This is a genomic window from Mycobacterium sp. MAC_080597_8934 (assembly GCF_000523975.1).
GTDB classification, from domain to species: Bacteria; Actinomycetota; Actinomycetes; order Mycobacteriales; family Mycobacteriaceae; genus Mycobacterium; species Mycobacterium avium.
Genome location: NZ_JAOS01000006.1, coordinates 113,814 through 171,484, shown reverse-complemented (window position 1 = coordinate 171,484; position 57,671 = coordinate 113,814). Strand labels below are relative to the sequence as shown.

The window sequence follows — 57,671 nt, the reverse complement described above, 5'->3', positions numbered from 1 at the left end:
TGAACTGCGACAAACGAACGAGCGCGAGGCGATCACTGCGTAGCTGCCCCAGCCCGACTCCGCACGACATGCGCCACCGGCACCATCGTTTGGCCAGCTCTCGAAGCCAGACTGGGTGCACCGCAGTGAAATCCAGTTTGGCCCCGTCATGGCCGGAAACACCGAGCCGCCGTAGCCGCCACACGTCACGCTGGTATTCGCTGTCCCAGCCGGTCCCGTCGCGCAAATCGAGCACGCACTCGATCGCGTAACCGAGGAACGCGCGCGGGGTGTTGACCGACGCCGCGGCCGGCAGCCCGGCCAGCCAGTCGGCCAGCGGACGATCCAGCAGCGACTCGGCCCCGGTTGCCGACAAGTGGTCCAGCAGCGGCTTGATCGATCGCGGTGTGGTGCGGGTTCGGTTCAGGTCGACGCGGCATTGCAGCGCGTAGCCGATCTCCAGCCGCAACTGCGGCCGCAGCGGCCGCAAGTCGAAGCGATCCTCGCCGTAGCTGGCGCAGTAGGCGATGAACTCCGCCGCCGACGGGCGACCACGCAGCCGCCACCGCCGGTGGTGGGAATGACACCACCCGGCGTCCAGTTCGGCCCACAACATGCACCCCGGGATGGCGCACACCGCTGCCGGCGTGCCGGCCACGTCCGGCTTCCACCGATCCACCACTGGGCGTCCGGCCTTGTCCCAGGCGTGGGAATGCGTGTAGCACAACCGATACCGATGCTGCCCGAAGCCGCAACCGGGCACCAGGCACGATTGCAGCGGCCGGTACCCCATCACCTCTGGATCAGCGGTCGCCGCCCACGCCCGTCGGTCATCCGGGCGACCCGCCTTTCTCCACCGGCCCAGATGGGCCGGGCAGAGCCCGGCGTAGCGACTCGAACGCACACACCCGGGCACCGCGCATGCCGGCGACCCGAGAATCGGATCCGCGACGGCGGGCACCAGCACCTCGACCCGGAACTCCGCACGCACCGCTGCGCCCAAACGCGCAACCCAGCCGGGCTCAATCGGCGGCGCCAGCACCTCGACGCTCACCACGACCCATCCCGGTCCGCCAGCCACCCCGCGGCCACCAACGCGCGGCGGGTGTCCTCGACCTTCAGATGCGCGTACGCGTCACTGGTCGTCGCGATCGACGCGTGCCCCAACAGATGGGCCACCACCTCGACCGGCACCTGGCGGCGCAACAACTCTGTCGCATACGAGTGGCGAAAAGTATGCGGCCCGAACATGATTCCGGTCCGCTCCCGCAATCGGCAGACCAAATCGTAGACGCTGGCATACGTCAACGGATACCCAATAGGACCGGACCACAAGTTGACGAATACGTAATCGCTGTCCAGCTCGCCGTACTCGCCATGCAGATAATCCGCATACAGCCGGATCACCGCGCCCGGCACCGGCACCTGGCGACCCCCGCCCTTGGCTCGGGCACGATTCGTATTCACCCTCGGCACCACCGTCACCAGCCGAGCAGCCGCATCGATGTCGCTGTGCCGCAACCCCAACGCCTCACCAACCCGCAGCCCGGATGCAGCCAGCAGAGAAAACAGGAACCGATCCCGCAGCCGATCACAGGCCGCCACGATCGCCGCGACCAGTTCCGTGTCCAGCGTGTCCGGGATGCGCCGCTGGGCCCGTAACCGGATCCGCCTGCTGCGCTCCGGTCGAGATCCCAGGTGCGCCAGCAGTGGTCGCCACGATCCACCATGTCCCTTATGCCGCTGCCAGGTCGTCAACAGATCACCCAGGTCCACTCCGTGGCGCTGATGGAATTCATAAAACGCCGAGATTGCCGATAGCTTGCGGTTCACCGTGGCCTCCGAGCACATGCTCTCCGCCGTCGGCAGCGCTGACACATTGCCCACTCGCCCCGCCGCGGGTAGTCGCAGCCACGCCACGAACCGGCCCACCTCCTCCAGTCGCACCCGCGACCACACCAGGCCGCCCCGATCGAGGAACTCGAACCAATCCCGCAGATCATGGGCATAGGCCTTGACCGTGTTCGGTGAGCGCTCGATCGCGTGCAGATGCGACAAGAACGCCTCGACCGGCTCCACCACCACCGCATCCTGATCCACCAGCGTCCACGATTCGCGGTCGCCGAACGGCATCACCACCGACTGCACCCGCAGCCCAGGACTCGTCACAGACACCGAAGATAACTGGTCCACAACGCATTTCCCGGCATCTCCGAACGCGTGTCGTCTACATGGTGAACAGCTTCCTCACGGCCTCAGATAACCAACGAGATTCTGAAGCGAGCGGCAAGTTTCTTCGGGGCGGAGCTCGACCGCCAACACAAGAAATAGTCGATTTCATCGACGACAATCGCGGGGAGTTCGGGGTCGAGCCCATCTGCACGGTCCTGCGCAGCGCAGGCTTGCAGGTGGCCCTGAGCACCTACTACGACGCCAAAGCCCGGGTCCCATCGGCGCGGGCCCTGCGCGACGCCGTCCTCGGGCCGGCGTTGTGCCAGCTCTGGAAAGACAACTACTGCGTCTATGGGGCCCGCAAACTCTGGAAAACGGCTCGTCGCGATGGTCATGACGTCGGTCGCGATCAGGTGGCCCGGCTGATGCGGGCCGCAGGCATTGAGGGGGTCCGGCGCGGCAAACGGGTGCGGACCACCAAAGCTGACCCAGCCGCGGCGCGGCACCCGGACTTGGTGCACCGCAACTTCGCCGCGGCTGCCCCGAACCAGCTCTGGGTGACCGACCTGACATTCGTGCCGACCTGGGCCGGGGTGGCCTACGTGTGCTTCATCATTGACGCACACTCGCGGATGATCGTGGGGTGGCGGGTGGCTTCGCACATGCGGACCTCGATGGTTCTCGACGCGTTGGAGATGGCGCGTTGGTCACGCGGAACTACATTGCAGGACTTGATATGTCACTCAGATGCCGGGTCGCAATTCACGTCCATTCGCTACGGCGAGCGGCTCGCTGAGATCGGCGCAGTCCCGTCAATTGGGACCGTTGGAGATAGTTTCGATAACGCTCTCGCGGAGACAGTCAACGGTTACTACAAGGCCGAGCTGATCTACGGGCCGGCTCGAAGCAGACCGTGGAAGACCGTCGAGGACGTAGAACTCGCCACCCTCAGTTGGGTCCACTGGCACAACACCAGCCGCCTGCACAGCTACCTCGGCGACATCCCACCCACGGAGTTCGAAGCCGCGTTCTACGATGCATACCGGACCGACCAACCCTTGATCGGAATCCAATAGCCCGAGCCTCCGGGAAACCCAGGGCGCTTCAGTCTTCGCTGCGGCCATCCAGGTAGGCGTCGGCAACGTAGGACAGCAGGCCGAGTTTGGGCGGCAGCATCTTGCCGGTGCGCGAGCGGGTGCCCTCAATGGACCAGCTCAGGTTGAACCGTTTCTCGACGATGTAGCCGACGTATTCTCGCAGGACGTACTTGTAGAGCTGGTCGTTGCCGATGTTGCGGCGGATGAAGATGACACCGGAGCGCCGCAGCAGCGGCCCCATCGCCCCGAACGACAGGTTGATGCCGGCGAAGACGTGCACCGGCGGTAACCGGTTCTCCTGCATGGCCACCGGCACCACCGCGCCGTCGATGTAGGACCGGTGCGAGAAGAGCAGCACCGCGGGGTGGGCTTCCAGGGCGGTGCGCATCGCCGCCACCTGGTATTCGTCGTAGTCGATCTCGCGGTCGAAGCCACGGCTGATCAACCGGCCGAGCACCGAGACCAAATCGACCGATGCCCGGCTCCACCCGGTGGCGAGCTCGTCGAGCATCTTCCCGGCTTCCTCGACGGTGGCGCCCGGGATCTTGGCCAGCCCGGCTCGAAACCTGTTGGACGCCAAGATCTCCGGCTTCACCAGCCGCGGCGACTTGTATTGCGGGCCCAGTATCCGGTATTCGACCCGCTCCATCGCCAAGATGGCGCGGCGGATGACGAATTGGGCGAAGTCGCGCTGGTCGTCGCCGACGGTGGTGTCGCGCCACTGGCGGCGCAGTTCGGAGACGGTGGCCGCCTCACCGGCCACCACCCGGGCCCGCTGCGGGGCGCGGCGCAGGATCTGTGCTTGCAGACGCTGGTTGGGGTGGTAGGGGTCGCGGCCGGGAACCAGCCCGGCCAGCTTGGCGATTCGCCCGCGATCCGGTGGCGGCAGCCAGAACACCCGCACCGGCACCACCGAGCGGTCGTCGCCGGCCTCGAGACGCTCGGCCAGCGCGGTCATCTCCGCCGGCGGCGCGTCCAGCGCAGGCAGTTTGACCAGCTCGAATTGCGCACCCGGGTGGCCGGCGCGCTGCTGCTCCAGCCAGGCGGTGACCAGGTCCACCTCGACCGCAGAGGCCATGGACGCCAACACCAGCGAGTCTTGTTCGGTGAGCAGCGCGCTGGCGTCTGCCGCCGGTTCGGTCACGGACGCCCTCGGGGCGGCGCTTCGGGTGGGTCGGCGCCGATCGGATCGGTAGCGCGGGAGGGGCTCACTTCCCCGTTGTGCGACGCGGCGGCTTCCGGGTTCGGTGCGGCCGGGTTCGGTTTGGCTGCAGTCTTTTTCGCGCGCGTCTTGGCCGCCGCGGTGGCCGCGGTCTTCTTCGCCGCCGATTTCTTGGCGGGGCGTTTCGCGGGGCTCTTGGCGGGGGTTTTGGCAGGGCTTGTCGCGGGGCTTTTGGCGGCCCGGCTGCGCGCCTTTTGCGCCGCTTTCTTCTCCGCGTACAGGTCGACCTCGGGCAGTTCGCCGACCGGCCAGTTGGCCAGGGTGTCCAGATAGAGCTGGCGCACCTCGGCGATGCGCTCCGGCAGCGTGTCAAGTGTCCAGTCCTGCACCGAGATCGGCGGAAAGACGGCCACGTCGACGGTGCCCGGGTTGATGACGGTCGAGTTCCGGGCGGCGACGAGTTCGGCGTTGCGGATCACGATCGGCACGATCGGGATCCCGGCGGCCATCGCAATCCTGAAGGGCCCCTTCTTGAATGGGCCGACCTCGGTGGTGTCGACCCGGGTGCCCTCGGGGGCGATCAGGATCGACAGGCCGTTGCGGGCCCGGTCTTCGACCGTGTGCAGCGTCTCCACCGCGGCGGCGGGGTCGTCGCGGTCGATGAACACGCCGTCCAGCAACTTGCCCAGCGTGCCCATCACCGGGTCCTTCTCGAGTTCCTTCTTGCCCACCGCGACCCAGTTGTCGCGCACCAGCGCCCCGGCGATCACCGGGTCGACCTGGTTGCGGTGGTTGAAGATGAAGACCGCGGGGCGTTGGGCGGTCAGGTTCTCCTTGCCGATGACGTTGAGGTGCACCCCGGCGATGGCCAGCGACAACTGGGAGAACGTGGAGGTGAAGAAGTTGACGCCGCGGCGCCGGTTGCGAGTCAGCACACCGACGCCCACCGCACCGGCCGCGACCGGGAACATCGATCCGAATCCGGCGAGGGTGCGCAACTGCCGCCGCAGACCCACCGGGCCGCGGCTGCTGAACCGCAGGATCGGCCAACCGCGGCGCTTGGCGACGGCGGCCATCTTGCCCTCGGGATTGGTCGGCCGCGGATTGCCGACCAGATACATCAGGGCGACGTCCTCGTCACCGTCGGCGTAGAAGTAGCTCTCTTTGAGATCGATGTCGTGCTCGGCCGCAAAGCGTTGCACCGCAGCGGCTTTGCCCGGTCCCCACAGAATCGGCTTTTGCAGGCCGCCGGTCAGGATGCCGTCTTCGGTGGTCTCGAATTTGTTGGTGAGGGTGTTGGGGATGCCGAGGAACCGCGCGACTGGGTTGACCTGGATGGTCAGCGCCGACGAGCTGAGCACCACGGTGTGGCCGCGGGCCATGTGGGCGCGCACCAGCTCGCGCATCTCGGGGTAGATCCGGGATTCGATCCGCTGGACGAACATCCGCTCGCCGATCTCTTCCAGGTCGTCGATCAGCCGTCCGGCCAGGGCCGCGGCGGCCTTGCCGATCAGGTCCTCGAACTCGATACGGCCCAGGGTGTGGCTGAGGCCGGCCTGCACCATGCCCAGCAGCTCCCCCACCCCCATGTCGCGGCGCAGCAGCCGCTCCTGGGTCAGGATCACCGCCGTGAACCCGGCGACCAGGGTGCCGTCCAGATCGAAGAACGCGCCGATCCTGGGCCCGGGGGGACTCGCCATGATCTCGGCGACCGAGCCCGGCAGCCGCATGTCGGTCTCCCGTGGCCCGGAATCCTCGGTGCCGCGCTGCGGTGCCGGCTGACGCGAATCGCTCATGAGCCGCTGGCCGATCGCGCCGACACGGCGGACTCCGTGAACGAGGCGGGCACCGCGCGCGGCGCGCCGTCACCGGCCAGGGCCAGGATCTCGTCGAAACCCTCCAGCAGGCACTGGGCGAACAACGCCTCGTCGCGCACCGAGGCCCGGTCGTAGCGCACCGTGATGGTGCACCACCCGCCCCGGGAGATCAGCACCACCATCATCGCCACACCGGGCAGCGGGCCGATCCCGTACTGGCGCAACACTTTTGCACCGGCGATGTAGGTGTCTCCGGGGAAGACGGGAACGTTGCTGGCCTGCACGTCGGAGCCGATCACCGAGCCGGTGATCCCTTCCAGCACCGCGGTGGGCAACACGCTGAGCACCGGTGCCAGCGAGCCGATGATGTTCATCGCGGGCTCGTCGCGGCGCTGGGTCATCTGGGCGCGGATCTTCTTCATCCGGGAGACCGGGTCGACGGTGCCGATCGGCGCGGCCAGGTTGACCCCGGTGAACCGGTTGCCGCCGGCGGTGTCGGCCTCGGCGCGCAGGTTGACCGGCACCGCCATCGGCAGCGTGCTGATCGGCACCCCGAACGCCTCGTGGTAGCGCCGCAAGGCGCCGCACAGCCCGGCGAGGTACGCGTCGTTGATCGATCCGCCGCCGGCCTTGGCGGCCTTGTGCAGGTCGGCGAGCGGGATGTCGATCGCTTCGCTGCGGGTGGCCAGGCTGCGCCGGCGCAGCAGCGGCGACGGCTCGGCGGCCCGGTTGAGCACCCGCATGCCCGACATGGCGTACCCGACGATCCCCGACACGGTGGACGCCGGCTCCAGCATCGCCCGACCGGCCACCGACACCGCCCCGGACAGCGCGCTCACGACACCGCCCACCACCGCGAACGGCAGGTGGTTAATGCCTTGCCGCATCAGGTCATTGGGCGACAGGTCTTGCGGGACGGGCAGCGGCGGCGGCGGCTTGGGCGGTGGATTGCGTTCCAGGTCATAGATTTCGGCGAACATCTGGACCCCACCGACACCGTCGGTGACGGCGTGGCTGACATGCAGCAGCGTCGCGGCTTTCCCGTCGGCCAGACCGTCGACCAGGGTGGCCGTCCACAGCGGCCGGGAGATGTCCATCGGCGACTGCAGGATGAGCTCGGCGAGGTCGAATACCTCACGCAGCGTGCCGGGTTCGGCGACCCGCACCCGGCGCACGTGGAAATCGAGGTTGAAGTCGGGATCGATGACCCAGCGCGGCGCGGCGGTGGGCAGGGTCGGCACCACCACCTTCTGCCGAAGCCGCAGCACCCGCCGGGAGGCGTTTTCGAATCGCGCCCGGAACTGCTGCCAGTCCGGGGTGGTGTCGAGGAGCTCAAGCGCCATGATGCCCGACCGGGTTCGGGGATTCGCCTCGCCCCGATGCATGAGGTAGTCGACCGGCCCGAGCTCGTCGGACAATTTGATCGTCTCGACGGACTCAGTCATGGTCATCAGCTCGACGCGCCAACCTTGTCACCGTCGATCAAGCCTCCTGCCTTGCGCCCGTCCGCCGCGGTGGTCTCCACAACGCTAGTCGGGTTGCCGCGCTGGTGAAAGAAGCGGCGAAGACTGTGGCTCAACCGGCGCTCGACTGCGGCTCAGCCGGCGTTCAACTGGCGGAAGTCGCCGACAGCGGCAGCGAATCCACCAGCGAGCTGACGCGCCGCCCGTAGACCACGCCCAGGAAATCGGCGACGGCGTCGGCGGCCAGCCGGGACCGGACGGTGGGGGTGATGTCGAAGGCGTGGTGCGCGTTGCTCAGTTCGGCGTGGCCCACCGTGCGGGCGCCGGCCGCGCGCAGCGCCGCGCAGAACGCCCGGGCCTGGCCGCTGGGCACCAGTTCGTCCTTCTGGCCGTGCAACACGAAGAACGGCGGCGCGTCGGCGTGCACGTAGGAGATCGGCGAGGCGGCGGCGAACCGCTGCGGGGCGTCGGCGTAGCGGGCCTTGAGCACGAACTGCTCGAGGAACGGGACCATCAGCGGGTGCATGTTCTCGAAGTCGGTGAAGTCGTAGACGCCGTAATAGGGCGCGACGGCCTGCACGGCGGTGTCGGCGTTTTCGAAGCCGGGCTGAAAGGCCGGGTCGTTGGGGGTGAGCGCGGCCAGCGAGGCCAGGTGCCCGCCGGCCGAACCGCCGGTGATCGCGATGAAGTCGGGGTCCCCGCCGTAGTCGGCGATGTTCTCCCGCACCCAGGCGATCGCCCGTTTGACGTCGATCAGGTGCGCCGGGAAGGTGCTGCGCGGACTCTTGCTGTAGTCGATCGAGACGCAGATCCAGCCGAGCTGCACCATCCGGCTCATCAACGTGTAGGCCTGCGGGCGCCGGCCGTTGAGCGCCCACGCGCCGCCGGGCACCTGGATCAGCACCGGTGCGCGGCAGCCGGGCGCCAGGTCGTCGCGCCGCCAGATGTCCAGCAGGTTGTCGCGCCCGCCCGGACCGTAGGAGATGTCGGAAGTCTGCGCCGCGTAGCGGCGGTGCGGCCCCGGCCGGCCCAGCAGGCCACCCGCCGGGCGCACACCGATGCCACGCTGGTCGGGTGGCATACCTGGTCCCGGAAATCGGGGCCGAGCGACTCCTGCAGCGCCGCGGTCAGGGTGTGATCGGCACGCTGCGCGGCCAGTGTTTTGCCCACCCGGCCGATGGAGGGATGCGAGACCCGCGACAACGCGTGTCCGGTGAGCACGTGCGGCGGAAACTCCGTGAAAAGCCAACCGGCGAAACAGCCCAGCGCGAACGGCCCGCCGCGCAGCACCAGATTGCCGAGTTGATAGACGTCCCGGGCCTCGGCCGCCAGGCGGGCCGCCTGGGCGCCGGCCCAGGAGCAGCGCGAAGTGAGATCGCCGGCCACGCTCATAGCCACGTCACCCCTCGACGTCATGCACACGCCTCGTTCGGTTAACGGCCCGTTGCCGACCGATGATGAACGTGTGTCGAGGTCCACACGATAACCGATACCCACGGCGCGGGAAGGCTTTTCAGGCGCGTGGCGCGGGCTAATCGGGTAGCTGCGCGCGGTTGGATAGACTGACCTGCGTATTGCCTCCGTAGCTCAGGTGGATAGAGCAAGGGCCTTCTAATCCCTAGGTCGCACGTTCGAGTCGTGCCGGGGGCACCGGGCGAAGTGTATGACCTCGGTTGATGCTTGACGTTTCGGCTTCGGGTGATGCCTGACAGTGTTTCGGCTGATGCTTGACAGTTACTTCGGCTGATCGGTGACACTCCCTAGATGAGGGAGTTAAGTGTGGCTGAGTGAACAGGGGCACCGAGACCGTGTATGACGTAGGCCTCCGCGACCGGGCGTCGCGCCAACCCCTCGGTGGCGAGCGATTGCCCGGTGGCGGGCCGGCCCCTGTCGCCTAGGTAGTCACGAGGACTACCTAGGCGATCGATGACAGGAGCATGCCGACGCTTGTCAGCGACGACGTGACAGCGGGTGGCTAGACCTCGATCGTCTGGCTGACGTAGTTCTCCCAGGTGGCGATCTGTGCCGAGTCCACGAGCAGGCCCTGGTAATCCGGGTCACTGCTGAGGCTCTGCTGGATCTGGCCGTAGGTGGCCCAGTCCTTGGCGGTGGTCAGGAAGCCGATGGAGTTGGTGCCCTGGCCTCCGACCATGTTGACCAGCACCGTGACGTTCTCCGCGCCGTGTTTGCGGGCAAGCCCGCTGGCGCGCTTGAGTTGCTTTTGGATGTCGTCCCACGCGACCCCGGGGTTGGGATGGACGAGGGTGGTGGCGAGGATGGTCATGAGCAGAACCTTCCGCGAGAGGGGACAGGGACTCTAAAAGTCTCCGGCGCGGCGGAACGAGTCGTCTAGAGTAGCCGACTACGCCATTTTCGCGCGCGCGGGTAAGTGGACCCGTGGCGTCGCGCCCGCAGGCGGCGTGCGGTATTTTCGCGGCACCCGGCACGCGGGGGTTTGAACCGGGCGCGGCGGGGAACAGAAATTTGACAGGCGCAAAGGCTTGTGGCTGCGGTCACAGGAACCGCTTCTTACGCACTGAACAGGAAAATCGATCGGGATGCCAGCCAGTAGAAGTCGAAGTTCAGCAAACCGATTCCGGCAAAAACAAGCGCTGATGACGCCGTGCTTGAATCCGAACCACAAATACATTCAGGAGTGCCCTGGATGTCATTCGATACACGAAACACAAAATCAAGACGACGAGTATTGTATTCACTGCAAAGACGACAATACGAAGCCGCTTTGCCGGTAGCCATCAATTGGCGGGGCGCCGCGAATCGGCCGCCGAACTCAGCAGGCCAAGCGCCCAGCCGGCGCACATCTAAAACCGTTGTGCCACAACGGAAGTCAGCAGGCAGCGTCGCATCGCCCCGTTCTTCGGCCCAGCGGCGAGACGCCGGACCTGGGTCAACGGGGCACCAGGGTGGATCGCGGCGGCGAATTCCCGGCGCGCCACGCTCCCGATATGTCAGCATGGGCGGGTGAACGCACGCCGATGGGCGGGTTTGCTGGGCGCCGGGGCGATGACGGCCGGGGCGACGCTGCTGGGCGCGCCGCTGCCCGCATCCGCCGCGCCGTGCCCCGACATCGAGGTGACGTTCGCCCGCGGCACCGCCGAACCGCCCGGGGTGGGCGGGGTTGGGCAGGCATTCGTCGAGGCGCTGCGCAGCCAGGCCGGCGCCCGGTCGCTGGGCGTGTATCCGGTCAACTACCCCGCCGACGACGATTTCGCCGCCTCGGCATCCGCCGGCGCCGGCGACGCCAGCGCTCACGTCCAGTCCATGGTGGCCGACTGCCCCAACACCAAGCTGGTGCTCGGCGGATATTCCCAGGGCGCCATGGTGATCGACCTGATCACCATCGCCCAGGCGCCGGTGGCGGGGTTGATTCCGCAGACGCTGAACGCCGACCAGGCCGAGCACGTATCAGCGCTGGCCCTGTTCGGCAATCCGTCCGACCGGTATCTGGGCGCGCCCGTCAGCGTGGTCAGCCCGTGGTACGGGGCCAAAGCTATTGACTTGTGCGCACCCGGCGATCCGGTGTGCACTCCTGGCGGACCGCTGGCGCTGCCGTCGCACGACGAGATGGTCTCCCCCGCGCACCTGTCCTACCGACAGTCCGGCATGCCGGCCCAGGCCGCGACTTTCGTGGCGGCCCACCTCTGAGCCGATCGGCCGCAGCCGAAACACGTTGCGCCACTTCAACTATGGACGCCGCGGCGCCGGAACGGCACACCAGGGCCGCGCTCGTCGGGTCCGGCGCGGTCACGACCGGGATCAAGCACCGCGGAAAACGCACGCCGAACCGCCGGTCATGGCGTTTCGGGCACGCTAAACGGACCGCACCTGCGCCGAAAAATCAAGTGTTGTGAAAAGTTTGCGGTTTCAGCATTCTGGGAACAGCGTGTCAAGACGAGCAGATGACGCTCACGGGGAGATCATTACTTAGAGCGTCTTCTCTTCGAGGGGTTGGCGAAACATGGCGTCGAGTGACTGGCAGCCGGTGGTCCGGGTTGGGAAACCGAGGTTCATAGCCGGAGTTGGCAATCGAATCAAAGTCGAAGTCAAGACCAGGGGCTGGCTGAGCCGCGACTGGCGTTGCTACTTCGGATCGCAAGTCTCACAACAACAACTCGACGCGCGGTACACGTCGTATCCGTGTTGGGACGAGATCCAGCGCATCGAGGGTTCCTGCGCCGAGCACGACGCCGAGCGCTACATCGAAATGATCGATGCCGCAATCCATTACGCCAACACCAGATTGCGCAACGATGCTCTGCCGCCGACGATGACGTACGGCTCACGCAGCGACTACCGGGCCTGTGCGGTGCGCGCACGCCAGGCCGAACTCGATGAGCTGGCCAAGAAATTGGCGAAACCCGAGGCCTGACCGCGCCGGCGCGCCGTGACGGGCCGGCCGCGCCGACCGCGCCCGCCCGTCGCCCCGCGAGCAGACGCAAAAGCACCCGACACGCCGGGCTTCAGGGCGCTTTTGTGACTGCTCGCGCTGGGACCGGGCGAGGTGACTGCTCGCGCTGGGGCCCGGCAAGGCCTCGCAGTACCCTTACCTCGCCCTGTCGCCGCGTCACTCCTGGCGACGAGCCGAGACCGCAGCCCACACCCGAACCGGAGGTGCCCGATGGCCCAGTCAAATCTCGTCCTGCTCGACATCGAGAACCACGTCGCGCTCATCACCGTCAACGATCCCGACCGGCGCAACGCGGTGACCGCCGAGATGTCGGGGCGGTTGCGCGAGGCCGTCGAGCGGGTCGAGGCCGACTCCGACGTGCACGCCGTGGTGATCACCGGCGCCGGCAAGGCGTTTTGCGCCGGCGCCGACCTCAGCGCCCTGGGCGCCGCCGGCGGAGGCTCGGCCGAGACGGGGCTGCAGCAGCTTTACGACGGCTTCATGGCGATCGGGAGTTGCCGGCTGCCCACCATCGCCGCGGTCAACGGCGCGGCCGTCGGCGCGGGCCTGAACCTGGCCCTGGCGGCCGACGTGCGCATCGCCGGGCCCGCCGCCCTGTTCGATCCGCGATTCCAGCAGCTGGGCCTGCACCCGGGCGGAGGCGCCACCTGGATGCTGCAGCGCGCGGTGGGCCCGCAGGTCGCCCGCGCGGCCCTGTTGTTCGGCATGCGCTTCGACGCCGAGGCCGCGGTGCGCCATGGCCTGGCGCTCAGCGTCGCGGACGACCCGGTGGCCGCGGCGCTCGAACTGGCCGCCGGCCCGGCGGCCGCCCCGCGCGAGGTGGTGCTGGCGACCAAGGCCACGATGCGCGCCACCATCAGTCTCGGCTCGCTCGACAACGAACAGCATCAGCACGCCATGCGCACCGAGCTGGGCCCGCAGGCACATTCCATTCAATCACCGGAGTTCGCACAGCGATTGGCCGCCGCGCAACGCAAGTAGGCTCACAAATCCAGCAGCGCGGTTTCCGGCGATTCGATCAAATCCCGCAGCTCGCAAACGAATCGAGCCGCCTGCGCGCCGTCGGCGATGCGGTGGTCGAACACGGCGCTGAGCGACATGGTCGGGCGCACCACGACCTCCGTGCCGACGGCCACCGGGCGTGGCTTGATCGCACCCATCCCCAGGATGGCCGCTTCGGGGTGGTTGATCACGGGCACACCGTCGTCCACGCCTAGCGCCCCGAAGTTCGACACGGTGAACGTCGATCCCCGCAGCTCCCCCGGCGTGAGCGAGCCGGCACGCGCGCCGGAGATCAATTCTGCTGCCCGACTTGCCAATTCACGAGTCGTCTTGGTGTGTGCGTCGGCGATGACCGGCACCAGCAGGCCCCGTTCGGTGGCCACCGCGACGCCCAGGTGCACCCGATGCTCGATGCGCACCTGCGGCCCCTGCGGGGTGTCGACCCAGGTCGAGTTCATGATCTCGTTGCGGCGCAACGCGATGACCAGCAGCCGCAGCGTCAGCACGAACGGCGTTATCCTCTGCTCCGCCGGACCCAGCCGCTCGGACAGCCGGACCAGTGCGGTGCAGTCGACCTGCACGCTAACCGTCGCGGCCGGAATCTCCTTGTGCGACAAGGTCATTTTGTCGGCCATCCGGGCCTGGACGCCCTGAACCGGCCGGACCTCGGCCCCGTTGCCGGTGCCGTGGGCCGCCGAGAGCACATCCTCGCGGGTGATGACGGCGCCGGAGCGGGGCCGCAGCGAGCCGAGGTCGACCATCAGCTCCTTGGCCAGCTTGCGCACCGGAGGGGCAGCCAGCGGGCGGGCGGTCCGCCGGCTGGTGTCGATCCCGGCATCGGCGCCGTAACCGACCAGTGTGGGCGCCGTCTCGGCCGCTGGCGGCTCGCCGCTCTCGGGGGCGGTGTCCAGCCGCACCAGCACCGCGCCCACCTTGAGCACATCGCCCTCGGCGCCGTTCATTTCGACGATCCGCCCCGCGTACGGGCTGGGCAGCTCCACCTCGGCCTTGGCCGTCTCCACCGTGCACAACACCTGGTTGAGCTCGACGTCGTCGCCCACCGCGACGTTCCAGTGCGTCACGGTCACCTCTTCGAGTCCCTCGCCGAGATCCGGGACCAGAAACGGTTTGACGCGCTCGTCGCTCACGGCAGCTCCAACGTGCGCTCGACGCAGTCCAGCAGCCGGTCCGGGCCCGGCAGCCACCACTTCTCCAGCCGGGCCGGCGGGTAGGGGGTGTCGAATCCGCACGCGCGCAACACCGGCGCCTCCAGTTCGTAGAACAACTCCTCCTGGATGCGGGCGGCCAGCTCGGCTCCGTAACCCAGGGTCCGCGGCCCCTCGTGCATCACCACGCACCGACCGGTCCGGTGGATGGACGTCGCGATGGTGTCGAAGTCCAGCGGCACCAACGACCGCAGGTCGATGACCTCCAGGCTCCAACCGCGTTGGCGCTGAGCCTCTTCGGCGGCCCCGACCGCCGTGCCGACCAGACTGCCGTAGGTCACGACGGTCACGTCGGTCCCCGCCCGGCGCACCATCGCCCGCCCGATCGGCGGTTCGGGCCGGCCGGCGTCCACCAGGCCGCGGCCTTGGTAGCGACGCTTGGGCTCCAGGTACATCACCGGGTCCGGGCAGGCGATGGCGTGGCGCAGCAGCCAGTACGCGTCGGCCGGGTTGGACGGCACCACCACCTTCAGGCCGGCGGTGTGCGCCCAGTACGACTCGGTGGATTCCGAATGATGTTCGGCGGCACCGATTCCGCCGAACGACGGTACCCGGACCGTCACCGGCATGTCGATCGCGCCGCGGGTCCGGGTGCGGTACTTCGCCAGATGGCTGACCACTTGGTCGAACGCCGGGTAGGAGAACCCGTCGAACTGGATCTCGGGCACCGGCACGAAGCCGCGCAGCGCCAGCCCCACCGCGATGCCGATGATCGCGGATTCCGCCAACGGCGTATCGAAGCAACGACTCTCGCCGAACGCCTCCGCCAGCCCTTCGGTCACCCGGAAGACCCCGCCCTGGACCGCGACGTCTTCACCGAACACCAGCACCCGCTCGTCGGCGGCCATCGCGTCGTGCAGGGCACGGTTGAGCGCCTGCACCATGGTCAACGCCTGCGCGCCGAGCGCGACGTCCTGCACTGCCGCGGTGAGGGTTTCGCCGTGGCCGGTCGGGCGATCAGCGAGCTGGGTCATCTCTCAATCACTTTTCTCGAGTTCGGTCCGCAGCGCACGGCGCTGCGCCTGCAGCTCCGGCGTGATTTCGGCGTACACCGCGGTGAACACCTCGTCGACGTCGAGATCGGGCGCATCGAACACCGCGTCGCGCAGCTCGGCGCGCATCCGCGTGGCGCGCCCGATCACCCGCTCCTCCAAGCGCTCCGACCACAGGCCCTGGCCCTGCAGGTAGCTGCGGTAGCGCGGGATCGGGTCCAGCGCGGCCCAGTGGTCGACCTCGTCCTGTGTCCGGTACCGGGTCGGGTCATCGGAGGTGGTGTGCGGCCCCAGCCGGTAGGTGATCGCCTCGATCAACGTCGGGCCGCCCCCGGCGCGGGCCCGGGCGGCGGCCTCGGCCGTCACCGCGTAGCAGGCCAGCACGTCATTGCCGTCCACCCGGATGCCGGGCATCCCGTAGCCAATTGCCTTGTGCGCCAACGACGGTGCGGCGGTCTGTTTGGCGACCGGCAGGGAAATCGCCCACTGGTTGTTCTGCACGAAGAACACGCAGGGTGTGCGGAACACGGCGGCGAAGTTCAGCGCCTCGTGCACGTCGCCCACACTGGTGGCTCCGTCGCCCAGGAACGCGATCGTCACCGAATCTTCGCCCAGCCGTTGGGCGGCCATCGCCGCGCCCACCGCGTGCAGGGTTTGGGTGCCGATCGGGATGGACAGCGGAGCGCAGCACTTGTCGGTGAATCCCAGTCCGCCGTGCCACGTTCCGCGCCACACCGCCCCGACGTTGCCGGGCGGGATGCCGCGCACCAAAAAGGCGCCGAGTTCCCGGTATTGGGGGAACAACCAGTCGGTTTTGCGCAGGCAGGCCGTCGCGCCCACCTGAGCGGCTTCCTGACCGCGGCAGGACGCGAACAGCGCCAACTGGCCTTGGCGTTTGAGGTTCACGAATTCGCCGTCGAGCTCCCGGGTGAGCACCATCATCTCGTAGAGCCAGCTCAGCGTCTCCGCGGGAAGCTCACGGCTGTAGCGATGTTCGGGGGTCGGGGTGCCGTCGGCGGCGACGAGTTGCACCGGTTGCAGGTCGACGGTCATCGGCGGCTGAGATGTCTGCGCCATACCGCCTCCCTTGCTCGGTGCATACCGCGAGCGGAAGTCGATCGCCAGCTACACGAAAGGCTTCGCTCGCCGCGACACTGGCGTACTCACCATTATGCGCCCGAATCAGAAGAGACCGCGTTGATTGCACCGACGGCCCGGACGTGTCGCCGCTCAGCCGGGCGGGCGGGCCGGCCGCGGCGGGACGGTCAGCCCGCGGCCGTCTCACCCGCCCGGCGCAGCATCATCTGCGCGTGCTTGAGCACCGGCGAGTCGACCATCTGTCCCTCGAATGCGAACACCCCGCGTTCGCTGCGGGCGGCCGCCAGCACCCGTCGCGCCCAGTCCAGCTTCTCCTCGGGCGGGCGGTACGCCTGGCGCACCACCGGAACCTGGCTCGGGTGGATGCACACCGTTCCGGCAAAGCCCAGCGCGACGGCGTCTTCGGCCTCGGCCCGCAACCCGTCGAGGTCGCGGATGTCCAAGTGGACGGCGTCGAGCGCGGCCCGGCCGAAGGCCGACGCGGTCAGCAGGGCGGTCGAGCGCACGTGGTGGGCGACGTCGCGGTAGCTGCCGTCGGCCCGGCGGCTCGAGCTGCCGCCGAGCGTGGCGACCAGGTCCTCAGCGCCCCACATCAGCGCCACCGTGTTCTGGGCCGCCGCGATCTCGGTGGCGAACACCGCCCCGCGCGGGGTTTCCAGCAGCGCGATCACCTCGCGCGGCGCCAGGGTCTGCACCTGGGCCGCCGATTCTGTCTTGGACAGCATCACCGTGGTGTACGCGGTACCGGCCAACGCCTCCAGATCGCGGGCGTACTCGTCGGTGTCGGCGGCGTTGACCCGCACCACGGTGCGCTCGGGGTCCAGCGGCGTCTCCAGCAAGGCCTTGCGGGCGGCGGGCTTGTCCGCCTCGGCCACGCCGTCCTCCAGGTCGAGGATCACCACGTCGGCGGCCGCGGCGGCCTTGGCGAAACGCTCGGGACGGTCGGCCGGGCAGAACAGCCATGCCGGACCGGCGGCGTGCGGGTTCACGGGGCCTCCTGGTCGCTTGGGCGCTTCTGCACCAGCGTGGTGCGCACGGCGCGGGCCACGACGTCGCCGTGCTGGTTGCGCCCGGTGTGCTCGAGGGTGACGATGCCCTCGCCGGGCCGGCTCTTGGACTCGCGCTTGCCGGTGCAGACGGTTTCGGCGTAGAGGGTGTCGCCGTGGAAGACGGGCTTGGGGAACGACACCTCGGAGAAGCCCAGGTTGGCCACGATGGTGCCGAGCGTCAGCTGCGACACCGACAGCCCCACCAGGGTGGACAGGGTGAACATGGAGTTCACCAGCCGCTCGCCGCGAAAGCCCGGCTGCTGCGCGGCCCAGGCCGCGTCGAGGTGCAGCGACTGGGTGTTCATGGTCAGCGTGGTGAACAAGACGTTGTCGGCCTCGGTGATCGTGCGACCGGGGCGGTGCAGGTAGGTGGTGCCGATCTCGAACTCTTCGAACCACAAGCCGCGCTGGACAACCGATTTGACTGGTTCGCTCATGACAGCCCCAGCGAGCGGGCGATGAGCATCAGCTGCACCTCGGTGGTGCCCTCGCCGATTTCGAGGATCTTGCTGTCGCGGTAGTGACGGGCCACCGGATATTCGTTCATGAAGCCGTAGCCGCCATGGATCTGGGTTGCGTCGCGGGCGTTGTCCATCGCCGCTTCCGACGCGATCATCTTCGCGATCGCCGCCTCCTTCTTGAAGGGCTTGCCCGCCAACATCTTTGCAGCCGCATCGTAGTACGCGGTGCGGGCCACGTGGGCACGCGCCTCCATTCGGGCGATCTTGAAGCTGATCGCCTGATAGCTACCGATCGGTTGACCGAACGACTGGCGCTCCTTGGCGTACTTGACGCTCTCGTCGACGCAGCCCTGCGCGGCGCCGGTCGCCAGTGCGGCGATCGCGATGCGGCCCTCGTCCAGGATGGACAGGAAGTTCGCATAGCCCGTCCCGCGGGCCCCGAGCAGGTTCTCTTCCGGCACCCGGGCGTCGGAAAAACTCAGCGGGTGGGTGTCCGACGCGTTCCAGCCCACCTTGCTGTAGACCGGTTCGACGGTGAATCCCGGTGTGCCGCTGGGCACGATGATGGTGGAGATCTCCTTCTTGTCCGCGCCGACCGTGCCGGTGACGGCGGTGACGGTGACCAGCGAGGTGATGTCGGTTCCCGAGTTGGTGATGAATTGCTTGCTGCCGTTGATCACCCATTCGCCGTCCTCGAGCCGGGCGGTGGTGCGGGTGGCGCCGGCGTCGGAACCGGCGCCCGGCTCGGTGAGCCCGAAGCCGGCCAGCGCCCGCCCGGCCGTCAAGTCCGGCAGCCACTTGCGTTTCTGTTCCTCGTTGCCGAACCGGTAGATCGGCATGGCGCCCAGGCTGACCCCGGCCTCCAGGGTGATGGCCACCGACTGGTCGACCTTGCCCAGTTCCTCCAACGCCAGCGACAGCGCGAAGTAGTCGCCGCCCATGCCGCCGTACTCCTCGGGGAAGGGCAGGCCGAACAGGCCCATCTCCCCCATCTTGGCGACGACCTCGTACGGAAAGCTGTGTTCCTCATCGTGTTTGGCTGACACGGGGGCGACGACGGTCCGCGCGAACTCGGCGACGGTGTCGCGCAGGTCCTGGTATTCCTTGGGCAGCGTTCCCGCGGTGATGGATGTGGTCATGTCTCGTCCTTACTCGAATCGGCCGGCGGGTCGGATTCCTCGGGCACCACCCGGGCCAGCACCTGGTCCACGCTCACCTGGTCGCCGACGCAGACCAGCACCTCCACCCGTCCGGAAACCGGCGCGGCCAGCGAGTGCTCCATCTTCATCGCCTCCACGACGACCACCACGTCGCCTTCGGAAACGTCGCTGCCCGAAGGGGTTTGGACGGCGATCACGCTGCCCGGCATCGGGCTGAGGATCTCGGCCCGCTGCGGGCCGGCGGCGCGGTGAATGGTGGTCTGTTCGGCCTCGCGCAGGTGCCAGGTTCCGCGCTCGTCGGCGATCCACAGGTGCCGGTCGGCCTCGGCCCAGCGGTAGTCGCGGCGCCGGCCGTCCAGCGTCACACTGATCCGGTCCGGCCCGAGATGCGCGCTGGCCGCAAGCCTTTCGCCGGCACCGACCTGTACTTCGGCGGCCTCGGGTGGCCCCCACACCGACACCGTCTCGGTGCGCAGCGCGGTGCGCATGTCGGTGCGGACCGGCGCCGGGCTACCGCCGGCCCGCCACCCCGTCGGCGCCGCCCACGGGTTGCCGGCGAAGCGGCGGGCCCGGGCGGCCAGCGCCGATTGCCGGTACAGCCCGGCCGCGGCGAGCACGTCGTCGGGTGCGGGCAGCGGCGTGAAGTCGGCCAGCCGCGCATCGAGCAGCGCGGTGTCCAGATCGCCGGCGCGTACCCGTTCGTCGGCCAGCAGGAAGCGCAGGAACTCGACGTTGGTCTGGACGCCCAGGATCGCGGTGTGGCTCAACGCCCGGTCGAGTCTGGCCAGCGCCTCGTCGCGGTCGGCCCCGTGGGCGATCACCTTGCTCAGCATCGGGTCGTAGTCGCTGCCCACCACGGTGCCGGGCAGCAGCGACGAGTCGACCCGCACGCCGTCACCGGAGGGCTCGAAGACGCCGAGCACCCGGCCGCCGGTGGGCAGGAAGCCCCGCGCCGGATCCTCGGCGTACACCCGGGCCTCGATCGCGTGCCCGCGCAGTTCGATGTCGTCCTGGGCGAACACCAGCTTCTCGCCGGCGGCCACCCGCAGCTGCCATTCCACCAGGTCCAGCCCGGTCACCGCCTCGGTGACCGGATGCTCGACCTGCAGCCGGGTGTTCATCTCCATGAAGAAGAACTCGTCGGGCCGATCGGCGGAGACGATGAACTCCACCGTGCCGGCGCCGACGTAGTCGACGCTGCGGGCGGTATTGCAGGCGGCCGCCCCGATCCGCGCCCGCGTCTCCGGGTCGAGCAGCGGCGACGGCGCCTCCTCGATGACCTTTTGATGGCGCCGCTGCAGGCTGCACTCGCGTTCGCCGAGATGCACGACGTTGCCGTGCGTGTCGGCCAGGATCTGCACCTCGATGTGCCTGGGGCGCAACACAAACCGTTCCAGAAACAGCGTGTCGTCGCCGAACGACGAGGCGGCCTCGCGCCGCGCGCCCACCAGCGCCTCGCGCAGCCTGCCCGGTTCTTCCACCAGGCGCATGCCCTTGCCGCCGCCGCCCGCCGACGGCTTGATCAGCACCGGGTAGCCGATCTCGTCGGCGGCGGCCACCAATTCGTCGTCGCCCAGCCCCGGTTCGGCCACCCCGGGCACCACCGGGACGTCGAATTCGGCGACGGCGTTCTTGGCGGTGATCTTGTCGCCCATCACCTGGATCGCCCGTGCCGGCGGGCCGAGGAACACCACCCCGGCCCGTTCGCATGCCGCAGCGAAATCGGCGTTCTCGGAGAGGAATCCGTACCCGGGATGGATCGCCTGCGCCCCGGTGCGCGTCGCCGTCTCGACGACCTTGTCGATGTTCAGGTAGCTGTCTCGGGCCGCGGCCGGCCCCAGCCGCACCGCTTCGTCGGCCTCGAGCACATGCCGCGCAGCGGCGTCGGGATCGCTGTAGACGGCGACCGACCGGATGCCCAGCCGGCGCAGGGTGCGGATCACCCGCACCGCGATCTCGCCGCGGTTGGCCACCAATACCGTTTCGAACACTGCACTCACATCCGGAAGACGCCGTAGCCGACGGGCTCCAACGGCGCCTGCGCGCACACCGAAAGAGCAAGCCCGACAAAGGTTCTGGTGTCGGCCGGGTCGATGATCCCATCGTCCCACAGCCGGGCGGTCGAATAGTAGGGGTTGCCCTGGTCCTCGTACTGCGCCCGGATAGGCGCCTTGAACGCCTCTTCCTCCTCGGCCGACCAGGGCTTGCCGGCCGCGGTGAGCTGCTCACCGCGCACGGTGGCCAGCACCGAGGCGGCCTGCTCGCCGCCCATCACCGAGATCCGGGCGTTGGGCCACATCCACAGGAAGCGCGGCGAGTAGGCCCGCCCGCACATCGAATAATTGCCCGCGCCATAGGATCCGCCGATCACCACGGTCAGCTTGGGCACCCGCGCGCAGGCGACGGCGGTGACCATCTTGGCGCCGTGCTTGGCGATGCCGCCGGCCTCGTAGTCGCGTCCCACCATGAACCCGGCGATGTTCTGCAGGAACAGCAGCGGCACCTTGCGTTTGTCGCAGAGCTCGATGAAATGTGCTCCCTTCAAAGCGGATTCGCTGAACAGCACACCGTTGTTGGCGACGATGCCCACCGGGTGGCCGTGGATGTGGGCGAACCCGGTCACCAGCGTCTTGCCGTAATTGGCCTTGAATTCGCTGAATTCGCCGCCGTCGACCAACCGCACGATCACCTCGTGCACGTCGTAGGGCACCCGCGGGTCGGGCGGCACCACGTCGTAGAGCTCGTTCTGCGCGGCCTTGGGCGGGAGCGGGGTGCGCACCTGCCACGGGCTGGGCTCGCGCGGGCCGAAGGTGGCCGCGATCGAGCGGACGATCCGCAGCGCGTGCTCGTCGTCGTCGGCGAGGTGATCGGTCACCCCCGAGATGCGCGAGTGCAGGTCGCCGCCGCCCAGTTCCTCGGCCGAGACCACCTCGCCGGTCGCCGCCTTGACCAGCGGCGGGCCGCCCAGAAAGATCGTGCCCTGCTCGCGCACGATGACGGCTTCGTCGCTCATCGCCGGCACGTAGGCGCCGCCAGCCGTGCAGGAGCCCAGCACCGCCGCCACTTGCGGAATTCCCTTGGCGCTCATGGTCGCCTGGTTGTAGAAGATGCGGCCGAAATGCTCGCGGTCGGGGAACACCTCGTCTTGGCGCGGCAAGAAGGCGCCGCCGGAGTCGACCAGGTAGATGCACGGCAGCCGGTTCTGCAGCGCCACCTCCTGGGCGCGCAGGTGTTTTTTGACCGTCATCGGGTAATAGGTGCCGCCCTTGACCGTCGCGTCGTTGGCGACGATCACGCACTCGCGCTCGGACACCCGGCCGATCCCGGTGATGATTCCGGCTCCCGGGGATTCGTCGTCGTACATGCCGTCGGCGGCCAGCGGCGAGAGTTCCAGGAACGGGCTACCCGGGTCGAGCAGGCGGTCCACCCGTTCCCGGGGCAGCAGCTTTCCGCGGCTGACGTGGCGTTCGCGGGCGCGCTCGTTGCCGCCCAGCGCGGCCGCGGCCAGCTTGGCATTCAACTCGCCGACCAGCCGGCGGTGCTCGTCGGCGAACGACACCCGGGCAGCCTTCGCGGGTGCGGCCATCACCTTGTCCATCGCCGCAGCAGCCTCCTTGCCGTCGGGCGGTCGGAGCGTTGAGTTAATTCTGATTAACTCGGTGGTCGAGAATACCATCGTCGCCGTTGCCGGTCCAGGGAGCGGGCACCGCGGCACGATACGAGTTAATTGCGAATAACTCGTGCTAGGTTGGGCGGGATCGACACAGACGGAGGTCCGTCATGACAACGTCTGCCTCCGAAAGCCGGGCCGGCGGCGCGCAGCCGCCAAATCGGCGGAGCCAGTTGAAGTCTGACCGCCGGCTCCAGCTACTGTCCGCCGCCGAGCGGCTGTTCGCCGAGCGCGGTTTCCTGGCGGTGCGGCTGGAAGACATCGGCGCCTCGGCCGGCGTCAGCGGTCCGGCCATCTACCGGCACTTCCCCAACAAGGAGTCGCTGCTGGTCGAATTGCTGGTCGGGATCAGCACTCGGCTGCTCGCCGGCGCCCGGCAGGTCCGCGCCCGCAGTGCCGATGCCGCCGCCGCGCTGGACGGCCTGATCGACTTCCACCTCGACTTCGCCCTGAACGAACCCGACCTGATCCGGATCCAGGACCGCGACCTCGCCTACCTGCCCAAGCCGGCCGAGAGGCAGGTGCGCAAGGCGCAACGGCAGTACGTCGAGGTCTGGGTGGGGGTGTTGCGCGAGCTGAACCCCGAGCTGGCCGAGGCCGATGCCCGGCTGACCGCGCACGCCGTGTTCGGCCTGCTCAATTCGACACCGCACAGCATGAAGTCCCAGGATTCCGGGCGCGGCAAGCCGGCCCGCGCCGCCCGATCGCGCGCCATCATGCGGGCCATGACGGTCGCTGCGCTGGCGGCGGGAAACCAGTGCCCGTGAGCCCGCCGTCGTAAGGTGAGTCAGGGCGTCAGCGCCGAGCCCGGGTACCCTGCAAGCCATGAGGTGGACATGAACGATTCACGTCCCACCGAGCGGTTCAGTCCGCCGCAGCCGCGGTACTCGCCGTCCGTCGATCCGGCGTATGCCGACCAGACTCCGTACGCGCCCACCTACGGCCCGACGATGTCACCCTGGGCGCCCGCCGCGAACGAAACCAACCCGACCAAGCAGCTGCCCGCCTACTGGCAGCAGGAGCTTCCCCCGGGCGGCGACCCGCACACCCCGGGCATGGCTCCGCCGCCGGGCGAGCCGAAATCGCCGCGCTGGCTGTGGATCGCCGCGGGCGCGGCGGTGCTGCTGGTGGTCGCCCTGGTGATCGCGCTGGTGCTCGCCAACGACGCGATCAAGACGCAGACCGCCGTGCCGCCGTTGCCGGCCATGCCGGAGCCGAGCCCGGAGACGCCGACGACGTCGACGCACAGGTCGCCCTCGCTCATCCCGGCGCCGATACCGCCCACCAGCGAGCCCGAGCCGCCCACCGCGACGACCGGCCCGGCCGCGATGCAGGACGTCGTCTACACCGTGTCCGGGGAGGGCCGGGCGATCAGCATCATGTACATCGACACCGGCGACCTCATCCAGACCGAATTCAATGTCGCGTTGCCGTGGACCAAGCAGGTCAGCCTGTCCAAGTCCGCCGTGCACCCGGCCAACGTCACGATCGTCAACATCGGTCACAGCGTCACCTGCACCGTGACCGTCAACGGGGTTCAGGTCAGCAGACGCGTCGGCGGGGGGTTGACCATCTGCGACGCCCGCGGCTGAGCGGACATCGCGGCCCGCCGACCGTGGGGCCTATGCACGATTGCCCGCGCGCGGACGGACGTATCCCCCACACTCGGCGCGGCGGCGTCAGGTCGCCATGGCGGCGTCATGCCGCTTCGACGGCGACGGGGGCGCGGCGCGGGACCCGCACCGCCAGCATGGCCAGCAGCCCGGCGGTCAGCACTAGCGAGATCCCGCCGAGGCCGGCGCGCACCGCCCCGAACGCGTCGACGAACACCGAGAACAGCCACGGCGCCACGAACGACACCGCCCGCCCGGTCATGGTGTAGAGGCCGAACGCGACGCCTTCCCTGCCGTGCTTGGCCATCTGCAGCAGCAGGGCGCGCGACGACGATTGCGACGGCCCGATGAACATGCACAGCAGCAGGCCACAGGCCCAGAACGCCACCGGCCCGGACAACGCCATCAGGGTCAGCCCCAGCACGACGATGGCCAGCAGGGACGCGACGATGACGGGCTTGGATCCGACCCGGTGGTCGACGAAACCGCCCAGCACCGCACCCACGGCGGCCACCACGCTGGCCGCCACCCCGAACACCAGCACGTCGGCCTGGGAGATGCCGTAGACGTTGACGCCGAGCACCGCGCCGAAGGCGAAGATCGCCGCCAGTCCGTCCCGGAACAGCGCGCTGGCGAACAGGAAGTACACCAGGTTGCGATCGCGCCGCCATTCCTCGCGGACCTCGGTCCACAGCTTGCGATATCCGCCCAGCATGCTCGTCGGCCGATACCCCTCGGCGGACTCGGTGAGGCGGTGCGCGACGAACAGCAACGGCAGCGCGAACAGCGCCAACCAGGCCGCGGCCACCAGCATCGCCTCTCGGACATAAAGCCCGTCGCGCAACGGAACTCGCAGCAGCCCGCGCGTGGCATCCGGGCCTGAACCCGATCCGGCGATGAAGCCGGTGTAGATCACCAGCAACAGCAGGACGCTGCCGACATAGCCCGCCGCCCAGCCGAACCCGGAGATCCGACCGGCGGTGCGCGGCGTCGAGAGCTGGCGCAGCATGGCGTTGTACGGGACGCTGGCCAGATCGCCGCAGGCCGCCGTCGCCCCCAGCAGCACCAGGCCCGCCCACAGATAGCCGGGCCGATCGCGGATGAAGAACATCGAGCCGGTCAACGTCACCGCTAACGCGGTCAACACGCTCAGCGCCACCCGCCGCCGATGCGGCGACTCCACCCACACGCCGACGGCGGGCGCCAGCAGCGCGACCGTCAACCCGGCGATGGCCGCCGCCCGGCCCAGCCAACTCGCCGGCGTGGTGCTGCCGCCGATGCCCACGCCAACACTGCTGGTCAAATAGACGGCGAAGACGAAGGTGGCCACGATCGCGTTCAGCCCGGTCGAGCCGCAATCCCAGAGCGCCCACGCCACCACCCGCGATCGCACGGGGGCGGCGGCACGCGACTCCGGCTGGCTCATGCCCGGCAACTCTATCGGCGCCGGCGATCGCCTGCCGATCGCCGTTCGCGCGCTGTCTACGATTGGCGCATGCCGATCCCCGCTCCCAGCCCCGAGGCGCGCGCGGTTGTCACCGGAGCGTCGCAGAACATCGGTGAAGCGCTCGCCACCGAACTCGCCGCCCGCGGGCACCATCTGATCGTCACCGCGCGACGGGAGGACCTGCTCAAGGACCTGGCCGCCCGGCTGACCGAGAAGTACCGGGTCACCGTCGAGGTGCGCCCGGCCGATCTGGCCGACGCGGGCGAGCGCGCCACCCTGTGCGACGAGCTGGCCGCGCGGCCCATCTCGGTGTTGTGCGCCAACGCCGGCACCGCAACCTTCGGTCCCGTCGCCACCCTCGACCCGGCCGGCGAGAAGGCCCAGGTGCAGCTGAATGTCCTTGGGGTGCATGACCTTACGCTGGCGGTGCTGCCCGGCATGGTGGAGCGCCGCGCCGGCGGCATCCTGATTTCCGGTTCGGCGGCCGGCAACTCGCCGATCCCCTACAACGCCACCTACGCGGCCACCAAGGCCTTCGTCAACACGTTCAGCGAGTCGCTGCGCGGGGAACTCCGCGGCTCCGGGGTGCATGTGACGCTGTTGGCGCCCGGCCCGGTGCGCACCGACCTGCCCGACGACGCCGAGGCCTCGATCGTCGAGCGGCTGGTGCCCGACTTCTTGTGGATCTCCACCGAGCACACCGCCCGGGTGTCGCTGGATGCGTTGGGCCGCAACAAGATGCGCGTCGTGCCCGGGCTGACGTCCAAGGCCATGTCGGTGGCCAGCGGGTATGCCCCGCGCGCCATCGTGGCGCCCATTGTGGGCAGCTTCTACAAAAAGCTGGGCGGCGGGTAGGCGTTACTTGCGGCGACGGCCTCCGCCGCCGAACTTGAGCCGAATGATCTCCCGGATCCCGGTGTTCACCGCGCTCTGTACGTCGCGGTCGTGCCAGAGCCTTTCCAGCAGGCCCGGGCCTTTGGGCTCCGCGGGTTCCGGCATCGGCGGAACCGGGCCATTCGGCGGGACGGGCGGGTAGTCGGACTGGGCTTGCGGCGACCGCGATCCGGTCGGTGCTTGCGGGCCCGGCGGGGGCTGGGCCGGTTGTTGCACCGTTTGGCCGTACTTCGCTTGCAGCTCACTGCGTTTGGCTGCCTTCGTGATCTCCTCTGTCCCGATCGACGCCATCAGCGAGCGGGGCACCCGCATCCGGGTCCAGGCCACCGGCGTGGGTGCGCCCTTCTCGGAGAGCACGGTCACGACGGCCTCGCCGATTCCCAGCGACGTCAACGCCGACTCCAGGTCGTAGACATCGGTTTTCGGGTAGGTGCGCACGGTCTTGGACAGCGCCTTCTGGTCGTCGGGCGTGAAAGCCCGCAGCGCGTGCTGAATTCGCGCACCCAACTGAGACAGCACGTCGTTGGGAATGTCGGTGGGTAACTGGGTGCAGAAGAACACCCCGACGCCTTGGAGCGGATCAGCTTCACCGTCTGTTCGACCTGTTCCAGGAAGGCCTTGGACGCGTCGGCGAACAGCAGGTGCGCCTCGTCGAAGAAGAAGACCAGCTTGGGTTTGTCGATGTCGCCGACCTCGGGCAGTTGGGTGTACAGGTCGGCGAGCAACCACATCAGGAAGGTGGAGAAGATGACCGGGCGCACCGACTGGCCGGTGAACTCCAGCAGCGAAATGACGCCTTGGCCTTGATCGTTGGTGCGCAGCAAGTCGTTGGGGTCGAGCTTGGGTTCGCCGAAGAAGGTGTCCCCGCCCTCGGCATCGAGGTTCACCAGCGCCCGCAGGATCACGCCCGCCGTCGTCGCCGACACGCCGCCCAGGGACTTCAGATCTTCCTTGCCCTCGTCGCTGGTGAGGTGGCTGATGGCACCGCGTAGATTGTCGGTGGTGACCAGCGGCCAGTTCCGCTCCTTGGCCCAGTGGAAGATCAGCCCAAGCGTCGATTCTTGAGTGGCGTTGAGCCCCAACACTTTCGACAGCAGCACCGGCCCGAAGCTCTCGACCGTCGCGCGGATCGGCACGCCGATTCCGTTGGTGCCCAACGACAGGAACTCCACCGGAAACGCCGTGGCCTGCCAGTCGTCACCGGTGTCCTTGGCGCGCGCGGCGGTTCGGTCGTCGCCCTGCCCCGGCCGCGACAGCCCGGACAGGTCGCCCTTGACGTCGGCCATCAGCACCGGCACGCCCGCGGCGCTGAGCTGCTCGGCGATCAGCTGCAGCGTCTTGGTCTTGCCGGTGCCCGTCGCACCGGCCACCAGGCCGTGCCGGTTCACCGTCGCCAGCGGGATGCGGATCTGCGCCGACGGGTCGGCCGCACCGTCGATGACGACCGTGCCCAATTCCAATGCCTGGCCCGCGACGGCGTAGCCGTCCGCGATCCGCGTCGCCGGTGTTGCCGCTGAATCGGTGCTCATCGTGCTGCGCCCCTCTTCCCCCGGGTGATTCGGCATGCACTTCGCCAACGCTCACCCTACGTCGCGGGCCGATCCGGGGGCGAGGGCCGGCACGGAGGTCGCCGCCCCGCATTAGGGTGAGCGCTGTGCGCGACGAATTGGTGTGGATCGACTGCGAAATGACCGGACTCGATCTCGGTTCGGACAAGCTGATCGAGATCGCGGCCCTGGTCACCGACGCCGAGCTGAACGTGCTCGGCGACGGCGTCGACGTGGTGATCCACGCCGACGACGCCGCGCTAGCGGCGATGGGCGAGGTGGTCACCGAAATGCATTCGCGCTCCGGGCTGATCGATGAGGTGAAGGCGTCCACGGTCGACCTGGCCACCGCCGAGGAGATGGTGCTGGACTACATCCGCACTCACGTCAAGGCCCCCAAGACGGCGCCGCTGGCCGGGAATTCGATTGCCACCGACCGCGCGTTCATCGTGCGCGACATGCCCGCCCTGGACTCCTACCTGCACTACCGCATGATCGATGTGAGCTCCATCAAGGAGCTCTGCCGGCGCTGGTACCCGCGGATCTACTTCGGCCAGCCGGTCAAGGGGCTGACCCACCGGGCCCTGGCCGACATCCACGAATCCATCCGGGAGCTGCAGTTCTACCGGCGCACCGCGTTCGTCGCCCCGCCGGGACCGTCTACCAGCGAAATCGAGGCGGTGGCCGCCGCCCTCGACGAGGGAAAAGACGCACCGGGACCTAGCGATTCGGCCAGCGCACCGCCCACCGGTTAGTATCGACGTCGCCGCGTTCACCCGCACCGGGATCGGATGGCGGCCATGGTGGCTGTAGTTCAGCTGGTAGAGCACCAGGTTGTGATCCTGGGTGTCGCGGGTTCGAGTCCCGTCAGCCACCCCACAGGTCGGCCATGCGTGGCCGTCCACTGCGCGTTCAGGTCGTGCGGAGCCCGCACGACGCTCGTGCACCGGTAACCGGAAAAGTAGTGAACAGACAACGTCCCGCCTGGCCCGCAGCCCCGTGGCGTCGCTCGCCGGGCAAGACGGCCGCCGTCGCCGGGGCGGCGTTATTCCTGGCGGGCTGCGGCGGGTCGACCCCCACGGCAACGACGGTCATCTCGACACCGCCGGCGCAGACCAAAACCGTCACCGTGACCGTCACCCCGCCGCCCCCGCCGGGACCGAAGACCTCGATCGAGACCAACGGGACGTTCATCGTCAACAAGGAGATCGCGGCCGGCACCTACCGCACCGACGGCAAAAGCGGGTGCTATTGGGCGCGGCTGCGCAGCTTCGACACCAACGACATCATCGACAACAACGTCGGCGACGGCGCCCAGGTCGTCCGGATCCTGCCGACCGACGTCGCCTTTATGACCAGAAGCTGCGGGATCTGGCGCAAGATCGACTGACCCGGCGTCAGGTGTTGGCGTTGCCCGCCTTCCACTGCGACCACGGGATGTTCCAGTCGCCCAGCCCCTCGGTGCCGGGCAGTGTCGGCCCCACGGTGTGCACGACCTCGACGATGTCGCCGCTCTTGCTGTGGTCGTAGAACCATTCGGCGTTGCTGGGGCTCACGTTGAGACAGCCATGGCTGGTGTTGGTGTGCCCCTGGGCACCGACCGACCACGGCGCCGAGTGCACGAAGACGCCGCTGTAGGACATCTGCGTGGCCCAGTCGACTTCGGTGCGATATCCGTTGGGCGAGTTGACCGGAACGCCGTAGGTGGAGGAGTCCATGATGATGTGCTTGAACCGCGCCCCGACGATGTAGATGCCGTTGGCCGTCGGGGTGCTGTCCTTGCCCATCGAGGTCGGCATGGTCTTGACCACTTCACCGTTGACCCGCACCGTCACCGTCTTGGTGGTGTCGTCGGCGGTCGAGATCACCTCGTCGCCAATGGTGAAGTGCGTCTTGACGTTGTCCTCGCCGAACATGCCGTCGCCCAGGTCCACCCCGTAGGTGTTGACGGCCACGTCGATGACGGTCCCGGACTTCCAGAAATGCTCTGGGCGCCAACGCACTTCGCGATTGTTGAGCCAGTAGAAGGCGCCCTCCACCGGAGGATTGGTGGTGATGGTGATGGCCTTTTGGGCCGCGGCCCGGTTGGCGATGTTCTCGTCGAAGCGGATCGCCACCGGTTCGCCGACGCCGACCACCTCGCCGTCGGCCGGGCTGACGTAGGGCATGGTCAGGTGCGCGGGGGAACTGGTCTCGAAGGTCATCTGCTTGCTGGCCGCGCCGCCCAGGCCGGTCGCCTTCGCGGTCAGCGTGTAACGCCGGTTGTAGCCGAGCTGCTCGGTGGTCGACCAGCGCAGGCCGTCGGGGCTCAGTTGCCCGCTGATCGACCTGCCGTTCTCGTTGACCATGGTGACCGAGGCCAGCACGCCGTCGGCGACGCTGACGGTCACCGGCGCATCCACCGTCACGCCGACGGCGCCGTCGCTCACCGAGGCGGTGAGCTTAGGCACCAGCAGGTCGGCGAACGGGGTGCCCTTGTCGAAGATGACCTTGGGCGGCGCTGCCGTGTGGCCGCCGCCGCAGGCGACTGCCCCCACAGCAACCAAAGCCATCGCGGCTGCCAGCCACGATCGGCGTCCACGCAAAGGCGTCATCCAGTGACCTTCCATCTCACGTCGCACAGTTGGTCACCGCTGACCACAGGTAGCTGCCGGCATTCTAATGGGTTTCGGGCGTCGTCCCATGCGCATCCGCGCCGGCGGCGGCCGTCCGGTGTCGGCACCGAAATCGACTCGCAATCCGGCGAGTCAGCAAACTAGGCGGGCTGGTGCAGTTGCGCCTCGGCCCGGTCGCGGGTCGCGACGGCCTCGACGCGGGCGAGCTTGATGATGGCCGCCGTCATCACCACCACGGCCACCAGCAGCGCGACCGTCCCGGCCCGGCCGGTGTCCTGCGTCTCGCCCAGCACGACCACGCCCAGCACCGACGCCACCACCGGCTGCGACACCTGCAGGGTAGGCATCGACGCGGTCAACGGCCCGGCCCGAAACGCCGCCTGACTCCACACCACGCCCCCCAGCGCGACCAGGATGCAGGCATACAGCTCCGGGGTCCGGGTCACCACCCCGACGCCCTGCCCCAGCCGCGCCATCACCTCCTTGGTGAGCACCGCGAACACGCCCCACAGCGACCCGGACACGAAGGCGAACAGCACCGCGGCCACGGCGCCGCCCCGGACCCGGCCGGCCACCACGCAGCCGGCCAGCAGCGGCCCCAGCACCAGGGCCACCACCGCCCAGGTGCGCAGCGGCGCCCCGGCGTGGCCGGTCTGCGGATTGCCCACGACGACGACCACGGTCACCGCCGCGGTGAGCAGGGCCGCCCAGACCCATTCGCCCGCGGTCACGGCGCGGTGCGACAGCCGGGCATTGATGGGCAGGGCGAAGAGCACCGAGAACATCAGCAGCGCCTGCACCAGCAACACCGAGCCGCCGCCCAGGGCGGCGGCCTGCAACCCGATGCTCGCCAGCAACAGCACGGCGCCCCACCACCACCGCTGGCTGCGCAGCAGTCCGGCGAACAATTCGACCGGGCCCAACTCGCGGTCGGTGATGCAATGCGCCGCCCGCTGCTGCAACACGTCCCCGGTCGCGACGCACAGCGCGGAGCTCAACGCGAGTAATGCGGCGATGATCTCGGTTCGGGGCACGAGGATTCTCCGTCCGAAAGTTATTTCCCTACAAGCGGATTGGCGTGTCAACCGCGACCCGACGTGGCCCGGCTGGGCCACCTGCGGATCGCAGGTCGCGGCGCGTCGCGGGCCCAGCGCCGCCGCCCCACCCGCACCTCGCCGGCCTCCCCGGTCGCCGACCGTTCGCGCAGCCAGACCATCGGTCGCGGCGCCCACCACGTCCAGCGGCCCAGCAGGTGGATGAACGCCGGGACCAGCACCATGCGCACCAGGGTGGCGTCGACGAGCACGCCGAGGGTCAGGCCCAGGCCCAGCATCCGCATGAACGACACGTGCGCGGGAATCAGCGCCGCGAAGGAAATCGACATCACCACGGCGGCGGTGGTGACCACCCGCCCGATGCCCGCGATGCCCAGCGCGGTGCTCTCGTCGGTTTCGGCGCGCGCCTCCCTGGCGGTCGGCGGTGTCTCGCGGATGGACTGCGAGGCCAGCCAGTACTCATGGATACGGGAAACGAGGAACACCTCGTAATCCATGGCCAGGCCGAAGGCGATGCAGAACAACAGCACCGGGATGTTGGCGTTCAGCGTCCCGTTGGGTGTGGTTCCCAGCGCACCCAGGTGGCCGTCCTGGAAGATCCACACCATCGCGCCGAACGCCGCCGTCAGCGACAACACGTTGCACACCAGCGCCTGCACCGGCAGCACCGCGCTGCCGGTCAGCAGGAAAAGCAGCATGAAGGTGACGACGGCGATCAGGCCGAACACCGTCGGCAGTCGTTTGGTGATCGCCTCGACGCTGTCGCGGTTGATCTGGGCCAGCCCGGTCATCAGCACGGCGCGTCCGCCCGGCCCGGCGACCTGATGCAGCCGGTCGAGCTGGGCGTTCGAGGCCGGTGAATACAGCGGGGCGGTGCTCGACACGGTGAAGAAGGCGCTGCCGTTGGCCAGGCCGGTGGCCGCGGCGGGCGGACCCACCCGGTGTCCGGCCGAGAAGGTGCCGGTCGGCGCGCTGACCGCGGAGACGTCGGGCACCCGGGACAGCTCGGCGGCGTATTTGCGAAGTTCGGTGGGTGTGACGCCGCGGGCGTCGGGGACGACGACGGAGAGCTCGGTGCCCAGACCCGGGAAGTCGTTGTCCAGCATGTCGGCGACCTGGCGCGCCGACGCCGAGCGGGGCAGCACCCGCTCGTCGGGAAATCCCCACTTCACGCCCAGGAACGGCACCCCCAACAACAGCAGCAGCGCGACGACGCTCAGCCCGACCGGCACGGCGCGGCGCAACACGTACTTCGTCGACCGGTACCAGAACTGCTCCACCAGCGGCTTGTGCGCCGGATCCCGGAACGACCGCTGCCCGTGCAGGATGCGATGCATCACCCGGCGAGCGTCCATCGTGTCCAGTCGGGGCCCGAGCAACACGATCGCCGCCGGGGTGATCACCACGGCGGCGATCGCGACGATGATCGCGGTGGCCACGATGGTGTAGGCCGACGACTTCAGGAAGTACATCGGGAACACCGCCATCACCGCCATCGACAGCCCGACGGTGGTGGCCGAGAACAGCACCGTCCGCCCGGCGGTGGCCATGGTCCGGTACAGCGCCCGGTCCCGGTCCTCGGTGCGGGCCAGCTCCTCGCGGTAGCGGGTGATGATCAGCAGGTTGTAGTCGATCGCCAGGGCCAGACCCATGGCGATGGACAGGTCCAGCGCGTAGGTCGACACGTCGGTGGCGAAGCTGATCAGCCGCAGCACCGACATGGTGCCGACGATGGCCAAGGCGCCCAGCACGACCGGCAGCGTCGCGGCCACCACGCCGCCGAGCACCCACACCAGCACGGCGAAGCTCAGCGGGATCGCGATGGACTCCATCAACAGCAGATCCCGCTGGTTCTGGGCGTTGATCTGGGCATACGCCACGGCCATGCCGCCGGCGCGCACGGTGACGCCGTCACGGTCGTGCACCAGCTCACGGGTGAGCGTGCTGGCGTACTTCTGCGCGTCGTTCTCGCCGCCCTTCAGGCCGGCGACGATCATCCCGGACTTGTTGTCCTTGCTGATCAGCTGGGCGGCGGCGGCCGGCGGCGACGTCCAGGCCGACGACACACTCATCACCCACGGCGAATTCTTCAGTTTGTCGGCGATGTCGGTGCCGACCCGGTGCGCCTGGGGGCTGCGGGCGCCGTCGGGGGCGCTCACCACGATCAGCATTTGCTGATCGGTCTGGTTGAACCGGTCCCGCAGGATCTCGGTGGCCCGGGCGGACTCCGACGTCGGATCCTGGAAGCCGCCGCCGGACAGGCTGTTGACCACCGGCAGGCCGAAGATCGCCGCGCCCACCATGACCAGGACCGCGATCCCGATGATGCGGCGCGGCGCGGCGATGGCCAGCCGGGTGATTACTCGCAGCATGGCCATCACCTACCCAAAACCGGGGTGTTTGACCCGCCGAATTGCTCACACCGGCCCGCGTTCGCCCGCACCGTGCCGGCGGGCCGCCCGTGGTTTGACCATCCGGCACTCGGGTATCGGACCTAAAAGCACACTCGGGAGGCGGATTCGAGCTGCACAGCGCCGGTTGGCCTGGGCTACAAGCGGATTGGATGTGCAATGAACACGCACGACGACGGCATCGCCATTCGGCATCCCACCGAGGATGACTGGCAGGCGGTCTTCGAGAACCAGGCCCGCACCTTCGGCGATCCGGTGGGCCCGCAAGACCTCGAGGCGTGGAAACGCCGGGTCCGCCTCGACGACATTCTCATCGCCGAGGACGTCTCCGATCCGAAGAACCCGTTCCTGGTGGGAACCTCCATCATCTACCCGGCGCAGCTGACCGTGCCCGGCGGCGCCAACCTGCGAGCCGCGTGGTTGACGATGATCGCCGTCGCATCAACGCATCAGGGCAAGGGGCTGTGGGCGCAGCTCAGCGCCAAGGGGCTCGGAATCCTGTTGGACCGCGGCTATCCGCTCGTCTGTGGCGTGCCCACCCAGACCGCGATGTACGACGGTTTCGGCGCCGGCGTGTCCAGCTACAGCCACACCTACGCCATCGACCGTCGCTTCGCGAAGCTGCGGGACGCACCCGGCGACGACCGGGCGCGCGAGGTCAACGCCGCAACGGCACGACGTCACCTGCCCGGGCTCTACGAACGATGGTGGGCCGTCACGCCGGGGGCGGTGACCCGGGACAAGGCCTGGTGGGCCGACCACCTGGAAGACCGAACGACCCAGCGCGGCAACGGATCTGCGTTGCACTACACCATCCACCCGGACGGCTTCCTGACCTATCGGGTGGTCGGCTCGCGCCAGCACGCGTTTCGGCCGCCGCTGGGCACGGTGGTGGTCGAGGACTTCTGCCCCATCACCGACGAGGCGCACACCGAGTTGCTGCAGACGCTACTGGTTTTGGAGATGTTCTATCGCGTCGAGATCGATGTGCCGCCCGACGATCCGCTGCCGCTCAAACTCGTCGACCAGCGCGCCGCCGAGACGAAAGGCATCAGCGACTTCCTCTGGGTGCGGATCAACGACGTCCCCGAGGTGTTGGGGGCCCGCGGCTACGCCGCCGACACCGACATCGTGCTCGACGTCACAGACCCGCTGGGGCTGGCCGGGGGGCGGTTCCAGCTGCAGACGCGCGACGGCGCCGGCAAGTGCACGCCGCACGACGGGCCCGCGGACCTCGAGATCGGGCTGGCCGACCTGGCCACCGTGTACATGGGCGCCCACCGGGGCGCCCAGTTGGCCCGGGCCAAGCGCATCACCGAGCTGCGCCAGGGCGCGCTGGGCCGGCTGGACGCCGCCTTCGGCGCCGAGCGGGCCCCGTTCTGCGGCACGGTGCTGTGAGACCGTTCTACGATCGCCCGGAAAGCTTTGGCGGCCAGCCTGTTTCGTTGGTTCGACGGGCGCCGGCCGGGCCGCGTCGGTGAGAGCAAGCCGCGACCGCCCGCCGAACGGCTATCCTGGGTGATGGTTCGGGATTTCGCTCCGCGGCAGAACGCCTGTTATTGTCGCCTACGCGGTCTCGGCCGACCACAAGCGCCGTTAGCTCAGTTGGTAGAGCAGCTGACTCTTAATCAGCGGGTCCGGGGTTCGAAACCCTGACGGCGCACCACCTGCGGAATTTTCGTCTGTTCGGCGGCTCCCGCCGCGACCCCACGGGTTTTCCCGAAGCGCCCCGCGCATACCATCGCAGCGACGGTGATTTCTCAAAAGGGGTCCTGTGAAAACTGAGCTGAAGTGGGTCGAACCCTACCCGGGCCACTTCCACGCCAACATCGATGACCGCAGCGAATACCGGGTTCACGCGGTCTCGACGGGCGGCTTTCGCGCCGAGCGCGTTGACGACGGCTTCGTGCACCACGATCTCGGCCGGGCCGCCAGTGCCGCCGAGGCTCAGGGTATCTGCCAGGACCTGCACACCCGGACCTTGCGGCGCGCGGCGTGGGAGGCCTACATGGCCGAGCACGACCCGCCGGGCTGGGAATAGCCGGCGGCGGCCGGCGCAGCGAATTCCGGAATCCATTTGCCGCCCTATCGCGACGCGAATAGGTAGTTTCTTGCTGGCACCGACCGGCGCCCAAAGGCCGGCCGGGCCCGTGAAATCCGCCGCGTCGAAGGAGCCGCAATGGGATTCATCCGGCCCAATCTGCCCGTCGTCGATGTGGCCGAGTGGAGCGCGCGGCCCCGCGCCGAACGGCTGGTGCCAATGGCACGCCACATCGCCGAGAACGGGTTCGGCACGCCGCTGGTGATGCACGTGATGTACGGCGTGAAGATCGCGCTGTACGTCCTCGGCGGCTGGCTGTTCGCCTGGTCCACCCGGGGCATCGGCGGCTTCACCGAGGTCGGCGCCTGGTGGTCGGAGCCGATCGTGTTCCAGAAGGCCGTGCTATACACGATGCTGTTCGAGGTCGTCGGCCTCGGTTGCTGCTTCGGCCCGCTGGCCGGGCGCTATTTCCCGCCGATGGGTTCCATCCTGTACTGGTTGCGGCCCGGCACAATTCGGTTGCCGCCGTGGCCGAATCGAATCCCGTTGACCCGGTGCAGCACCCGGACGCCGTTGGACGCCGCGCTGTACGGCGCCCTGCTGGTGCTGCTGGTGGGGGCGCTGGTCTCCGACGGCAGCGGGCCGATTCCCGCTCTGGACACGGCAATCGGCGTGCTGCCGCGCTGGCAGACCGCCGCAATTTTGGGCGTGCTGGCCGTGATCGCCCTGCGCGACAAGGTCATCTTCCTGGCCGCGCGCGGCGAGGTGTATGCGCCCCTGGCGCTGGTGTTCCTGTTCGGCGGGGCGGACGTGGTGGTCGGGGCGAAGGTGGCCTTCATGGTGATCTGGCTGGGTGCGGCCACGTCGAAGCTCAACCGGCACTTCCCGTTCGTCATCTCGACGATGCTGGCCAACAACCCGTTCATCCCGTCCGGGCCGCTCAAGCGCTCGATGTTCCGGCGCTATCCCGACGACCTGCGGCCCAGCGCGCTGGCCGGGTTCATCGCGCACTTCTCCACCGCGGTCGAGGGCCTGGTGCCGCTGGTGCTCTTCTGTTCAACCGGGGGCTGGCCGACGGCGCTCGCCGCGTTCGTGATGATCGTGTTCCACCTCAACATCCTGCTGGCCTTCCCGATGGGCGTGCCGCTGGAGTGGAACGTGTTCATGATCTTCGGGGTGCTGTGGCTGTTCGTCGCGCATGCGCCGGTGGGGTTGTCGAGCGTCGCCGACCCGTGGCCGATCGCCCTGCTGTTCGTGGTGATGGCCGGCACCGTCGTCGTCGGCAACCTGTACCCGCGCAAGGTGTCCTTCCTGCCGGGCATGCGCTACTACGCGGGCAACTGGGACACCACGCTGTGGTGCGTGCGGCCGTCGGCCGACGAAAAGATCCGGGTCGGCGCTCGCGCGCTGGGCCCGATGCAGCACCTGCAGCTGGAGCGGCTGTACGGCAGCAAGGAGGAGACCCTGATCCCGCTGCACCTGGCGTTGGCGTTCCGGGGCATGAACACCCACGGGCGCGCGCTGCTCACCCTGGCGCACCGGGCGATGGCCGACTACGACGAGGACGACTACAACCTGTGCGAGGGCGAAGTGCTGTGCGCCATGGTGCTGGGCTGGAACTTCGGCGACGGCCACCTGCACAACGAATGCCTGATCGAGGCGCTGCAGCAGCGCTGCGGGTTCGAGCCGGGCGAGGTGCGGGTGGTGATCCTGGACGCCCAGCCCATCCACCGCCAGACGCAGGAGTACCGGTTGGTCGACGCGGCGACGGGCGAATTCGAGCGCGGCTACTGCAACGTCGACGACATGGCCACCGCGCAGCCGTGGGCCGACGACATTCCGGTGTACGTCCAGACCGGCCGGGTCAGCGATTCCTGACCCGGCGCACCGCCACCACCACGACCAGCGCCCCCACCCCGGCGAGCGACGCCAGCACTACCGGCTTTTGCACGAATCCGATCACCCGGGCCTTGAGGTCGTCGGCGAGGCGGCGCGGGTTGGCCCGCTCGGCGAGGGAGTCGACGGTGGTCGCCAGCTGGTCACGGGCGACGTCGATGTCTCGCTTGATCGCTTCCGGGTCCCGGTCCGCCACTGTGTCCTCCAAGTCGCCCGCTGTCTGGCTCATGCGCCTGCCCGAACTACCCTAGATCAGCTGGCGGCGATCCCCACGCTCCGGTGAACAGAAAGGGACTCACCTTGACCGAGACCACGCGGCTCGCACCGGGCGACAAAGCGCCCGCCTTCAGCCTGCCCGACGCCGACGGCAACACCGTGAAGCTGTCCGACTTCAAGGGCCGCAAGGTGATCGTGTACTTCTATCCGGCCGCGTCGACGCCAGGATGCACCAAGCAGGCGTGCGACTTTCGTGACAGCTTGGCCGAGCTCAACGGCGCCGGCCTGGACGTCGTCGGCATCTCCCCCGACAAGCCCGAGAAGCTGGCCAAGTTCCGCGACGCCGAGAAGCTGACCTTCCCGCTGCTGTCCGACCCGGACCGCAAGGTGCTGACGGCCTACGGCGCCTACGGCGAAAAGCAGATGTACGGCAAGACGGTCACCGGCGTCATCCGCTCCACCTTCGTGGTCGACGAGAAGGGCAGGATCGCCGTCGCCCAGTACAACGTGAAGGCCACCGGTCACGTCGCCAAGCTCCGCCGCGACCTGTCGGTCTAGTCAGCCCGGGTTGGGCAGGTCAGCCAGGTCAGCCAGGTTGGCCAGCAGCAGCGCCTCGCTGATCGCCGCGCGTTCCAGCACGCCCAGATGCAGGCTCTCGTTGATGCTGTGCGCTTGGGTCGCGGGGTCTTCCACGCCGGTGACCAGAATCTTCGCCTCCGGGAAGGCGGCCGCGAATTCGGCGATGAACGGGATGGAGCCGCCCATGCCCATGTCGATCGGCTCGGTGCCCCACGCCTGGCGGAAGGCCGCTCGGGCGGCGTCGTAGACGCTGCCGCTGGCGTCGATCGCGTAGGGTTCGCCGATGTCCCCGCGGGTGACGCTGACCTGTGCGCCCCACGGCGCGTGCTGTTGCAGGTGCGCGGTCAGCGCGTCCAGGTGCGCCGCCGCGTCGCCGCCGGGCGCCACCCGCATGCTGATCTTGGCGCGGGCCCGCGGGATCAGCGTGTTGGACGCCCGCTCGACGGGTGTCGCGTCGATGCCGATCACGGTGATCGCCGGTTTGGCCCAAAGCCGTTGCGGCACTGAGCCCGAGCCGATCTCGGACACGCCTGGCAGCACGCCCGAATCGGCGCGGACCCGCTCGGGCGGATAGTCGGGATAGTTCAGCGTGGCGATGTCTGTCTCATGCAGTCCGGCGACGGCCACGTTGCCGTCGTCGTCGTGCAGGCTGGCCAGCAGGCGCACCAGCACGCTCAGCGCGTCGGGCACCACCCCACCCCACAACCCGGAGTGCAGACCGTGGTCGAGGGTGGCCACCTCGACCACGCAGTCGACCAGGCCGCGCAGCGACACCGTCAACGCCGGGGTGTCGACGCTCCAGTTGTCCGAGTCGGCAATGACGATCACGTCGGCGGCCAGGGTGTCGCGGTGCGCGGCCAGCAACCGCCCCAACGACGGCGAGCCGGATTCCTCTTCGCCCTCGACGAAGACCGTCACCCCCACCGGCGGCCGGCCGCCGTGCGCCCGGAACGCCGCCAAATGTGTTGCGATGCCGGCCTTGTCGTCGGCGCTGCCGCGGCCGTAGAGCCGGCCGTCGCGTTCGGTGGGCTCGAAGGGCGGCGAGACCCATTGCCCGCGGTCGCCTTCGGGCTGCACGTCGTGGTGGGCATACAACAGCACGGTGGGCGCGCCGGGCGGCGCGGGATGGCGGGCGATGACCGCCGGCGCGCCGCCTTCGCTGACGATCCGCACATCGCCGAAACCGGCCTGCGCCAACAAATCTGCCACCGCCCGCGCGCTGCGCTGCACCTCGGACCGTCGCCCGGGGTCGGCCCACACCGATTCGATGCGCACCAGCTCTTCCAGGTCGCGCCGCACCGACGGCAGCACCTCGCGCACCCGCTCCGTTATCTCGCGAGCAGACGCAAAAGCCCCTTCTTCACGGCGTGTCGCGGCGCTATTGTGTCTGCTCGCGCTCAAGGAGTCTCCAGGATCGCCACCGCGGCGGCGGTGTCTTTCTCGTGCGTCAGCGACACGTGAATCGTCACGTCGGCCAGGTGCTTGGCGATGTCACCGCTCAACCGGACCCGCGGGCGCCCCCACATGTCGGTGACCACCTCGATGTCGCGGTGGATGTCCTCGCGCAGCACCGGCCGCTGCGCGAACCGTGAACCCGACCAGGCCTTGATCACGGCCTCCTTGGCGGCCCAGCGGGCCGCCAGGTGACGCGCCGCCGACGAGCTCTTGTCCGAGGCGTCGCGGCGCTCCCCCGGCGTGAACGTCTCGGAGAAGACCGTTCCCGGCTGGTCGACCTGCTCGGCGAATTCGGGAATCGAGACGAGATCGATCCCCACACCGACAATTCCCATGGGTCGCCAGGCTAACGGATCGCCGCCGTCACCCGGCAGAGACCTGGTAGGCGTCGCCGTCACCCAACCGCGAGGCGGGATCGAGCAGCATCGCGGCCTCCTGACGCTTCTCCGGCACGTCATGGTCGAAGCGACGGTCCGGTGGCCGCTGGTACATCGGCGCGCCCCCGGCGATCGCCGAGACCAGCCGCCGCTGACCGGCCAGCAGCCGCGCGTTGGCGCGCTGCTGGTAGTCCGCGCGCTGCTCCGGGTCGAGCGCGGCGAGGAACGCCTGCGGGTGCACCAGCGCCACCAAACCCGAAACATGGCCGAAGCCAAGGCTGGTCACCATCCCCGCCTTCAGCGGGAACTTGTCGCCGAGCCGCAAGGTCTCGCGCACCCAGACGAAGTGGGCCGAGCCGGCGAGTTCGTCGTCGACGCAATCCAGGCTGCGGTTGGGCGGGATCACCCCGTCGCGCAGCATCTGGCACAGGCCCATCATCTGGAAGACCGCCGCGCCGCCCTTGGCGTGCCCGGTGAGGCTCTTCTGCGACACCACGAACAGCGGAGCACCCTCCGAGCGCCCCAGCGAGTCGGCGAGCCGCTCGTGCAGTTCGGTCTCGTTGGGATCGTTGGCCAGCGTCGAGGTGTCGTGCTTGGAGATCACCGCGACGTCGTCGGCGCCCACCCCGAGCTTGGCCAGCGCGCGCGCCAACGGCGAATCCTTGCCGCCGCGACCGGCTCCCAGCGCACCCAGCCCCGGCGCCGGGATCGAGGTGTGCACGCCGTCGGCGAACGACTGCGCGTAGGCCACCACCGCCAGCACCGGCAGACCCATCTTCAACGCCAGGTCGCCGCGGGCCAGCAGGATGGTGCCGCCGCCCTGGGCCTCGACGAAGCCGAGCCGGCGCCGGTCGTTGGGCCGGGAGAACTTGGCGTCCGAGATGCCCCGGCCGCGCATCATGCCGGTGTCGGCGGTGGCCGCCATGTCACCGAACCCGATGATGCCCTCCAGCGTCAGGTCGTCGATGCCGCCGGCGACCACCATCTCCGCCTTGCCCAGCCGGATCTTGTCGACGCCTTCCTCCACCGAGACCGCGGCCGTCGCGCACGCGGCCACCGGGTGGATCATGGCGCCGTAGCTGCCGATGTAGGACTGAACCACATGTGCGGCAACGATATTCGGCAGGATCTCCTGGAAGATGTCATTGGGCTTGTTACGGCCCAGCAGGTTGCCGTGATACAGCGTCTGCATCGAGGTGCCGCCGCCCATGCCGGTGCCCATGGTGTTGGCCACCAGGCTCGGGTGCACGTAGCGCATCACCTCGGCCGGGCTGAACCCGGCGCTCAGGAATGCGTCGACCGTCGCCACGATGTTCCAAACCGCTACCCGGTCAATGGAACTCGCCATGTCGGGGCTGATGCCCCAGACCGTCGGGTCGAACCCGGTAGGCAGCTGGCCGCCAACCACCCGCGAAAGCTTGGTCTTTCGCGGCACCCGGATCTCGGTGCCCGCCTTGCGGGTGACCTGCCAGTCGCTGGAGTCGGGCACCGGCCGGATGATCGTGTGTTCGGGATCGAACTCGACGAACGCGCGGGCGTCGGCCTCCGAGGACACCACGAAGGTGAAGTCCTTGTCCAGGAACACCGAGACCAGCAGCGGCGACGCGTGATCGGGGTCGATCGCGCCGTCGTCGACGAACTCGCGGATGCCGCAGCGCGCCACGACGGTGTCGTGGTAGCGCTCGACCAGCTCGGACTCGTCGACCAGCTCACCGGATTCGGTGTCGTACCAACCGGGTTGGGGGTCGTCCTCCCAGCGGATCAGGCCGGTGGTCCAGGCCAGCTCGAGCACCCCCGCCGCCGACAGTTCGTTGTCGACCTCCATCTCGAAGCGGGTGCGCGACGAGCCGTACGGGCCGAGTTCGGCGCCGCCGACGATCACCACCAGATCGGCCGGGTCGACGTCCAGGTCGGCCCACTCCGGCGGCGGTGCCGGGGTGAACCCGCGCGGCGGCGACGGCAGCGCGGCGATGGTGCCCGGCGTCGGGCCGTCGTCGGCGGCCGGCTCCGCGCCGGTGGCCTGCTCGCGGGCCTTGGCGGCCAGCTCGGCCATGTCCAGGTCGGCCTCGCCCAGGCCGCCGGTCAGGTCGGCCTTGATCGGGGCGCTGGCCGCGGCCACCTTCGACTCGACGTCGCAGAGATCCAGCAGCATCGCCGCCATCTCGTCGGTGGAGTAGGTGGTGACGCCGGCCTGTTCGACCGCGTCGACGATGGCGTCGTTGTGGCCCATCAGCCCGGTGCCGCGGGTCCAGCCGATCAGCGCGTGCGCCAGGCTGACCCGGGCCGCCCAGGACGACTCGGCGTGCCAACGACTCACCAGCGCGTCCAGCGCCGACTTGGCCTCACCGTAAGCGCCGTCGCCGCCGAACATTCCGCGGTTGGGCGAGCCGGGCAGCACGACGTGCAGCCGGGAGGCGATGTCGCGCTCGGCACCGATCTTGGACAGCCCGCCGATCAGCCGCTGCACCGCCCACAGCAGCACCTTCATCTCCATCTCGGAGCGAGAGCCGGCCTCGGACAGGTCGCCGGCCACCCGCGGTGCGGCGAACGGGAACAACAGCGTCGGGGTCTGCGCGTCCTTGATGTGGATCGACTGGGGCCCAAGGCTTTCCGTCTGCTCGGTGCCGATCCACTCGACCAGCGCATCGATGTCGGAGTAGGACGCCATATTGGCGGCGACCACCCACAGCGCCGCGCCGTAGCGTGCGTGGTCGCGATACAGGCCCCGGTAGAACGCCAGCCGCTCGTCGTCCAGCTTCGACGTGGTCGCGATGACGGTGGCGCCGCCGTCGAGCAGTCGCGCGACCACCGACGAGGCGATCGAACCTTTGGACGCGCCGGTCACCACGGCGACCTCGTGGCTGTAGCGGCCCGGGTCGGGATTCTCGGCGCCGGCGGCGATGCGGCCGTACAGCGACGCGTGCACGGCGCGGCCCGCGGACAGGGCTTTGCCCTGCCACCAGGTGGCCTGGGTGGCCACGACATGGCCTGCGCCCTCGAACCTTTCGGACAGGTGCAGCCACTGCGAGTCGATGTCGCCCTCGTCGGCGAGCCACAACTTGACCAGGTCTTCGCGGGCGCTGGCCCACCGGTCGTCGAACAGCACGGCCTTCTTGGGGTCGAACACCGGCGCCACCAGACGCGGCCAGTCCGCGCCGAGTTCGGCCGTCACCAGGTCGATCAGCTCGGCGTCGGTGGCCGCTGACGCGGCCGCGGCGCCAGCCGGCTCGTCCAGGCCCAGCTGGTTGAGCACCAGGCGCGCCGCCGAGGCCAGCACGCCGTCGCGGCCGGTGATCTGTTCGGTGAATTCGCCCAGTGCGACGGCGTCGATGGTCGCACCGGCACCGCCACCGCCCGCGGACGGCAGCGCCACCGTGATGCCGCGCCGCGCGGCGACCGCGGCGACCGCGGCGTCGATGGCCTTGTCGACGGCGGCGGCGTCGGCCAGCGCGCCCTCGTGCAGATGACCCAGCGCGCCGCCGCGGACACTGGTGCCCTCGCGGGTGCCCAGCGCCACCTCGACCGTGACGTGCTTGGCCCAGCCCTCGCCGAGCTCCCAGGTCTTCTTGACCCGCTCGGCGATGGCGCCGGGCCGCTTACCCGAGGGCCCCAGCACCGTGCGCAGCTGGTCGTTGATCGCGTCGGAAAGCACTGGGCCGTAAGGCTTGTAGGTGCGCGCCAGCTTGGTCACCTGAGTGCGCAACCCGGCCAGGTCGGCTTCGGCGGCGCCGTCGATGGCGCCCAGGTTCAGCTCCGATCCCAGGTCCACCAGCAGCTGGTTGCGCCGCGACGAGGCGCCGTCGGTGATGGACTCGATGGAGTCCAGTTCCTCGATCTGGTCGATGCGCATCTTGGCCGACAGCGCGATCAGCGCCAGCGTGGCGTCGGCGGCGTCGAACGGGATGTCCTCGGGACGCGGAGCCCCGGACGGAGCCGCGGCCGGAGCCGGGGCGACATCGGACATGGGTGCACCGTCCGATGAGGCCGGAACGGCCGAATCGGAAGCCTCGTCCGCCTCCGGTTCCGGCTCGGGGTCGGTGTCGGTGGCGAACAGCACCGCCGCGTCACGCTCGGCATTGAGCACTTCGACTGTGCTGTGCGCATATTCGGGCAGTTTGAGGGTGTTGGTGGCCAGCCCGGCGACGGTCGGTGCGGACTTCACACCGATCTCGACGAACCGCTCCACGCCCAGACCGCCGGCCGCCTCCTCGGTGAACAGCAGGTCCTGGGTTTCGATCCAGCGCACCGGGCTGGCGAACTGCCAGGCCAGCAGCTCGATCAACACCGTGCGGGCCATCTCGATCCGGCGCTCGGCGAGCCAGGTGTCGTAGTCGGCCAGGATCGGGTCCAGCGGTTCGGCCGGCACCAGGTCGCGGATCTCCTGGATGAAGTCGCGGTCCAGGGTGAATGGCCGCGGCACCAGGTTGGGGATGTAGCGCCCGATGATGATGTCGGGATCCTTGTCGCGCGGCATCACCCGGTCCAGCGAACGCCGGAACTCCGCCACACCGACGCGCAGCACCCGCGAGTGGAAGGGCACGTCGATGCCGGGCACCAAGATGAACGAGCGCTTGCCGCCGGTGATCTCGCGGCGCCGCTCCACCTCTTCCTCGAGCGCCTCCAACCCGCGCACCGTGCCGGCGATCGCGTACTGCGAACCCCGCAGGTTGAAGTTCACGATCTCCAGGAATTCCCCTGTGCGCTCGGCGATTCCGGCGACGAACGCCGGCACCTCGTCGTCCGGCAGGTCGATCTGCGACGGACGGATCGCCGCCAGCCGGTAGTTGGACCGGCCCAGCTCGTCGCGCGGCACGATGTCGTGCATCTTGGAGCCGCGGTGAAACACCGTCTCCAGCAAGGCTTCCAGCTCGTAGATGCCCGTCACGCAGGCCAGCGCGGTGTACTCGCCGACCGAGTGCCCGCAGGCGATCGCGTCCTCGACGAAGGCGCCCTGCTCACGCATCTCGGCGACCTGCGCCGCCGCCACCGTGGCCATCGCGACCTGGGTGAACTGCGTCAGGTACAGCACGCCCTCGGGGTGGTTGTAGTGCACACCGCTGGCGATGATGCTGGTCGGGTTGTCGCGCACCACGTGCAGCACCGAGAAGCCCAGCGTGTCGCGGGTGAACTTGTCGGCCTTGTCCCACACCTTGCGCGCGGCCTTGGACCGGGCCCGCACGTCCATGCCCATGCCCTTGTGCTGAATGCCCTGGCCGGGGAACGCATAGACGGTGCGCGGGGCGGCCAGGCGCGCGGTCGCGGACATCACCAGGTCCGACCCGACGCGGGCGGCCACCTCCAAAACCTCTGCGCCCTGGTCGATTCCGACACGGTCCACGCGGAACGCGACCTCGTCACCGGGACGCACCATGCCCAGGAAGCGGGCGGTCCAGCCGATCAGCCGCGCCGGCGGGCGGGCCTGACCGTCGGTGGCGGTCACCGCGTGCTGGGCGGCGGCGGACAGCCACATGCCGTGCACGATCGGCGTTTCCAGACCGGCCAGCAGCGCGGCGGCCCGGTCGGTGTGGATGGGGTTGTGGTCGCCGGACACCACCGCGAAGGGCCGCATGTCGACCGGCGCGGTGATGGTGACGTCGCGGCGGCGCCGGCGCGGGGTGTCGGTGGCGTTCTCCGACACCGCTCCCCCGGCGCGGGCGGGGTCGGTCAGTTCGGCGGGGCCGGTGCGGCCCAGGATCGCGAAACGCTCGTCGAGGGTGGCGATCACCTGGCCGCCGGCGTCGGCGATGGTGACCGAGACCGGGACGACGCGGCCCATGTCGGTGTCGGCGGCCGCCGAAGCCGTTGCGGTGACGGTCAATTGGGCCAGCGTGGTGGGCAGCTTGCCGACCATGTGCGCGGCGTGGTCCAGGTGCACCAGGCTCAGCAGGCCCTCCACGACCGGGACGCCGGTGTCGGTGGCCGCCGCACCGATCGCCGCGAAGACCGCCGGCCAGCACAGGCCGACCAGCGCGTCGGGCACGGTGGTGAGGCTGGGCGCCAACGGCTCACCGAAGGTGGCCGTGACCCCGGTGTGGTCGGCGACCCGCTCGGGATCCCAGTCCACCGTGACGGTGGCCGCGCCGTCGACGACCTTCGGCAAGAACTCCGGCCCGTCCACGCCGGCGGCGATCGCCAGCACCGCGCGCATCGCCGTGGCCGCGTCGTCGGTGGAGACCACCGGGGTGCCGCCGTCAATGGTGTTGGGCGGCAAGGTGAATGGAATCTCGACCCAGGTGCCCGACACCGGGACGCTGAGGACGACGCGGTCGCCCTCGACCTGCAGCCGCGCCCCGGTGGACGAGTGGGTGGCGCGGCGGCTGTCCGGCCCGTCGTGCACCAGCCAGTCGCCGGGCTCGGCGATGCGGTGCACCGGGTTGATCGCGGTGCGGCCGGCCCACTGCACGTCGGGGGCGTCCAGCACCACGGCCAGCGGTCCCGTCACGTCGGCGCGACCGGTCCGGCGCGACGTGACGGCCGCGGGTTGCACCCCGGCGGCCAGCGCCTCGTCGATGGCGGCCTGCTCGAAGCGGTCCAGCAGTTCCCCGACGGGTTCGTCCATCCGGGTGATGCCGGCCACCGCGGCGGTGCCCGGGATGATGCACACCTGGTCGGCGTCGTAGCGGGCGTCGTGGGCCTGCCACAGCGAGTCGCTGCGCCACCAGCGCCGGACGTCCTTGTCGATGACCGGCACGAAGTTGACCGGCTTGCCGGGCGTCTTGCACAGCGTGACGAAGAACGGGACGTCGGCCGGGTGCAGCTGCACGGATTCGGCGTCGGGGTAGTGCGCCAGCAGGGTGGCGATGGCCTCGGCCGGGTTTTCCAGCAGCCGCGCGCCGTCCTCGGTCGAGCCGTCGAACAGCGTCTCGATGGGACCGAAATCCTTTGCGTGCAAACGTGCTTCGGCGCGTTGCAGCATCTGCTCGAAACGGTCGCGCCAGGTGTCGGCCAGCCACGGGCTGCCCGGTGACGCGGTGTCGGCGGTGGAGTCGCCGTCGCCGATGGCCAGCTCGACATAGCGCTGCAGCCACTGCAGGTAGGTCATCTCCCCGACGTCGCCGAAGTACGGCTTGGCGGTCTTGGCCATCGCGGCGATGATCTCGTCGCGGCGTTCCGCGACGGCCTCGGCGTCACCGGCGACCTCGTCCAGCAGCCGGCCGCACCGCGAGGCGCTGTTGTCGATCTCGTGGATGTCCGCGCCGAGCTGGCTGCGGCTGGATGCCATGCCGCCCACGGCTTTTCCGGCGCCGATCCAGTGCTCGGTGCCCTGGGTTTCGACCAGCATCCGCTTGACCGACGGCGAGGTGGTGGACTCCAGCGTCGCCATCGCCGCGGTGCCGACCAGGATGCCGTCGATCGGCATCAGCGGGAAGCCGTACTTCTCGGCCCACCGACCGGACAGGTACTCGGCCGCCCGCTCGGGGGTGCCGATGCCGCCGCCGACGCAGACGGTGATGTTGGGCCGCGACCGCAGCTCCGAGTAGGTCGCCAGCAGCAGGTCGTCGAGGTCCTCCCAGGAGTGGTGGCCGCCGGCGCGGCCGCCCTCGATGTGCACGATCACCGGCTTGGTGGACACCTCGGTGGCGATGCGGATCACCGAACGGATCTGTTCGACGGTGCCGGGCTTGAACACGATGTTGCTGATGCCGACGTCGCCCAGCTCCTCGATCAGCTCGACGGCCTCCTCCAGCTCGGGGATGCCGGCGCTGATCACCAGGCCGTCGATCGCCGCGCCGGACTGGCGCGCCTTCTGCACCAGCCGCTTGCCGCCGACCTGCAGCTTCCACAGGTACGGGTCCAAGAACAGCGCGTTGAACTGGTAGGTGCGGCCCTCCTCGAGCAGCCCGGACAGCTCCTCGATCCGGGCGGCGAAGATCTCCTCGGTGACCTGCCCGCCGCCGGCCAGCTCGGCCCAGTGCCCGGCGTTGGCCGCGGCGGCCACGATCTTGGCGTCCACCGTGGTCGGGGTCATGCCGGCCAACAGGATCGGCGAGCGGCCCGTCAGGCGGGTGAACTTGGTCGACAGCTTGACCCTGCCGTCGGGCAGCCGAACCAGCGTCGGGGCGTAGCTCGACCAGGCCCGCGCCACCTCGGGGACGGCGCCGACGGTGAACAGGTTGCGCTGTCCCCCGCGGGTCGCGGCGGGCACGATGCCCACGCCGAGGCCGCGGATCACCGGCGCGGTCAGCCGGGTCAGGATGTCGCCGGGGCCCAGGTCCAGAATCCAGCGCGCGCCCGACTCGTGTACGCGGGTGATCTCCTGCACCCAGTCCACCCGGCGCACCAGGATGGCCTCGGTCAGTTCCCGGGCCAGGGCGACGTCCAGGCCGACTTTCTCTGCCCAGCCGCCGACGATATCGATGCCGTCGGCCAGCCGGGGCGTGTGGAAGCCCACCTCGACCTGCACCGGATCGAACACCGGCGCGAAGACGTCGCCGCCGCGCAGCTTGTTCTTGCGCTCGGCCTCTTCCTTCTCCGAGATCTGCCGGCAGTACAGCTCGAAGCGCGACAACTGTTCCGGGGTGCCGGTGATGACGACCGAACGGCGGCCGTTGCGGATGGACAGCACGGGCGGCAGCACGGTGCGTACGTCCTGGGCGAACTCGTCGAGCAGCCGGCTGATCCGCTCGGGGTCGGCGTTGGTGACCGACACCATGGGCGGACGGTCGCCGAGCACCGAGATGCCGCGCCGGCGGGCCACCAGCGTGCCGGCGGCACCGATCAGCTGGGCCAGCGCCAGCAGCTCGACGTCGCGAGCGCCCGCGCCTTTGAGCGCCTCGACGGCCAGCACGCCCTGGGAATGTCCGGCGACGGCCACCGGCGGCGTGGCCGTCAGGTCCATGCCCTGGCGTGCCAGCGCGCGCACGGCCGCGATCTGGGTCAGCAGCACGCCGGGGATGGAGACCGCGGCCGAGGTCAGGTGCTTGTTGGACGGGACCGGGTCCTCGGCGGCCAGCGCGCGCACCCAGGACAGCGGCTCGAAGCCGATCGGGCGCACCACGACGAGCTCTTTCGCCACCGGCTCGAGCAGCAGGTCGACCTCACCGACCAGGGTTGCCAGCTCCGGCTCGATGCCGGCCGACGAGACCAGCTCTTCGAGGGTCTCCAGCCAGGCGCTGCCCTGGCCGCCGAAGGCCACCGCGTAGGGCTCGCCGGCCGCCAGGCGGTCGACCAGAGCATGCGTGTCCCCGGCTGGTGGGTGCTTGACCCCATGCGGGCCCTGCCCGTCGCGGTCGGCGGACACCCGGTCGTGCTCGTGGATCGTCACCTTCTCTGTCTCCCCTGATATGCGTCTTTAGGTCTGAAGTTCGTGTGGCGGTCACCGCCAGAGGGTTGGGGCCTCGTCGGTGCCCGTCGATTCCGCGTCGAATCGCGGCCGGGAAACGGCCGGCCGGTGTGACGTCGGCGGCCGCCCCGGTGGTGCGAAGCGGCGCGGCGGACTTCATCGGCTGCACTAAGAGTGTCATAAGGATCGGCCCCTCGTTTCGCGTGCTGATCGGTTACTGGTGAGTTCTACGCATGGGTAACCGTGTTGTGGGTAACACCGGGTTTCGCCGGCGGCGCGGACGCGGCGAACAAACCTGCTGCGTGCAGGTGGTTACGGTCGAGTAGCTATAACTGCGCAGATCAAAGCAGTTTTGTTATCGAATCGTTATGTAAAAATTTTGCGCCGCGAAGCGCCGTCGAGCCGGCGTCGGCGGCGCCGTGCGGCGATCGCCGGCGGCCGCGCGCCGAGAAAATGAGCGAACGAGTGTTTGCTGGAATTTCTAAGAGTCGGCCTTCCGGCCGGCCCGGCGGCCGCGGTGACGGCTCGCGAGGGCCCGGCGGCGGCTAGACCCACTGCCCGAATTGGGGCTTGAGGATCTCGTTGATGTCCACCCCGACCCCGCCCACGCTGCGTTTGTCGATCTCGACCTGGTGCAGATGGGCGGCCGGATGGGTGAACCCCTTGGGCGATCCCCAGTTGTGCTGCCAGAAATAGGAGCCCAGCCCGTCGTGCAACGCCCAATCGATGGTTTTGGAATTGGCGTACACGCCTGTGCGCTGATGGCCGATCACCGACTCCCACGACCGCAGATACGGCGCGATCTGGCTCTTGTACTGCTCGTAGGACGGGTCGTCGTCGATCGAGGCGTAAATGGGTGCGGTGGCCGGCCCGCCCGCCGCGGCGTGCAGCTGCATGCCGCGCTGCGCGTGCTGCAGGCCGGCGCTGGCGCCGCCCAGCCAGTCCGCGGTGTTGCCCTTGCCGTACTGGTAGCAGGACACGATCTTGAGCCCGTTGGCGTTGAGATCGCGCGCCTCGGCCACCTGGATCGGCTTGCCCAGCATCCAGTTCCCGCCGGGCCGGCGGTCCGACACGTACCGAATCGCCCCCAGGGCGCCGGCCGCCCGCAACTGGCTGCCCGGGATGACACCGGCCGCGTAGTCGAGCAGGGTGCCCAGCGATGCCGACGCCGGCGCGGCGTACGCCGTCGAACCCGCGACGCCCAGGCCCAGCAGGGCCGGCGCCGCGGCCGCGAATTTCAGCAGATCGCGCCGCGAAACGGAGGACACAGGCCATAGGGTACGACATAAACCCCATGTGCCCCGTTGATCACACGAGTCACATTTGTATCACGGCGTCGCATCGGCGGTTTGGGCCCGGTCCGCCGCGGGCAGCACGATGACGCTCACCGCCGCCAGGCCCCGGCGCGCGGTCTGCCGCGCGATCTCCTCGATGAACCGGGCGGCCGCCGGGCTGATCGAGCCCGCCCAGGCCCGAAACCCCTGCACGATCACCGGGTCCTGCCCCAACAGCGGTTGCACGCCTCGCAGCACCGTGACCACGTCGTCGGGCAGCGGGTCGGCCAGCTGCTGCTCGATCCAATTGTGCGCGAGTTCGGTTGCCGCCGATACGCTTTCGCCGAGCGCGATGACGTCGGCGGCCAGCCGGCGCAGCCGGTCGAACAGCACCTGGCGCCCCGGGGTCTCGGCCAGTTGGGCCAGCAGGGTGCTGGCCGCGCTCGGCAGCCTCATCTGCCCGAACAGGGCGGGGACCGGCAGGTCCCACTCGTCGAACAGGTCGGCATACATCGCGGCGACCGGCGCCGGCAGCGGGGCGCTGAGCCGCCCGATCACCCCGATGCTGTCGCGATGCGTGGTCGCCAGCTGGCGCAGCAGGTGCTCGCTGACGTCGGTGCCGTCGGCGGCCGCCCTTGACTGGGCGCAGGATTCGTCCAGGGCGCGGATCAGTTGGTCCAACCGGTCGCGCTGCTGGATCAGCAGTGCGCGGTGCTCGTCGAGCAGATCCGCCAGCGTGCTGTGCCCGCCGTGCAGCAATCGCTGAATGTCGTTGATGCCGACGCCGAGACTGCGCATCAGGTCGATGCGCAACAGGTCGAGCACCTGTTCCACGTCGAAGACGCGGTAGCCGTTGGACAGGTGGTCGGCGTGCAGCAGCCCGATCTTCTCGTAGTGGCGAATACGGCCCGAGGCGATTCCGGTCAGGGCCGTGACGTCGCCGATCAGCAACTGCTCAGCCACTCCTTGACCTTACAACTGTCGCAAGGTCTGTACTGAGCGGATGCAACACGATCAGCTCATCGACCTGACCCGGCGTGCCTTGAAGCTGGCGCGGGACAGGACAACCGATCTCGCCCCCACCGCCCACGTCGTCGACGCGCGTGACTACACCTGCGTGCAGCGGCACCAGCAGGACCGCGCCATGCTGCTGGCCAGCCCACAGTTGGTGGGCTACGTCTCGGAGCTGCCCGCCCCCGGGACGTATTGCACCAAGACGGTGATGGGCCGATCCGTCCTGTTGACCCGAACCTCCGACGGCTCGGTGAAGGCGTTCAACAACGTCTGCCTGCACCGCCAGTCGCAGGTGGCGACCGGATGCGGCACCGCCAGCCGGTTCAGTTGCCCCTACCACGCGTGGACCTACGACAACACCGGCCGGCTGGTCGGACTGCCGGGCCGCGAGGGATTCCCGGACGTGACGCTGCGCTCTGCCGGCCTGACCGAGCTGCCGGCCACCGAGTTCGCCGGATTCCTTTGGGTGTCACTGGATCCGGGAGCGACGCTGGACGTGGCCACCCACCTCGGGCCGCTCGCCGACGAACTCGACTCCTGGGGTATCGGCCGCTGGTCCCCGCTCGGCGAGAAGGTGCTCGACTGCGCGATCAACTGGAAACTCGCGATCGACACGTTCGCCGAGAACTACCATTTCGCCACCGTGCACCGGCAGACCTTCGCCACGATCGCGCGCAGCAACTGCACGGTGTTCGACTCCTACGGGCCGCATCATAGGCTGGTCTTCCCGCTCAACACCATCCTGGAGCTCGACGACATACCCGAGGACCAGTGGAACCCGTTCCACAACATGGTGGTGATCTACGCGCTGTTCCCCAACATCGTGCTGTCGGTGACCATCGCCAACGGCGAGCTGTTCCGCGTCTACCCCGGCGATCGGCCCGGCCGGTCAATCACCGTCCACCAGAACGCAACACCGCAAGACCTTTCCGACGAATCCGTCGCCGCGGGCGTCCAGGCCGTCTTCGACTATGCGCACGCCACCGTGCGCGACGAGGACTACCGGCTGGTCGAGAGCCTGCAAGCCAACCTCGAGTCCGGCGCGCGCGACCACCTGGTGTTCGGCCGCAACGAGCCGGGATTGCAGCACCGCCACATCACCTGGGCCAAGGCGCTGGCGGCCTCAACCGGCTGACTCGGTGGACAGCACCGTCACCAGATCGTCCAATAACGTTGCCAGCGCGCCTGTCTGGGCGGGGCGCACGGCGGCCAGCAGTTCGACCGCCTCGCGCCGACGGCCGGCGGCCACCAACGGGGCCAATCGATCCACCGTCGCCCGCAGGTCGGGATCGGACGGTTCGGTATGCATGACGGTGGTGGCGAGCACCTCGACCAATTCCCAATCGCGGTAGAGCGCCAGGGACCGTTCGTTGAAGGCAAACGCGGTCACCGGTTGTCCCTGCAGGGTCCCGCGGTAACGGTAGGGGCCTTCCATGTATTCGATCGGCAGACCGTGCGCCGGCGCCGCCACCACCGGCTCGCCGGTGATGTCGAGTCCCAATGTGGGACAGGTGATCCGGTGACGATCGGGCAGGTACCGGGCAGGGGCAAGGGGACGCACCAAGGGCCGCATGCTCTCCGGCCAGCGGACGTAGCTGCTGACGGTGACCTCGACGTCCTCGGCGCACTCCGGCGCCATGGCGGAGTCGGGATAGCTGACCGTGATCCCGGTAAACGGTTGCAGGACATTGTTATTCGTGCGGTCGAACTGCCGCCAGATGCTCAGGTCGACGCCGTTGTCGAAGTTGATGGTGCGCCACTCGTGCGACCTGGCCCGTGGGTCTCCGCCGGATCCGCCACCGCCGGCGTATTTCGGGAACCACTGCCGATCGACATGACCGCTGCTGCCCGACACCTGGTGAACCTGCTCGCCCCAGCGCAGGGTGCCCGTCATCGCCATGCCGGTCTGGAAGTAGGAGTAGGTGTCGCGTTGGCCGAAGCAGACGATCTTTCCGTTGTAGGCCGACGCGCCCACCGGAGTCGGTGCGCGCGTTGGCGTTACGGCCAGGTCCAGGCGCATCCGCCGGCCGCAATGGTCCTCGCCGACCAGGCTCACCCGGTAGGTGTAGGGCAGTAAACCGCCGTCGCCGTTGCGGCAGCTGGTCCATGATGCGGTGCCGGCGCCACCGGCGTAGCTGATGTCGAGATAGCCGGCGGCCAGCCCCATCTTGCGTGGCGCCCCCGGCTCGAGATTGGCCGGCGGCATGTCGTAATCCGTATAGGTGCCGTAGTCGCCGGTATCGAGATCGAACAGCGCCATCGTGTAGAAATCGGCGACCACCGTGCCGCCGGGCCGGTTCTTGTTGAAGATGGTCAGGAAGGCGAACGACCGGTCGGCCCCGGCGGCCTCCAGCTGGCCCGCTAGGAACCAGGTGTCCGACTCCTGGTCACGGTGTTCGCCTTCGGCAGCGGGGAATTCGAGCTGGCCGTCTCCGGGCACCAGCTGGAATGGATAACTGCGCCAGTCGCTGTTCATCTCTCGCCTCGCCGTCGCCGATGATCCATCCGCGGCTTCCTGACTTGTCCTTTTTTCGCTATGTTAGCGTCAATAGCAAATTACGGTGCGGATCCGGTCCAGCGCCCATCGCTGCCTCGAGGAGGCGCCCGATGACGAAGAATTCCGACCATCGTTGCTACGACGAACTGTTCATCGGCGGGCAGTGGCGAAAGCCGGCCAATCCGCAGCAGCTCGACGTGATCTCGCCGCACTCCGAGCAGCCGATAGGCCATGCCCAGGCGGCCGGTCCCGAGGACGTCGACGCCGCCGTCGCCGCCGCGCGCCGGGCCTTCGATCACGGCCCATGGCCGCGGATGAGCCATGCCGAGCGGATGGCCAAGGTCGAACAGCTCGCCACGATCTACGCCGCGCACATGGACGAGATGGCCGACCTGATCACCGACGAGATGGGGTCGCCGCGCAGCTTCAGCCGGATGGGTCAGGGAGCGGCCGCCGCGACGCTGATCCACCTCACGCTGGCCGCCGCCCGGGACTTTCCCTGGACCGAACGCCGCCAGGGCGTGCTCGGCGAGGTGCACCTGCACCGGGCCCCGGTCGGGGTGGTGGGCGCGATCGTGCCGTGGAACGTGCCGCAGTTCCTGATCATGCCCAAACTGATCCCGGCGCTCATCGCGGGGTGCACGGTGATCGTGAAACCAGCACCCGAAACCCCTTTGGACGCTTTGTGGTTGGCCGAGATGATCGAGCAGCTGGAGCTGCCGCCGGGTGTGGTGTCGGTGCTTCCCGGCGGCACCGACGTGGGCGAGGCGCTGGTGCGCCACCCGGGAGTGGACAAGGTCGCGTTCACCGGCTCGAGTGCCGTGGGGCGCCGGATCGCCGCCCTGTGCGGGGAGCGGCTCAAGCGGGTGAGCCTCGAGTTGGGCGGCAAGTCGGCGGCGATCATCCTCGACGACGCCGACATCGACAAGACCGTCGCCGGCCTGAAGAGTGCGGGGCTGATGAACAACGGGCAGGCCTGCGTCGCCCAGACCCGCATCCTGGTCAGCGACCGCAAGCACGACGAGGTCGTCGACGCCCTGGCCGCCATGATGGCGGAGCTGAATGTCGGCGATCCGGCCGACGAGTCGACGGACATCGGACCGCTTGTCGCCCAACGCCAACAGCGCCGGGTCCAGGAGTACATCAAGTCCGGCCGCAGTGAGGGGGCCCGCATGGTGCTCGGCGGCGAGGACAGCCCGGCCGGGCGCGGCTGGTATGTGCGGCCGACGCTGTTCGCCGACGCCACCAACGACATGCGTATCGCCCGGGAGGAGATTTTCGGCCCGGTGTTGACGGTGTTGCGTTACCGCGACGAGGACGACGCCATCCGCATCGCCAACGAAACCGATTACGGCCTGGCCGGTTCGGTGTGGACGGCCGACGTCGCCCACGGCCTCGAGGTCGCCGCCGCGGTTCGCACCGGCACGTACGGCATCAACATGTACACCCTGGACATCGGGGCCCCGTTCGGCGGATTCAAGCAATCCGGCATCGGGCGGGAGTTCGGTCCCGAGGGGCTACACGAGTACGTCGAGCTTCAGACGCTCGTGTGCAAGGGGCAGCTGCCGCCGCTGTGAATTAGCGCCGAGCGTGCAACCACTGCGAAAATTCGGCGGATTTTTCGCAACCACTGCACGCTCGGCGCGTCAGGGCAGCTGCACGGTCAGCTCGACCGGGCAGCACAGCGCGCCATGCTGATTGGTCACTTCGATCTCGATGTCGACCAGGCATCTCGGCGGATCCACCGAGGTGTCGCGGCGCTTGGCGACCGCCCGGCCGCGCCCGATCATGGTGTCGCCGGCATATATCGGCCCGGCCAGCCGCATCGCGCGGCGCACCACCCGGCTGCGTGGGCCCGCCCACTCGGTGGCGACCCGGTCGGCGAAGCCGGCCAGGTGCATCGTGTTGACATAGATCGTCGGATTGCCTTGAGCCCGAGCGTAATCCGGATCGAAATGGCCGGGGAAATAGTCCCACGTCGCTCCGGCGTTTTCCACCACCCGCTGGTAGCTGATGTGGTCGACCACTTCCGGCAGCTCGGCGGGGACGCTGAGCCGGCTCCAGTCCACGCCCGCACCGGTCACGACGACGGCCCCGGGGTGAAGCGGAACAACGTGTTCCGCGAGGTGGCGACCACCGTGCCGTCCTGGCGCCGATAGGTCTCCAGCGTCTCGACGAAGTGGCCGACGCCCAGCCGGGTCCGCTTCTCCGGTGACACCGACACCAGCTCGTCGACCACGGTCAGCACGTCGCCCTCGACGATGGGGTGGGGGAACTCGACCTCGTTGGCCGCGTTGATGAACGTGGTGCCCGGCAGCGGCACCCGCAGGGCGATCAATGAGGCGGATGGCCGGCCGTCGGGCTGCCAGGGCGGTGCAATCAGCCAGCCCATCAACAGCGCCGGCGGCGCCAGCAGCCCTCCCCAATGGCGTTGGGCGAACGCGGAATCCCAGTACGAGCGGTTGCCGTCGCGGACCATCGCGGCGAACAGCTGGATGCGCGCGGCGCTGACCGCCGTGCCCGCGGTGCGGGGTTGGCCCTTCGCGCCGACCATGCGCAGCGCGTCTTCATAGGTCCCGAAGGCCAGCCGCCGGCCGAAGTCCTGATCCACGTGCCGGCGCCGCTCACATGACGAGCGGGTGCCGACTCGGTACCGAATCCCACTGCAAGGCACGGGAAG

The 57,671-nt window shown here is 69.1% G+C and carries 42 protein-coding genes, 3 tRNA genes, 4 pseudogenes and 1 other annotated feature (2 of these 50 cut by a window edge); of the genes and pseudogenes, 18 read left to right on the top strand and 31 right to left on the bottom strand.

Features of this window, described 5'->3' with window-relative positions:
* Together NF20_RS05965 and NF20_RS05960 are read right to left on the bottom strand one after the other, a co-directional pair.
* Window positions 1–1,036: part of a tyrosine-type recombinase/integrase coding region (locus NF20_RS05965; protein WP_050594169.1), annotated on the bottom strand (this coding region is incomplete at its 3' end). Its footprint begins 546 nt before the window's first position; the window shows 1,036 of its 1,582 annotated nt.
* Window positions 1,030–2,112 (bottom strand): tyrosine-type recombinase/integrase, encoded by a 1,083-nt coding sequence (locus NF20_RS05960; protein WP_033717226.1) that lies wholly within the window; start codon window positions 2,110–2,112, stop codon window positions 1,030–1,032. The genes NF20_RS05960 and NF20_RS05965, both read right to left, overlap by 7 nt.
* Window positions 2,113–2,244: 132 nt before the next feature.
* Here NF20_RS05960 and NF20_RS05955 point away from each other — a divergent pair.
* Window positions 2,245–3,227, top strand: a pseudogene (locus tag NF20_RS05955) (IS3 family transposase); the annotation flags it as partial.
* Window positions 2,265–2,396, top strand: a sequence feature (AL1L pseudoknot). Its footprint overlaps the pseudogene before it by 132 nt.
* Window positions 3,228–3,258: 31 nt before the next feature.
* Here the strand turns inward: NF20_RS05955 and NF20_RS05950 are convergent.
* From NF20_RS05950 to NF20_RS05935, 4 genes and pseudogenes are all read right to left on the bottom strand, one after another.
* Window positions 3,259–4,392: pseudogene (locus NF20_RS05950) on the bottom strand (1-acyl-sn-glycerol-3-phosphate acyltransferase); the annotation flags it as partial.
* Window positions 4,389–6,140, bottom strand: coding sequence for an HAD-IB family hydrolase/lysophospholipid acyltransferase family protein (locus NF20_RS05945; RefSeq protein ID WP_011724295.1), 1,752 nt, complete (start codon window positions 6,138–6,140; stop codon window positions 4,389–4,391). The gene NF20_RS05945 and the pseudogene NF20_RS05950, both read right to left, overlap by 4 nt.
* Before the next feature lie 62 nt (window positions 6,141–6,202).
* On the bottom strand, window positions 6,203–7,672 hold the full coding sequence (locus NF20_RS05940; protein ID WP_085989570.1) for a WS/DGAT/MGAT family O-acyltransferase: 1,470 nt from the start codon (window positions 7,670–7,672) through the stop codon (window positions 6,203–6,205).
* A gap of 163 nt (window positions 7,673–7,835) precedes the next feature.
* Window positions 7,836–9,082 (bottom strand): annotated as a pseudogene (locus NF20_RS05935) (alpha/beta hydrolase fold domain-containing protein).
* Window positions 9,083–9,266: 184 nt separating this feature from the next.
* Between NF20_RS05935 and NF20_RS05930 the strand changes: the two are divergent.
* Window positions 9,267–9,340 (top strand) — tRNA-Arg (locus tag NF20_RS05930).
* 325 nt (window positions 9,341–9,665) lie between these two features.
* Here NF20_RS05930 and NF20_RS05925 read toward each other — a convergent pair.
* Together NF20_RS05925 and NF20_RS27085 are read right to left on the bottom strand one after the other, a co-directional pair.
* Complete coding sequence (locus NF20_RS05925) at window positions 9,666–9,974, bottom strand: hypothetical protein (RefSeq protein ID WP_003873077.1); 309 nt, start codon at window positions 9,972–9,974, stop codon at window positions 9,666–9,668.
* Between the two features lie 245 nt (window positions 9,975–10,219).
* Window positions 10,220–10,666, bottom strand: a complete 447-nt coding sequence (locus NF20_RS27085) for a hypothetical protein (protein WP_142386417.1) — start codon at window positions 10,664–10,666, stop codon at window positions 10,220–10,222.
* Window positions 10,667–10,672: 6 nt separating this feature from the next.
* Here NF20_RS27085 and NF20_RS05920 point away from each other — a divergent pair, with 6 nt between their 5' ends.
* From NF20_RS05920 to NF20_RS05910, 3 genes are all read left to right on the top strand, one after another.
* Window positions 10,673–11,356 (top strand): cutinase family protein, encoded by a 684-nt coding sequence (locus NF20_RS05920; RefSeq protein ID WP_269195195.1) that lies wholly within the window; start codon window positions 10,673–10,675, stop codon window positions 11,354–11,356.
* 313 nt (window positions 11,357–11,669) lie between these two features.
* Window positions 11,670–12,080, top strand: a complete 411-nt coding sequence (locus tag NF20_RS05915; RefSeq protein ID WP_011724291.1) for a hypothetical protein — start codon at window positions 11,670–11,672, stop codon at window positions 12,078–12,080.
* Between the two features lie 249 nt (window positions 12,081–12,329).
* Complete coding sequence (locus NF20_RS05910; RefSeq protein ID WP_003877431.1) at window positions 12,330–13,100, top strand: enoyl-CoA hydratase; 771 nt, start codon at window positions 12,330–12,332, stop codon at window positions 13,098–13,100.
* A gap of 2 nt (window positions 13,101–13,102) precedes the next feature.
* Here the strand turns inward: NF20_RS05910 and NF20_RS05905 are convergent, their stop codons facing one another.
* The 8 genes from NF20_RS05905 to NF20_RS05870 all read right to left on the bottom strand — a co-directional run bounded on the left by NF20_RS05905 (window position 13,103) and on the right by NF20_RS05870 (window position 22,693).
* Entirely contained in the window at window positions 13,103–14,269 is a 1,167-nt protein-coding gene (locus NF20_RS05905) for a dihydrolipoamide acetyltransferase family protein (protein WP_023898074.1), read from the bottom strand.
* Window positions 14,266–15,321 (bottom strand): 3-methyl-2-oxobutanoate dehydrogenase subunit beta, encoded by a 1,056-nt coding sequence (gene bkdB, locus NF20_RS05900; protein WP_009975912.1) that lies wholly within the window; start codon window positions 15,319–15,321, stop codon window positions 14,266–14,268. The genes NF20_RS05905 and bkdB overlap by 4 nt, the downstream gene beginning before the upstream one ends.
* Before the next feature lie 3 nt (window positions 15,322–15,324).
* Window positions 15,325–16,416 (bottom strand): pyruvate dehydrogenase (acetyl-transferring) E1 component subunit alpha, encoded by a 1,092-nt coding sequence (gene pdhA / locus NF20_RS05895; RefSeq protein ID WP_019732006.1) that lies wholly within the window; start codon window positions 16,414–16,416, stop codon window positions 15,325–15,327.
* Between the two features lie 188 nt (window positions 16,417–16,604).
* Window positions 16,605–17,426 carry an HpcH/HpaI aldolase/citrate lyase family protein gene (locus NF20_RS05890; RefSeq protein ID WP_003873084.1) on the bottom strand — a complete coding sequence of 274 codons (822 nt, stop codon included), beginning with the start codon at window positions 17,424–17,426 and terminating at the stop codon, window positions 16,605–16,607.
* Window positions 17,423–17,923, bottom strand: coding sequence for a MaoC family dehydratase (locus NF20_RS05885; RefSeq protein ID WP_010949555.1), 501 nt, complete (start codon window positions 17,921–17,923; stop codon window positions 17,423–17,425). The genes NF20_RS05890 and NF20_RS05885 overlap by 4 nt, the downstream gene beginning before the upstream one ends.
* Window positions 17,920–19,086, bottom strand: coding sequence for an acyl-CoA dehydrogenase family protein (locus NF20_RS05880; RefSeq protein ID WP_009975904.1), 1,167 nt, complete (start codon window positions 19,084–19,086; stop codon window positions 17,920–17,922). The genes NF20_RS05885 and NF20_RS05880 overlap by 4 nt, the downstream gene beginning before the upstream one ends.
* Window positions 19,083–21,098 (bottom strand): acetyl/propionyl/methylcrotonyl-CoA carboxylase subunit alpha, encoded by a 2,016-nt coding sequence (locus NF20_RS05875; RefSeq protein ID WP_011724286.1) that lies wholly within the window; start codon window positions 21,096–21,098, stop codon window positions 19,083–19,085. The genes NF20_RS05880 and NF20_RS05875 overlap by 4 nt, the downstream gene beginning before the upstream one ends.
* A 5-nt stretch (window positions 21,099–21,103) precedes the next feature.
* Window positions 21,104–22,693: a carboxyl transferase domain-containing protein gene (locus NF20_RS05870; protein ID WP_024636994.1), complete on the bottom strand. Its 1,590-nt coding sequence runs from the start codon at window positions 22,691–22,693 to the stop codon at window positions 21,104–21,106.
* A gap of 194 nt (window positions 22,694–22,887) precedes the next feature.
* Between NF20_RS05870 and NF20_RS05865 the strand changes: the two genes are divergently transcribed.
* A complete protein-coding gene (locus NF20_RS05865; protein ID WP_003873089.1) occupies window positions 22,888–23,544 on the top strand; it encodes a TetR/AcrR family transcriptional regulator in 657 nt (218 codons plus the stop codon).
* 63 nt (window positions 23,545–23,607) lie between these two features.
* The gene (locus NF20_RS05860) at window positions 23,608–24,369 is read left to right on the top strand and encodes an MmpS family transport accessory protein (RefSeq protein ID WP_011724283.1); all 762 of its coding nucleotides are present in this window, start codon (window positions 23,608–23,610) and stop codon (window positions 24,367–24,369) included.
* A 106-nt stretch (window positions 24,370–24,475) separates the two neighbouring features.
* Here the strand turns inward: NF20_RS05860 and NF20_RS05855 are convergent, their stop codons facing one another.
* Window positions 24,476–25,816, bottom strand: a complete 1,341-nt coding sequence (locus tag NF20_RS05855; protein WP_003873091.1) for an MFS transporter — start codon at window positions 25,814–25,816, stop codon at window positions 24,476–24,478.
* 69 nt (window positions 25,817–25,885) lie between these two features.
* Between NF20_RS05855 and cmrA the strand changes: the two genes are divergently transcribed.
* A complete protein-coding gene (gene cmrA / locus NF20_RS05850; protein WP_009975896.1) occupies window positions 25,886–26,692 on the top strand; it encodes a mycolate reductase in 807 nt (268 codons plus the stop codon).
* Window positions 26,693–26,695: 3 nt separating this feature from the next.
* On the opposite strand, the pseudogene NF20_RS05845 reads toward cmrA, so the two are convergent.
* Window positions 26,696–28,260 (bottom strand): annotated as a pseudogene (locus NF20_RS05845) (helicase HerA-like domain-containing protein).
* A 125-nt stretch (window positions 28,261–28,385) separates the two neighbouring features.
* Here NF20_RS05845 and orn point away from each other — a divergent pair.
* The 3 genes from orn (at window position 28,386) to NF20_RS05830 (ending at window position 29,668) form a co-directional block, all read left to right on the top strand.
* A complete protein-coding gene (orn, locus tag NF20_RS05840) occupies window positions 28,386–29,033 on the top strand; it encodes an oligoribonuclease (RefSeq protein ID WP_009975893.1) in 648 nt (215 codons plus the stop codon).
* 48 nt (window positions 29,034–29,081) lie between these two features.
* A tRNA-His gene (locus NF20_RS05835) sits at window positions 29,082–29,157 on the top strand.
* 85 nt (window positions 29,158–29,242) lie between these two features.
* Window positions 29,243–29,668 carry a hypothetical protein gene (locus NF20_RS05830; RefSeq protein WP_011724280.1) on the top strand — a complete coding sequence of 142 codons (426 nt, stop codon included), beginning with the start codon at window positions 29,243–29,245 and terminating at the stop codon, window positions 29,666–29,668.
* A 7-nt stretch (window positions 29,669–29,675) separates the two neighbouring features.
* Here NF20_RS05830 and NF20_RS05825 read toward each other — a convergent pair whose 3' ends face one another.
* The 3 genes from NF20_RS05825 to NF20_RS05815 form a co-directional block, all read right to left on the bottom strand.
* Window positions 29,676–30,887, bottom strand: a complete 1,212-nt coding sequence (locus tag NF20_RS05825) for a L,D-transpeptidase (protein WP_033706218.1) — start codon at window positions 30,885–30,887, stop codon at window positions 29,676–29,678.
* A gap of 146 nt (window positions 30,888–31,033) precedes the next feature.
* On the bottom strand, window positions 31,034–31,927 hold the full coding sequence (locus NF20_RS05820) for a DMT family transporter (protein ID WP_033712554.1): 894 nt from the start codon (window positions 31,925–31,927) through the stop codon (window positions 31,034–31,036).
* A gap of 47 nt (window positions 31,928–31,974) precedes the next feature.
* Window positions 31,975–34,320: an MMPL family transporter gene (locus tag NF20_RS05815; RefSeq protein WP_033711826.1), complete on the bottom strand. Its 2,346-nt coding sequence runs from the start codon at window positions 34,318–34,320 to the stop codon at window positions 31,975–31,977.
* Window positions 34,321–34,518: 198 nt separating this feature from the next.
* Between NF20_RS05815 and NF20_RS05810 the strand changes: the two genes are divergently transcribed.
* The 4 genes from NF20_RS05810 (at window position 34,519) to NF20_RS05795 (ending at window position 38,278) form a co-directional block, all read left to right on the top strand.
* Window positions 34,519–35,757, top strand: coding sequence for a GNAT family N-acetyltransferase (locus NF20_RS05810; RefSeq protein ID WP_011724278.1), 1,239 nt, complete (start codon window positions 34,519–34,521; stop codon window positions 35,755–35,757).
* A gap of 192 nt (window positions 35,758–35,949) precedes the next feature.
* Window positions 35,950–36,025 (top strand) — tRNA-Lys (locus NF20_RS05805).
* Window positions 36,026–36,133: 108 nt separating this feature from the next.
* Window positions 36,134–36,400: a hypothetical protein gene (locus NF20_RS05800; protein WP_009975887.1), complete on the top strand. Its 267-nt coding sequence runs from the start codon at window positions 36,134–36,136 to the stop codon at window positions 36,398–36,400.
* 138 nt (window positions 36,401–36,538) lie between these two features.
* On the top strand, window positions 36,539–38,278 hold the full coding sequence (locus tag NF20_RS05795; protein WP_011724277.1) for a DUF3556 domain-containing protein: 1,740 nt from the start codon (window positions 36,539–36,541) through the stop codon (window positions 38,276–38,278).
* Here the strand turns inward: NF20_RS05795 and NF20_RS05790 are convergent.
* On the bottom strand, window positions 38,265–38,492 hold the full coding sequence (locus NF20_RS05790; RefSeq protein WP_003877418.1) for a DUF3618 domain-containing protein: 228 nt from the start codon (window positions 38,490–38,492) through the stop codon (window positions 38,265–38,267). The two genes, NF20_RS05795 and NF20_RS05790, sit on opposite strands and share 14 nt — an antisense overlap.
* A 104-nt stretch (window positions 38,493–38,596) precedes the next feature.
* Here NF20_RS05790 and bcp point away from each other — a divergent pair, with 104 nt between their 5' ends.
* Entirely contained in the window at window positions 38,597–39,070 is a 474-nt protein-coding gene (gene bcp / locus NF20_RS05785) for a thioredoxin-dependent thiol peroxidase (RefSeq protein ID WP_011724276.1), read from the top strand.
* Here the strand turns inward: bcp and NF20_RS05780 are convergent, their stop codons facing one another.
* The 5 genes from NF20_RS05780 to NF20_RS05760 form a co-directional block, all read right to left on the bottom strand.
* A complete protein-coding gene (locus NF20_RS05780; protein WP_023861327.1) occupies window positions 39,071–40,492 on the bottom strand; it encodes a dipeptidase in 1,422 nt (473 codons plus the stop codon). It abuts the gene before it with no gap.
* Window positions 40,489–40,881, bottom strand: a complete 393-nt coding sequence (locus NF20_RS05775) for a holo-ACP synthase (RefSeq protein WP_003873105.1) — start codon at window positions 40,879–40,881, stop codon at window positions 40,489–40,491. Before NF20_RS05775 ends, NF20_RS05780 begins: the two co-directional genes overlap by 4 nt.
* A gap of 28 nt (window positions 40,882–40,909) precedes the next feature.
* Window positions 40,910–50,188 carry a type I polyketide synthase gene (locus NF20_RS05770; RefSeq protein WP_011724273.1) on the bottom strand — a complete coding sequence of 3,093 codons (9,279 nt, stop codon included), beginning with the start codon at window positions 50,186–50,188 and terminating at the stop codon, window positions 40,910–40,912.
* 563 nt (window positions 50,189–50,751) lie between these two features.
* Window positions 50,752–51,474, bottom strand: coding sequence for a DUF1906 domain-containing protein (locus tag NF20_RS05765; protein ID WP_009975877.1), 723 nt, complete (start codon window positions 51,472–51,474; stop codon window positions 50,752–50,754).
* A 60-nt stretch (window positions 51,475–51,534) separates the two neighbouring features.
* Window positions 51,535–52,443, bottom strand: coding sequence for a MerR family transcriptional regulator (locus tag NF20_RS05760; RefSeq protein WP_011724270.1), 909 nt, complete (start codon window positions 52,441–52,443; stop codon window positions 51,535–51,537).
* 40 nt (window positions 52,444–52,483) lie between these two features.
* Here NF20_RS05760 and NF20_RS05755 point away from each other — a divergent pair, with 40 nt between their 5' ends.
* Entirely contained in the window at window positions 52,484–53,629 is a 1,146-nt protein-coding gene (locus NF20_RS05755; protein ID WP_011724269.1) for an aromatic ring-hydroxylating oxygenase subunit alpha, read from the top strand.
* On the opposite strand, the gene NF20_RS05750 is transcribed toward NF20_RS05755, so the two are convergent.
* A complete protein-coding gene (locus NF20_RS05750) occupies window positions 53,618–54,970 on the bottom strand; it encodes a lipocalin-like domain-containing protein (RefSeq protein ID WP_009975872.1) in 1,353 nt (450 codons plus the stop codon). The two genes, NF20_RS05755 and NF20_RS05750, sit on opposite strands and share 12 nt — an antisense overlap.
* A 131-nt stretch (window positions 54,971–55,101) precedes the next feature.
* Between NF20_RS05750 and NF20_RS05745 the strand changes: the two genes are divergently transcribed.
* Entirely contained in the window at window positions 55,102–56,568 is a 1,467-nt protein-coding gene (locus NF20_RS05745; RefSeq protein ID WP_011724268.1) for an aldehyde dehydrogenase, read from the top strand.
* Between the two features lie 69 nt (window positions 56,569–56,637).
* Here NF20_RS05745 and NF20_RS05740 read toward each other — a convergent pair whose 3' ends face one another.
* The 3 genes in view from NF20_RS05740 to NF20_RS05730 are tightly spaced (at most 13 nt apart) and all read right to left on the bottom strand, a layout consistent with a single transcriptional unit that may run on beyond the window.
* Window positions 56,638–57,075 carry a MaoC family dehydratase gene (locus tag NF20_RS05740; RefSeq protein WP_003873112.1) on the bottom strand — a complete coding sequence of 146 codons (438 nt, stop codon included), beginning with the start codon at window positions 57,073–57,075 and terminating at the stop codon, window positions 56,638–56,640.
* Window positions 57,072–57,602 (bottom strand): MaoC family dehydratase, encoded by a 531-nt coding sequence (locus NF20_RS05735; protein ID WP_011724266.1) that lies wholly within the window; start codon window positions 57,600–57,602, stop codon window positions 57,072–57,074. The genes NF20_RS05740 and NF20_RS05735 overlap by 4 nt, the downstream gene beginning before the upstream one ends.
* A gap of 13 nt (window positions 57,603–57,615) precedes the next feature.
* A protein-coding gene (locus NF20_RS05730; protein WP_009975863.1) for a nuclear transport factor 2 family protein crosses the window boundary here: on the bottom strand, window positions 57,616–57,671 show its 3' portion. 370 nt of this gene lie beyond the right edge of the window; the window shows 56 of its 426 coding nt (coding positions 371–426); its start codon lies beyond the right edge, outside the window — the gene reads right to left on this strand; its stop codon occupies window positions 57,616–57,618.

Excerpts from the sequence above, each read along its gene's own strand:
- NF20_RS05960 (WP_033717226.1), bottom strand. The coding sequence starts at position 2,112 with ATGCCGTTCGGCGACCGCGAATCGTGGACGCTGGTGGATCAGGATGCG.
- NF20_RS05945 (WP_011724295.1), bottom strand. The coding sequence starts at position 6,140 with ATGCGGCTGCCGGGCTCGGTCGCCGAGATCATGGCGAGTCCCCCCGGG.
- NF20_RS05940 (WP_085989570.1), bottom strand. The coding sequence starts at position 7,672 with ATGACTGAGTCCGTCGAGACGATCAAATTGTCCGACGAGCTCGGGCCG.
- NF20_RS05925 (WP_003873077.1), bottom strand. The coding sequence starts at position 9,974 with ATGACCATCCTCGCCACCACCCTCGTCCATCCCAACCCCGGGGTCGCG.
- NF20_RS27085 (WP_142386417.1), bottom strand. The coding sequence starts at position 10,666 with ATGCTGACATATCGGGAGCGTGGCGCGCCGGGAATTCGCCGCCGCGAT.
- NF20_RS05915 (WP_011724291.1), top strand. The coding sequence starts at position 11,670 with ATGGCGTCGAGTGACTGGCAGCCGGTGGTCCGGGTTGGGAAACCGAGG.
- NF20_RS05910 (WP_003877431.1), top strand. The coding sequence starts at position 12,330 with ATGGCCCAGTCAAATCTCGTCCTGCTCGACATCGAGAACCACGTCGCG.
- bkdB (WP_009975912.1), bottom strand. The coding sequence starts at position 15,321 with ATGACCCAGCTCGCTGATCGCCCGACCGGCCACGGCGAAACCCTCACC.
- pdhA (WP_019732006.1), bottom strand. The coding sequence starts at position 16,416 with ATGGCGCAGACATCTCAGCCGCCGATGACCGTCGACCTGCAACCGGTG.
- NF20_RS05885 (WP_010949555.1), bottom strand. The coding sequence starts at position 17,923 with ATGAGCGAACCAGTCAAATCGGTTGTCCAGCGCGGCTTGTGGTTCGAA.
- NF20_RS05880 (WP_009975904.1), bottom strand. The coding sequence starts at position 19,086 with ATGACCACATCCATCACCGCGGGAACGCTGCCCAAGGAATACCAGGAC.
- NF20_RS05870 (WP_024636994.1), bottom strand. The coding sequence starts at position 22,693 with ATGGCCGCACCCGCGAAGGCTGCCCGGGTGTCGTTCGCCGACGAGCAC.
- NF20_RS05865 (WP_003873089.1), top strand. The coding sequence starts at position 22,888 with ATGACAACGTCTGCCTCCGAAAGCCGGGCCGGCGGCGCGCAGCCGCCA.
- NF20_RS05855 (WP_003873091.1), bottom strand. The coding sequence starts at position 25,816 with ATGAGCCAGCCGGAGTCGCGTGCCGCCGCCCCCGTGCGATCGCGGGTG.
- cmrA (WP_009975896.1), top strand. The coding sequence starts at position 25,886 with ATGCCGATCCCCGCTCCCAGCCCCGAGGCGCGCGCGGTTGTCACCGGA.
- NF20_RS05825 (WP_033706218.1), bottom strand. The coding sequence starts at position 30,887 with ATGGAAGGTCACTGGATGACGCCTTTGCGTGGACGCCGATCGTGGCTG.
- NF20_RS05815 (WP_033711826.1), bottom strand. The coding sequence starts at position 34,320 with ATGCTGCGAGTAATCACCCGGCTGGCCATCGCCGCGCCGCGCCGCATC.
- NF20_RS05810 (WP_011724278.1), top strand. The coding sequence starts at position 34,519 with ATGAACACGCACGACGACGGCATCGCCATTCGGCATCCCACCGAGGAT.
- NF20_RS05795 (WP_011724277.1), top strand. The coding sequence starts at position 36,539 with ATGGGATTCATCCGGCCCAATCTGCCCGTCGTCGATGTGGCCGAGTGG.
- NF20_RS05775 (WP_003873105.1), bottom strand. The coding sequence starts at position 40,881 with ATGGGAATTGTCGGTGTGGGGATCGATCTCGTCTCGATTCCCGAATTC.
- NF20_RS05755 (WP_011724269.1), top strand. The coding sequence starts at position 52,484 with ATGCAACACGATCAGCTCATCGACCTGACCCGGCGTGCCTTGAAGCTG.
- NF20_RS05750 (WP_009975872.1), bottom strand. The coding sequence starts at position 54,970 with ATGAACAGCGACTGGCGCAGTTATCCATTCCAGCTGGTGCCCGGAGAC.
- NF20_RS05745 (WP_011724268.1), top strand. The coding sequence starts at position 55,102 with ATGACGAAGAATTCCGACCATCGTTGCTACGACGAACTGTTCATCGGC.